Below are 56,834 nucleotides of genomic sequence, written 5' to 3'. Positions count from 1 at the left end.
GAAACGATTATTCTCAATACGATTGAACTGCGAGTTGTAAACGAACAGCGCTTTGCCGTCGCCGCCCGCTAGACGCCCCTCGCCATCTGCCCCCAGGGGCTGGGTGACGCCTTCGACACGGTTGCCGCTCAATAAGGAGTCGGTGATGTTGTTCATCAAAATGCCGTAGTTGTCGTCTGCTTCCGAACGGTTATCAACGACTTCCAGGCGTTTGGACTGCATCAGGGCGTAGCCGGTTCGGGTTCGTTGGGTCAGATTGCCTTCAAGTCGATTGTCGAAGGAGTACATGTAGTGCACGCCATAGCGCAGGTCATGCAGGGTATTGTCGCGCAGCACGTTGTGGCGGCTGCTGTCGAGATAGATGCCGTCGCGAGTCTGCGCAACATCGTTGGATTCAATAATCGAGTGACTAACGTTATAGAGGTGAATGCCGTTGCCGCGATCCTGAGAGCGCAGTCGGGTATCGCCACGAATGGTATTGCCTATCACACTGACGTCATTGACAGCATCGAGCCAGATGCCGAAGCCAGGCCCGCTTAGCTGGTTATTTCGAATGCTGCTACCGTGAGCGGCGGGCTCGACGAAAATCGCGGCATCCAGTGCTGTCAGGTTATCCCCCCAGCCTTCAATGCGGACACCTTCAAGGATAATGTCGGGGGCTGCCAGCACCACCGCATGGCCGTGGCCTCCTGCATCGAGGATGGCTTGCAACTCGCCCCGGATATGTAGCGTGCGGTCAATAACCACACGCCCAGGGTAGCGTCCTGCAGGCAGCAGCAATTGATCGCCGTCGGCAGCCTGTTCGATCAACGGCTGCAATGGCTCACCAGGCGTGGCGAACCAGTTGGCGGCATAAACCCCGCTAGGCAGCCAAAAAAGCCATAGCAGTGCCAGCAGGCAACCTAAATGGCCAGGGTGTCGTTTCATAGTGTTCTCCCGCAGCGGGCCGAAGGAATCGGCCCGCATTGTGGCGTCAGACTCCTGTCAAAGGGGCGTCAGGCGGGCTCGACTAGCATGCGACCAGTCATTTCCATATGCATCGCGTGGCAGAACCAGTTGCAGTAGTACCAGTGCACCCCGGCCTTGTCGGCGGTGAAGGTGACACTAGCGGTCTGCTGAGGGCTGATCTCCATCTGCACGCCGTGGTTGACCATGCAGAAGCCGTGGGTCAGATCCTCAACCTGGTCAAGGTTGGTGATGACCACGGTCACCTCATCGCCCTGTTTGACCTTGAATTCGGTCAGGCCAAATTGCGGTGCGATGGAGGTCATGTACACGCGTACTTTATTGCCATCGCGGATTACCTTGCTTTCGCCCTCCAGATTGACGCCGTCTGCCTCGGCCATGGCCACGGTCTCGGCGAAGAAGGGGTCGTCTCGTGTCCATACTCGGCTTGGGTTGATCTGGTCGGCGCGTACCAGAATACAGTCGTGGGGCTCGGCATAAGTGGGGCCGTCATGCACCAGTTTCATTTCTTCCCCGGAGATGTCGATCAACTGATCGTTCTCGGGATGCAGAGGGCCTACCGGCAGGAAACGGTCTTTGGAAAACTTCGACAGCACCACCAGCCACTTGCCGTCGGCATCCCGGGATTCGGTGAGACTGGCGTGGTTATGCCCAGGCTGGTAGTGGACATCGAGCTTCTGACGCAGGTAGTTGACGTCTTCGCCATTGTAGTGGCGAATGGCATCCTCAATATTCCACTTGGCTACCTGGCTATCGATGAACAGCGTGGTATAGGCGTTGCCCCGGCCATCGTAGGTAGTGTGAAGCGGGCCCAAACCCAGTTCAGGTTCACCCACGATGGTATCGCGCGGTTCGATACTGTCGTCGAACAGCTCAGGCAACTTGTCGATGGCGATGATTGAGCAAGTGGGGGATAGCTTGCCGTTGGCGATGAAATATTTGCCATCCGGTGAGGTATTCACGCCATGGGGGTTCTTGGGGATCGGGATGTAACGTGTCAGTTGCGAGCCCTTGCGCCCATCCAGTACCGGTACGCTTGATTCACCCAGTGTATTGTAGTTCCCGGCCGCCACGGCGGCTTCAATCGCTTCAACGTCGAATACCACAACCCAGTCGCGCTCGTTGCGCATGGTCTCGGTCAGAGTCATGCCCTTTTCTGAGTTGTAGCAGGTAGAGGCGACGAAACGCCCGGTGTAGTCGGCATCGGTGTTATCGAGGTTGCCATCGACGATCACCTGCCAAGCCACGTCCATGCTTTCGGCATCGAGAGCGTTGAACATAGTGAAGTAGTTGTCGGGGTTCTCCAGGTCGCGGCCGTCATTGATCTGAGGAATTGGCAGTTCGGCATTGGCGAAGACGTACTTGGTGTAAGGCACCTTCTGCAGGCGCAAGCCGTGAATCGCCTGGACGTTGGGGATGGTGGTGACCTTGTCCGTCTTCATGATATCGAGACGAATGCGCGCAACGCGGGTGTTAGCCTTATCGTTGATAAATAGGTACTTGCCGTCGTAGCTGCCGTCGGTCATGGAAATATGGGGGTGGTGGCAGTCGCCGTTGAGGAAGTGGCTTGATTCGCCGAGTATCCGCTTTGACTCGTTACTGATCCCCCAGCCAGTGGCACTATCCACGTTGAACACCGGGATGCGCATCAGTTCGCGCATTGACGGTACACCGAGCACCCGAACCTCGCCCGAATGGCCACCGCTCCAGAAGCCGTAGTAATCGTCGAGCTCGCCAGGCGCAACGTCGATACCGTTGGCGCTGGCGGCCTGGACTTGGCGGCTATTGAGCAGTGCGCCCGCACCGAACCCTCCGGCTAGTCCCGCTCCGGCAACGCCGGTAACGGCGGTATTGCGCAAGAAGTGGCGGCGGCCGATATCCTGAATATGGTCTTTTTTATCGCTCATGCTTGATTCCCCTGAGATCAGTCTTGCTGGTGAAGAGGGATGCGTTGCCATGCGGCCTGTTTGCCGGTGGCAGCTGTCTCCCGGTGGGTCTCAACGCTCTCTGTACGCGAAGACATTTTGGTTGCCTTTTCGAAGCGCTTGCGGCGCTTGACCATGGGCGGGCAACGTTGGTCGTCGTGATAGGTCACTTGGCAGTCGAGACAGTAGTGGCACTCGTTGGCATTGATGCGGCCGTCCGGATGGATGGCGGCCACTTCGCATTCATTGGCGCAGATTTGGCACGGAGTACCGCAGCTACCGCGGTGGCGCTTGAGCCAGTCGAACAGACGTAGACGAGAGGGAATTGCCAACCCGGCGCCTAACGGGCACAGATAGCGGCAATAGAATTTGTGGTTGAAAGCAGAAATCGCCACCAGACCGAGGGCATAAATAACGAAGGCCCAGTCACGTTGGATACGCAGGGTGATCGCGGTCTTGAACGGCTCAACTTCGGCGTAGCGTTCGGCGGTGCCGAGCGAATGCAGGGAAACCGCGAACAAGGCCAGCAGAATGATGTATTTAATCGCCCATAGGCGCTCATGGAGCCCGAAGGGCACCTCAATCTGTTTTACTTTTAGTTTGCGAGCAATCTGGTTGACCAGATCTTGTAACGCGCCGAAGGGGCATAGCCAGCCACAGAATACTCCGCGGCCCCATAGCAGCAGGCTTACTGCCACGAACGACCAGAGGATAAATAGCATCGGGTCGATCAAAAATGACGACCAGCTGAACTCGCTGATTAACGAGTTGGTGAAAGTAAGAATATTGACGACCGATAGCTGAGCCAGCGAGTACCAGCCGATAAATACTAAGGTGTATATCTTGAAACCCAGGCGCAGTGGATTCAGTACACGCGGGTGGCGTGCCAGCACATCCTGAAACAGCATGATGCCGGTGAGTACTAATAATCCGGCGGACAGCACACCGATCTGGAATGCCTTGTCGCGCCATACCTGCACCCAGATTGGCTCTTCCACCGGTGGCTCAGGCCGTTCTATATAGGCCTCGGGAACACTGTAGTCGGCGCTAAAGCGGCTGAACTCGGTATCCAAGGGGCCAGAAGCGCGGCGAACCAGTAATTCCAGCTGCCACGGTTGTCCGGGGTCGAAGCCCGCCTCTTCGCGGACGATGAAGATGTCTCGCTCGGCCAGTGTGGGCTCGCCTTCGAGAGCCAGATCACCCAGGCGGATGTGATCGCGATCATGAAAGCTGACCCGAGTGCTGCCCTGTGAAAGCTCGATGCGATCGAAGATGCCGCCGCGCACATACCCTGAACCCTTGAATGAGTAGTCACCACGCCCCATGACGGCAATAGCGTGCTCGCCATCCTTCAGCTCGACCATTAGTTGGTCATAGCCAGTATCGCCGAGCAGATTGCGGCCAGCGGTTGGTGGGTTGAGGTAGGTGTAAAACAACTCAATAAAGGTTTTATCGGCGGGCTGTGGCGAGCGCAGGTAATCTTCGGCGGGCGTACCTACAAAGCTCTCATCGACCTCGCCATGGGTTAGTTGCAAACGGCGAATGGTGCCGTCGCCGGTCAGTTCGCTCCAGTTGGCGGGGGCGAAAACGTCTTCGCGAACGCGCGCAGGTGGTGCCCGAAAAGGATCGGCGATTAGCTGCTGTTCAGCGGCTACTTTCCTGGCGCTGCGCATGATGGTGTCGCTGACCACGATGACGGTCACCGTCGCGCCAGAGATCGCGTCAAGATTGTCGCCGACTCTGAGTCTGTCATTAACGTGGGCCAAAACATGTTCGTCGGCGAAGCTATTCAGCTTCGACTCGGGAATGCCTACCAGCATGATGGGCTCTGAATGACTGAGAATGTCGGCCTGGACAATTTGTCCATCCAGACCGATGCCCACCAGTACATTGACCGGTTTTCCCGAGTAGGCGGGGATCGGAGCGACACCCACACTCTCAAAAGCGTAGCCGAGCAACTTATCGTCGCTGGCGAGTACACGGCTTACCGGCCACTGTGAATCCGCGGATTCAAGACGCTCGGCATTGGGAAATCCCTCGCGTACCTGCTCCAGTTCGATGGCTTGGACGGGCAGTGTTATCGCCAGGAGTAACAGCAAGCTAATCCAGATGCCGGTAAGACGGCGCGGGTAAGCCACACAAGACATCGTGGTTTCCTTTCGGGTCAAGAGCGTTATAGAACCGGTTCTAGCAAGTGGTCGACGGCAGCTTTCACTTCGTCATCGCTCAAGCCCAATTGGCCTCCTTTCGGCGGCATTGCCTGAAAACCGTTAATCGCGTGGTCGTACAGGGTGTCCATACCTTTTTCTAGGCGTGGCTCCCAGTGTTCGACATTGCCGCGAATGGGAGCACCTGCGGCGCCTGTCATGTGACAAGCCATGCAGGCTTGGTTATAAGTGGCTTCGCCATCTGCATGAGCAGTGACTGAAATAGAAGCAGCAACACCAAGCAACAGTATGTACGCGAGGGTTTTCATTGAAGTATCCCTTATGCATCTTTTTGAGTTGATATTAACGATTGGCAACGTAGCAATGTGGTTATAGAGGTATACGAGCTGCGAGGTACTAATTTCTCAGTATGAGAAAAGGCATGAAGTTCACTTTAAAGAAATGAGGAGGGCTAATGTTGACCTGGATCATTTTTAGTCTCGCGTACCCCTACAGAGCATTAGCCTACCCCTTAGTGGGTAGGTGATGACGTCAGCCGTTATGTGATTTCAACTCGAAATTCAGACGATTGGCTATGCACCACGGCGCTAGGGGCGTGGCGATGTAGAAATGTTTTTTTACAGCGCGGATTATTTCAACATGTTCAAGTACTGGCGCAGCACTTCGGCATTGTTACGGCGCTCTTCCTTAGAGGCAAATACCAGAGTAACTCGCTCTTTCCTGGCACGTTGTGCAAGATCACGAAGAGACTCGCGATAAGAGGTTAACTCTTTGAGATAGCGACGGCGGAAGCCACTCCAGTCGAGTGAGCCATTATGAAACGCTTTGCGAAGTTCGCTGCTTGGAGCGACCTCCTTGCGCCATTCATCGATTTTGGCTTCCTCCTTGGACACCCCGCGCGGCCAGATACCGTCGACGAGGACACGATAACCATCTTTGCTTTGAGGTGAGTCATAGGCTCGCTTTAATTCAATATCCATCGCTATCTCGCAAGTAAATGAGTTTCCTTTTAAGCCTAGCTAGTGAGTCGGTTCCACTCTACTTGAATCCTAGGTTTTGTACGAAAAGCCTTATCTGCTATTTTTACCCATGCAAAAGCAGCATAGGGGAAAAAAATGGTCGGACGTTACGAGATCTCTGGGCACAGATTAAAGATATCGTGGCGCCCCCTCAAACCATGGGCAGGCCCAGGCGGGATGACCGGAAAATGCTCAATGGTATCTTCTGGGTGCTGTGTTCTGGCGCCAAGTGGCGTGATTTACCCGAGCGATACGGTCCTTGGTCGACGGTTTATGACCGGTTCCGCAAGTGGCGTGATGACGGCACCTTTGAAGCGGTACTTTCTCGCTTGCAGCTCAAATTACGTGAAGATGGGCTTATGGACCTAGACACGTGGATGATCGACGCCACTTCCGTGCGAGCCACACGCGCTGCCGCTGGAGGCGGTAAAAAGGGGGCTCGAAAGAACCGTTAGACCACGCGCTCGGCCGTAGCCGCGGCGGTTTAACAACCAAAATTCATTTGGTTTGTGATCGTCATGGCTGGCCACTGGCGTTCACGCTGTCTCCTGGTCAAGAGGCAGATTCTCGGCACTTCGTTGCGACATTAGAGAGCATCCATCTACCAGGTGGCGTCGGGCGTCCTCGCAAACGTAGTCGCTATATGGTGGCTGATAAAGGATACGACAGCGATGAACTGCGTCATTATTGCGACAGGCACGGCATGAAATCCGTGATTGCTCAGCGCAACATGCACCGAAGAACCCGGCCTGGGCTACCCAGGCGGTTCGACAAACCCAAATATCGGCAACGGAATGCGATAGAACGCTGCTTTGGTTGGCTTAAAGAATGTCGTCGCATCGCCACACGCTATGAAAAGCTGGCAAGTAGCTTTAAGGCGATGGTATGCGTGGCGTGCATCGGCCGTTGCTTGCGAGCCAACTTTTCGTACAAAACCTAGTAAGCCCAGATAATAGCCATCAGTAAACCCCATGCCAGCACCCCGGCGGCCATAACGGTGTAAGTAGCAGACATCGTTGTTACGTCATTCGCTGAGCGTTTACACAGAGCCTGCAGCCCGTGGTAGACCAAACTGCAAGAGATGCCCAGTGCCACCAGTACTACCAGCGCATTGAACAACAGGCTGGGGATCAGCAAAGCGATTGCTGCGGACCAAAGTGGCAAAGGTGCTAGGGCTGCCAACAGATAAGCGTCGTGGTAGCTAATTGAGAGATCACGATCGCTATTGACCACCGCGTGAATTAGCCAGCCCATTACAAAGAAGGTGAGCAGCTCGGCCAGGAATAGAATGGTCGTGATGAAGCGCCACTGCCGATCGGCGAAGCCTGGAGCGAAGATATCTCCGTAGTGTGTACCGGCATAATAGAGCATCACGGGTGGCAACAATGACATGGGCAGCACGATGCACCAAGCCAGAGTGGCGATTGAAGGATGGCGTTGCTGGAGGTCTTTCCATCCCGCTAAATGGGTAAAGGGCAGTTGAATAATGGTTAGAGGGTTCATTGTCTAGCCTCGCAGTCAGTTTTGATCGTTGTGAGCTTAAAATATCATGTCGTGATATTATATTCAGAATTAAGGCTAGTTTGTATTTTGTCAAGTATGAAGCTTGATTCCCTCTGTTTTAAGAGTGTGCAACCCATATCAGCAGCAGTGGTACATGCCCGTGTGAAATCTGAGAAGTCATAGCATCAGCCTACCTCTAGAACGGCTATGTCCTGGTGAAAATCGCACAGAGTGGTTAGGTACTATTAAGAAACCCAGCCGCGTTCTGGCTCGAATTAATTCGTAATCTTAAATTTACCAAGGGTATCGCTCTTGCCAAAAATTGACCTGTGGCAATGTTGCTAGAGGGATTCTTCTGCTAATCTTAAAAATGTAAATAATATGCATCTTAATAAACGTATGCCTTTTGGCTTCCCAGCCGAAGGTCGGATCTGACTAGCAAGGGAGTATGGCTTATGGCTGATGGACTGACTAAATCAGCGGCCCGCAATATTTTCTACGGCGGTTCGCTGTTCTTCTTCCTGCTCTTTGCTGCGCTAACGGCTCATAGTCATTGGTACATGGTCAATGTCTCCACGGACAGTGAAGGCCTTACCGATTCCGTGAAGCATGGCAAAGAAGTGTGGGAAAAGAACATGTGTATTAATTGCCATAGCATTATGGGAGAGGGTGCTTACTTCGCTCCTGAACTGGGTAACGTCTGGGAACGCTACGGCGGCCATGAAAATCCTGAGGCAGCTCGAGCGGGAATTAACGCTTGGATCCGTGCTCAACCATTAGGGATCGAGGGACGTCGTCAGATGCCATCTTACGATTTTAGCGAAGAAGAGATGAAATCGCTTATCGACTTTCTCGAATGGACCGATGGCATCGACGACCAGGATTGGCCCCCACATCCCGCTGGCTGAAGCAAGCAGCCGAAGGATGAATCAAGGAGAACCGCACAATGAAATATGAAACCCAGAAGGTTGCTTTACCCTTTTTTATGGTGGCCATGGCGCTATTTACGCTACAAATAGTCTTCGGACTGCTGGCCGCCACCGTCTATGCTTGGCCTAACTTTATGGCCGAAGTGATGCCCTTTCATATCATGCGTGTCAGCCATACCAATCTGTTGATTGTGTGGCTGCTGATCGGTTTTATGGGCTGTACCTACTATTTGATGCCAGAGGAAGCCGAGCGGGAAATTCATAGCCCCAATTTGGCGTATATCCAGCTGGCGATCTTTGCTTTTGCTGGCGCCGCTGCTCTGGTCGGCTACCAGTTCGGTATCCATGAAGGGCGCGAGTTTCTTGAGCAACCGTTCTGGGTGAAAATACTCATCACCATTTCTTTTCTAATGTTTCTTTTCAATACCAGCATGACGCTGCTCAAGGGCCGCAAGACCGCTATCAATCTGGTGCTAATGCTGGGGCTTTGGCTAGCGGCAGTGTTTTGGTTATTCGCTTTCTATAACCCGACCAACCTGGCGGTAGATAAACTCTACTGGTGGTGGGTGGTACACCTCTGGGTGGAAGGCGTATGGGAATTGATCATGGCTTCCTTGCTGGGTTACCTGCTGATCAAAATGACCGGTGTGGATCGCGAAGTGATCGAAAAATGGCTCTATATCATTGTTGGGTTGGCACTGTTCTCCGGCCTGCTGGGCACCGGGCACCACTACTACTGGATTGGCGCACCTGGCTACTGGCAGCCCATCGGCAGTATCTTCTCGACGCTTGAAGTGGCGCCTTTCTTCGCCATGGTGGTATTCGCCTTTACCATGTTCTGGAAGGGCAGTCGTAACCACCCTAATAAAGCGGCCATGCTATGGGCCTTAGGCTGCCCAACCATTGCCTTCTTCGGCGCTGGTGTGTGGGGCTTTATGCATACCCTTTCGTTCGTGAATTACTACAGCCATGGTACTCAGGTAACCGCCGCTCATGGCCATCTGGCTTTCTATGGTGCCTATGTGATGCTGATTCTTGGCGTGATTACCTACGCCATGCCGCAGATCCGCCGCGTGCAGCCTTATAATCAAGTGCTGAACATGTGGGGCTTCTGGATCGTCACCAGTGCTATGTGCTTCATGACGTTTACCCTGACCTTCGCCGGGGTCGTGCAGACTCACTTACAGCGCGTCCTGGGCATGAATTACATGGAAGTGCAGGATCAATTAGGCCTGTTCTACATCATGCGTCTGGGTGCTGGTGTAGCCGTGGCCGTGGGGGCAGTCATGCTTCTCTACTCCTTCTTCGGGCCCGCCCGAGAGCAGGTGCCAGCCGGCGGTACACAAGTCACTGCTGGGGCAGGCTCGGCCTGAATTAAACGGCCCTTCGGGGCCGTTTTTGCTTCCTTTATTTATTTTCCGGCAATGGAGTCTCCCCATGCCTCTTTCTTCTGTCGCTAATCCTATTGATGAACGTGAAATACCTTTCTACGAGAACGTCGGCAACGAATGCGCTATGTTTGAGCACGCCTTTCGCCAACGTTTGCCGCTGTTACTTAAAGGCCCCACCGGGTGTGGTAAAACACGTTTTGTTAGCCATATGGCCGCTAAGCTGGGCCGCCCACTATTCACTGTTTCATGTCACGACGACCTGACTTCAGCCGACCTTACAGGCCGCTATCTGTTGCAGGGCGGCGAGACCCGCTGGGTCGATGGCCCGCTTACTCGCGCAGTGCGCGAAGGGGGTATCTGCTATCTCGATGAGGTGGTAGAAGCGCGTAAAGATGTCACCGTGGTGCTTCACCCGCTCACCGATGACCGCCGACTACTGCCGTTGGAACGTACCGGGGAACTGCTCGAAGCGCCGGATGACTTCATGCTGGTAGTGTCTTACAACCCTGGTTATCAGCATATTCTCAAATCGCTTAAACCGAGTACCCGCCAGCGCTTCCTGGCCATGTCATTTGATTTTCCACCACCCAAAGTCGAGCGCGATATTGTCGCGCGGGAGAGTGGTTTGTCCGGTGAGCAGTGCGCCGCGCTGGTCAATCTTGCCGCCAGTCTGCGGGCCATGAAGGGGCAGGATTTAGAAGAGGGTGTTTCTACTCGCCTGTTAGTTTACTGCGCTACCCTGATTGCTGCCGGGGTGCCCATTTTGGAAGCTGCCCGGGCTACTTTAGTGGAGCCGCTGAGTGATGACGCAGATGTTCAGGAAGGGCTGATGGAAGCCATTCACGCAACCTTTGGGTGAGGGCAGGGCATGCTTGATTTTCTTGAAGTCGAGGAGTTTGTAGGCCGCCATTGGCACCGATGGGCTTCCAGTGCGGCAAGTTACCCTGACCATCCCGAAGCCGCAGTGCGCCTTGAAACGCTGCGGCCCATGCTCGGCGTCTTTTTCCGCGCCGGAGGGGGCGAGGCGGGTATCGATGTTGCTGCTATTGCGGGGCGTAGTTCGTCGCATCGCTTATCCTTACGTCAAAGGCTTGGGCTTGATGAGGAGGTGCTCGATCAAGCACGCCGTGACGAAGAAAGCCTGTTGTTACCGTCACGCATTGCCTTGTTCGCCGAGGCTTCCCTGAACCGGGATCTCTACCTTTGGCTGGTAGCGTACCTGGCGGTGACCCGGCATGTGCACGTCGTCGAAGATCCGCTACAGCAAGACCTTCTCCAACTGCGTGAAGTAAACCGGGCGACTCGGGCTGTATTGGCCCACTTCCCTGGGCTCGCTCAGCGTCACGCCAGGTTATGTCAGGCATTGCTGGCCATTCGCCCTCAGCGCAAGCGCTTGCCGCCGATGGAAGCAGCGCTTGAATCCGTTCTCTGTGCCCAGCTGGGAGAAACGCCGCCCAAGGCTGGCTGGGCCGAAGTGATGCATATCGCTATCCTCGACGAGACCCTGCCTTTGGACAAGTTTCATGCGCCGCGTGGATACCGGCCGCCACTGCCGGTGCCGCTATGGGGGCAAGCCGTTGCCCTGGGTACCCATAAACAAGCACGAACCGAGCAGGAAGATGATGAGGCGCTGGTTCCAGGGAAGAATTCGCCACAAGATGATCACGGTAAACGTAAGGCTGACCGGCGCGAGCAGGATCAGGCCGACCGCGATGACTCTTTAATGCTCAATGCATCCGAAAAGATGCTTTCCTGGGCCGAAATGGTCAATCTCAATCGCCATGTAGAGGATGAAGACGACGATGAGGCAAAACAGGCGGCCGATCAGATTGATGAAATTGTGCTCAGTGCTAACCGTAAGAAGGCGGCTTCCAAGTTAAAGCTTGATCTTGATCTGGCGCCCGGTGAGGTGAGTGGGGGAAGGCTGCGTGGGCGCCATACCTATCCGGAATGGAATCATCGTAAGCAAATCTATATGCCTGACCACTGTGTGGTACTCAGCGATGTGCAGAGCGAGGAGGGGGAGAACTGGCAGCCGGATGAAACGACAAGACGGCGCATTCGCCGAGTCCGACGCGAGTTTGAAGCACTTCGGCCGCGTCGTGAGACGCTACGTGGCCAGCTGGATGGCAGCGAGCTGGATATGGACGCCGTCATTCGCTCCCGCTGCGATATGGCGGCGACCGGTGAAGCCAGCGACCGTCTCTATCAAGCTAGCCGCACTCAGGCAAGGGATTTGGCGGTTTCAATCCTGGTCGATGTATCTCTTTCCACTGAGGCTTGGCTGGAAGATCGGCGGGTGCTGGATGTGGCTAAAGAGGCGCTGCTGGTATTGGGACACGGCCTTGCGGGGTGCGGCGACGACTATGCCATTCACAGCTTTACCTCGCACCGTCGTCACCGTGTTTGGGTCAATACGCTGAAAAGTTTCGATGAGCCAATGGGCGAGCGGGTGTCACGGCGGATCGCAGCGCTCAAACCAGGCCACTACACGCGTATGGGGCCCGCTATTCGGCACCTTTCCCAAGCGCTTGCCAAACGGCCCAATCGGCACCGGTTGCTGCTACTGCTGACCGACGGTAAGCCTAACGATACCGACTATTATGAAGGGCGATATGGTATAGAGGATACGCGCAAAGCGGTACTTGAAGCGCGAAGGGAAGAAGTGCGGGTATTCGGGGTAACGATTGACCGGGAGGCGGGGCGCTATATCCCTCACCTGTTCGGGCGGGGTGGTTATGCCATTGTCCAGCGTCCGGAGCATCTCTCCTTGGCGCTGCCGAGTATCTACCGCCAGATTATTGCTTCCTAAGGAGATTATCTATGTTGCGCTTGCGCCTCGTAGTGGCGATTAGTCTGTGGGCTTTGGTCGCTTTAGGGATCGTCGTGCCGCTGGTATGGCTTATCAATAACCGTGATTGGGGCGTAGCGTTGATGTTGCTGGTTCCCTTTATCGTTTATGGTTTGATGCGGCTGGGGCGGTGGCTGGAAGCCTGGGCAAATGCCGCGCAGCGGCCTTGAGGTACTGATTCCGCACTTCGCTAAATCCAATCCTGTGAGGCTACCCCACTAAATGAAAGCGACCGGCCAGGTAGCCCGCGGCAATCAGCGTTAACGTTAATAGTGTCAGGGCAATGAAAACTCCCTTCCAGGCTGGGGTCGCAGCGCGCAAGTTTAAATAGACCATGAGCACACAGTGGGCTTTGAAACCGGTCGCCATCATTATCATGGCGGCTGACCATAGGGGAAGCGCCTGCCAGTCGGTGGTCTGATCTAGCCGAGCGGAAACCATGGAAACCAGGGTTAGCGCCATTAATACGCCCCAAGTAATCAGTAAACGTCGTGTACCGGGCAGTGCCCTCATTGTTTCCTCACAAAATTATCTCAGCAGATAAATTAGTGGATAAAGCAGGATCCAAATCAAGTCCACCATATGCCAGAAGGCTGCCGCCGTTTCTACGTTCTCGGTAGAGGTGCGCCAGCTCACTAAGCCTAGTAGCGCTAAGCCGAATACAACGTGAGCAAAATGAAAGGCGGTTAAACCATAGTAAAAACCAAAAAAAGCGTTCGTTTCTGGCGTTATTCCAGCAGCAAACTTATTTGTATACTCGAAAACCTTAATGACACAGAACAGTACGCCCAACAGTATAGCGGCACTTAACCACTGTCGGCTGCGCTGTATGCGCTTAGCGCTAATCGCCTCAACGGCAAAGGCTACAAATAGTCCGCTGGTCAAGAGCACCAGGGTATTGAGGCCGCCCAACATCGGGTCAAGCTGTTGTTGGGATGCAGTGAATAGTGCAGGGTCAAGGGCTCGTTGACCGGCATAGAGCGCAAAGAAGGCGGTGAAAACCAGCATTTCGCTCAGTATCAATACCCACATCAATGGATTGCCGGGTAGGGCTGAAAGCGGCCCCCAGCCGGGATTGGGCAGGTCGCGCCTCATTAATCCTCCACTCTATAAGCGGTTAGCCAGGTTTCACAAGGATGCCCGGCAATTCCAAACGTATTTTCCGAGCTACGTTGAACGCCCCCAGTCAATGGTTTTGGCCGAGGACGATTCGTCACGACTGCCTATATCGCGGGTAGGTCTATTCAGCAGCTTTAACCATAAAATCGACGGCTGCTTGTACCTCTTCGTCGCTAAGACTCATGTTTCCACCTTTAGGCGGCATGGCGTTGAAGCCATTGATTGAGTGCTCATAGAGGGTGTCGATGCCTTTTTCGATTCGGGGCTCCCATGCCTCGCTATCACCCTTAATAGGCGCACCAGCAGCCCCTGTCATGTGGCAAGCCATGCAGGCCTGGTTATAAATCGCCTCGCCATTAGTTTCTGCCTGAGCAGTGACTGAAAACACCATGGCAGCACCGGCGGTAATAAGAGCATTAAATAATGGTTTCATCATGGTTCTCCTCACTTTTTTATGGTCGTAGGCGCTATGATTCCAATTTGGATGCTTGAATGCGCATCTCTTGGCCTGGCAGGGGTAATGCTGAAGCAACGTTAGCTAACAACTGAGGTGTTAATACGCTACAAAAAGATAATTTTATTAAGATACACTTTATATGCATCTTAATGCTGGCGCAATACATAGTCTTGACGCATGTCATTATCGTACGTCTCAGCAACGCTTAGCATCAGTGACCTAGTATTTGCCGATAATGCCTTTACCTCGGAGTATTTATTATGGCGTTGCTGCCTTTATCTTTTCATTCGCCTGCTTTTTCAATTTTCCCGCCTTTTACCCCTAATAAGGCGATTCGTGTTCTGGATCCGCGTGTTCCTTTTGCCATCAAGCGACGCCTCGTGGAACCTTTACTCAACCGTACTTTTGCTATACCGCTCGCAGAGGGGGAATTCGATGCTTTGGAAGGTCGGCGCATTAGTCTCACCATCGCCGATTTGGGTGTGACGTTAATTCTGACGCTTGAATCGCAGCGCTTGATATTATGTCGCGAGAAAGGCGAGGCAACCATTCGGGGAGGTTGGCGTGAATTCTTGTGCCTTGCCACGCGCCGCGAGGATCCCGACAGCCTGTTTTTCCAGCGTCGCTTAATCATTGAAGGGGATACAGAGCTGGGGTTGACGCTCAAGAATCTACTTGACGGTTGTGAGGAAGGCCTTGCACAAGGGTGTTTGGGGGAACTGTTATTGGGGCTGGAGCGTTTGGTGCGTAAAGAGTGACCCAGGCTTCTGAAATGTTCACAAGCGGCCCCGGGTATATCCCGAGGCCGCCCATTATTAAGCTGCGTCGAGGGGGCGCGAGGGGCCAAAGTGCTCAAAGTGTCGGCGATCCTCGTCGACACCCAGTTCGGACAAAGCGCTGTTAATCGCTGTCATGAATCCTTGAGGGCCGACGAAATAGCAGCGTGCCTTAAGATCAGGCAAATAGTGAGCTAATAAGCTGCGGTCGATACGACCAATATGTTCGGCTTCGTTGCCGCGCTCATGAATGCGGACAGCCTTAAGACGTTGAGGATACTCGCTCTTCAGCGTTTCTAATTCGCCTTTAAAGGCCTGGTGGTCGGCATCCAGGGCAGCGTGTAGATAGGTGACTTGCCGCCCAAGGGACAAGGCATGTCTTGCCATGGGAAGCAGGGGCGTTTGCCCAACGCCGCCGCTGGCAAGCAGCAGAGGCTCGTCACCTTCAATCAGCGTGAGGTCACCTGCTGGCGGTAACAGTTCCAAGGTGTCGCCGGGTTGTAAGACATCGTGGAAGTGGCGGCTGACTTGGCCCTGTTCTTCGCGTTTGATCGAGATTCGATAGCTTTGGCCATTTGGCGTGTCTGAGAGGCTGTAATGCCGATAAACCAGCTCGCCATTAATGGTTAGGCGTACACCGATATACTGACCTGGCTCATGGTCAGCCACACGACCTCCATCCTCGGGCTCAAGGACAAATGAGCGAATTAAAGTACTTTCCTGCTGGGTACTGGCAATCTTGAAACGGCGTGTGCCGCGCCATCCGCCCGGGCGCTGCTCAAACTCACGATAGCGCTGGTCTTCGAGGTCGATTAACAGAGCGGCAAGCTCGTTATATAGAGCGCCCCATGCATCGGCGATTTCCGGGGTGACAGCTTCACCCAGCACTTCGCCAATCGCTGCCAGCAGGCATTCGCCAACAATAGGGTACTGCTCGGGAAGAATGCCTAGAGAGACGTGTTTGCTGACCACAACATCCAGAGTAGCCCGCGCCTGAGCTGGATTACTGCGTAGTTGCACATAGGCCAACACGGCGTTGGCCAGGGCACGGGGCTGACCACCGCTTTGCTGATGAACCTCATTAAAGAGGGGCTTGACCTCTGGGTAACGGGTAAACATCAGCGGATAGAAGCGCTGTGTAATCGCATTCAGGTGTTCGGCCACGACGGGAGCTGTCGCGTTGATCAGCTTTTCCTGCTCATGTGTTAGCACGGATAATACCTCAATCGTTAAGATTCATTGCAAATACATCTTAACGTCAAAAACTATAAATACCAACCAGGAAGGTGCCTTGTTAAGGAGAGGGGCTGCTAGCTATTTGAATAACAAGGCCTGAATATAATGCAAAAGCGCTTGGTATCGAGCGACGATGAAGCTTATCTGAGTCTATAAGATGCATTTTTGATACTTGTCATGGTTTTTGTAATTGGCCTGGCGCACAATGCAAATCCAAGTAATTCAGTGGGGTATTATGCTATGTCGACTATCACCTCCTCCCAACCTGCCTCCAAGCTCAAGCAGCTGCCGTTGTTGCGGCTGGCTTTTCGGCCCTTTTTCCTGTTGGCAGCGCTGTTCAGTATTTTATCTCTACTGGTATGGCTGGGCTTTTGGCATGGCAATATTTTGCTGCGCCCTTATGGCGGCCTGGTGTTCTGGCATCAGCATGAAATGTTGTTTGGTTTTGCCGCAGCGGTGATCGGAGGGTTTTTGCTCACCGCTGTACGAAACTGGACAGGATTGCCAAGCTTAAACGGCGGGCCGCTATTGGGACTGGTGGTGTTATGGCTATTGGGTAGAGTGCTGATGGCTTTTCCCATGGATTTGCCAGGATGGCTGCTGCTGGCGGTTGACCTTGCATTTCTTCCCGTGGTCGCCATTGTTATGGCGCGACTGGTCATTACCGCAAAGCGGTGGCGCAACTTGATCTTTATACCTGTGCTGTTGCTATTTGCCACGGCTAATCTGGCGATGCACTTAGGGGTGATGCAGGGTGACGCCGAGCTGATCCGCCAAGCCGCCTACTTGGCCGTACTGTTGATCACACTGATGATGACCGTAGTGGGCGGGCGCGTGATTGCCATGTTCACTGCCAATCGCTTGGGCCGCACCAAACCTGAACCTATTGCTTTACTCGAAGGAGTGACGCTGGTGAGTACGGCTGGCGTAGTCGTGCTGCAGCTGGTCATCATGTTGGGGGTTGCCATTCCTGCTTTATTAATGGGGGGAGTGATGCTCTTAGCGGCGTTGGCCAATACTGTTCGCATGGCGCGTTGGGGTGGGTTGCATAGCTGGCGTGAACCTTTACTTTGGGGACTGCACGGCAGCTACGCCTGCATTCCGCTAGGTCTTGTCATGTGGGTCTTGGCACTCATGGGGCTGATGCGCGTTGAACTTGCCGTGCACGCCCTGACCATTGGTGGCATGGGCACCATGATGCTGGCCATGATGGCCAGAGTTTCGCTAGGTCATACGGGCCGCCCCATACGCACTTTGCCCGGTATTGGTGTGGCGCTGGGCTTAATGCTAATAGCCGCCTTGGTGCGCTCACCCGTCTTGGCGTTATTTCCCCAGATCACCCACTGGACCTATACGCTGGGCATCATCTTCTGGTGCGTGGCCTACGCAATATTCGTCGTGCACTACACTTGGCCGTTGCTGCAGGCGCGAGTCGACGGTCAGGATGGCTGAACGAATAATAGATGGCGCCTGCATCCGTCTGGGTGCAGGCGTATTAAAACCATTGAGGTATTTAAACGCTCATTAGCGATCAGCCAGGGTGACCCGGGCACCGCCAAAGGCAAGACTGCGTGGGTTAGCCACTGGACGGTTGTTGGTGAGGTGGGTAATGCCTACTCCGCAACGGCCCACCATCCAGATCAGGCAGGCTGTAAAATAGAGGTAACCCAGAGCCCAGGGAGCTACGGCGGGTAGCCCGAGCCAGCCCAGTAGATGCCAAATTCCCGTGAACAACACCCCGCCTAAAAGTCCTACCCAAAACGTTCTAATTTGAAACTGCAAATGGGAATCGACCCACTCCTCGGCATCGTTTCTCTTCATGTGGGCAATGAGTACCCCTATGGGGGCGGTGACCACCGCTAACACGCTACCCAGAAAGAGCATATAGACAACGATAGCCGTGCCACGCCCGCGGCTTTTCTTAAACGTATTAGAGGAAGTCGACGTTGAAGTGGACTCGGAGTGAGATGCGGAGGGTATGGAGGATGGGGAGATAGCCATAGAGTACCTCATTCGGCAAAGTGGGAATCATTAATAGCGTGTTAAAATGCATTTTTAATGCATTTATTTTAGAGCAACTATGCAGAATTTCCTTAGCTGAAATTAATAGGGTTGTTTCTAGTGATCGTTAGACATTGACGGTGGGGATACGCATTAGTCCTGCCAACTGCGGGTAACGATTGGACAACACATCTGCCAGAGTATAGCGGTCAAGCACCTCCAGAAACGCTGACAAGGCTTCGTTTAGAATGGGCTGGAGCCGACACGAGGGAGTAATGATGCAGTTGTTATCGCTATGAAAGCACTCGACTAGCTCCATGCCATGTTCCATTTCGCGCACTAGTTTACCTAGCACGATAGTAGCGGGGTCTCGCGTGAGCAATAGGCCACCGTTCTTGCCCCGAATAGCGGTAACGTAGTTCTTCTGGCTAAGCTCCTGAACGACTTTCATCAGATGATTGCGAGAAATATCAAAGGTCTCTGCGATCTCATTGATAGTAGAACGCTCTTCGCCTTTCACGGCGAGAAAGATCAGCACGCGTATTGAATAATCGGTGAATCGAGTGAGATGCATGGAGTGCGCTTTGCTCCGAGAGTAATCCAACTGTAAAAGAAACATGTTGTATGAACGTTCAGTAAGTTGCAATCAGAACATGGGGGTATTAATGCTGACCTGAGTCAAGAAGGAAAGCGTTATTGCCTTAGCTCAAGCTGGTCAAAGTGCGGTTTCAAACGGCTTACCAGCGCATTCATCTGAGCTGTAGATGGAGTATTGGCAACTGGCTGAGAATAGGTAGGGTCGAAGCATTGCTCGCTGCGGGCCACCTGCAGCGCATAGTGGCGTACCCCACAGTCGGCAAGACTCAGTGCCAGGCGTTCCACATCGGCAAGCTGAAAATCTTTCCAGTGAATGGTGGTACGGCACTCGAAATTGAGTCCGCTGTCGAGCAAAGCCTCCAAGCTACGGGCATGCAATTGCCAGATGCCGGGACGGCCGCAGATGCGGTCAAACGCTTTTCCGCGTCCTTTTACATCCAGCCCCACCCAGTCAAGGTGCGGTAATAGCTGGGTGAGGCGGTCAGGATAAGGGCCGGCGGTATGTAGTCCCACCTTAAAGCCCAATGCTTTCACTTCCTTTACTGCATCGGACAAATCGGCATTCAGGGTGGGCTCACCACCGCTGAAAACCACCGCTTCCAGCAGGCCTTGCCGGGTGCTCAGGAATTCCAGTATCGCTTGCCACTCCTGGGGTTCACCTCGGCGTGGCGGGATCATGTTGGGATTGTGGCAGTAGCCGCAGCGTAGCGGGCAGCCTTGGAGAAAGACAACGCACGCCAGATGATCGGGATAATCCAGGGTGGTCATGGGCACAAGGCCGGCAATCGGCAGCCGAATCGAAGATAATTTAGTTGTGATGTCGTCAAGTGTCGTCTGCATAGCCATAGTGATATCCCTCTGCTGGGGCGCCTGTCGCCAGACCCCCCAGCCGTCGTTAGAGAAAAGTGAAGGCTAGCTACCGAGAGGCGGCGGCTTCAGTAAAATGGCGGCGCTCCTGGTGTTCGGCACGTTTGCCGATATTGAACTGACTTACCGGGCGGTGGTAACCCATGACACGGGTCCAGACTTCGCAGCGCTGGCGCTGCTCAGTGGGCAAGCTAGCATATTGAGAGGTTTGCATTAGCGTGTTCCTTAAACGAGTTGATAAAAAGTGAGGCAAATGCCTCAAGCCGTGGCGGCGTCGATTGCGCTCGCCGTTTTTGCCCACAGTGCTTCGTCGCACTTGGGGCAGAACTCATGTTCACCCGCCAGGTAGCCATGTACCGGGCAGATCGAAAAGGTGGGTGTGACTGTGAGGTAGGGTAAGCGAAAGTGAGAGAGCGCCGTTTTAACCAGCTTGCGACAGGCTGAGGCCGAGGTAATCCGTTCGCGCATATAGAGATGCAATACCGTGCCACCGGTGTAGCGAGTCTGTAAGGGGTCTTGATGGCTCAGTGCCTCAAAGGGATCATCGGTATGACCCACCGGCAATTGGCTGGAATTGGTGTAGTAGGGCGCCTCGGGTGTACCGGCCTGACGAATGTCAGGAAAGCGCGTCAGATCCTCCCGGGCAAAGCGGTGCGTGGTGCCCTCTGCAGGGGTAGCTTCAAGGTTATACATATGGCCGGTCTGTTCTTGAAATTCGCGCATCCGCTCCCGGACGTGGTCAAGAAGATCCAGCGCCAGCTGCAGCCCTTGGGCGTCGGCGATATCGCAGCGATCCCCAGTAAAGTTGCGCACCATTTCGTTGAGCCCATTCACACCCAGAGTAGAGAAATGATTGCGTAACGTGCCCAGGTAGCGCTGGGTAAAGGGGTAGAGCCCCTGATCCATTAGTTGCTGAATGCGCTCGCGCTTGAGTTCGAGGCTATCGCGCCCGAGCGACAGTAAGCGATCCAGCTCGTTGAACAGCCCTGCTCGGTCGCCGGCAAAGCGGTAACCCAGCCGGGCGCAGTTGATCGTCACTACTCCCAACGATCCGGTTTGCTCCGCGCTGCCGAACAGACCGTTGCCGCGTTTGAGCAGCTCACTTAAATCAAGCTGCAGGCGGCAGCACATGGAACGCACCATGTGGGGTTCCAGATCCGAATTTAGAAAGTTTTGAAAGTAGGGCAGGCCGTACTTGGCGGTCAGTGCAAAAAGTCGCTCGGCGTTGTCGCTTTCCCAGTCGAAATCATGGGTGATGTTATAAGTGGGTATCGGGAAGGTGAACACACGCCCGTGGCGATCCCCGGCCTCCATCACTTCCAAATAGGCCCGGTTGATCAAGTCCATTTCAACCTGCAGTTCGCCGTAACTGAACGGCTGCTCCTCTCCGCCGATAACCGGTACCTGTTGGCGCAAGTCGTCGGGGCAGACCCAGTCGAAGGTTAGGTTGGTGAAGGGTGTCTGACTACCCCAGCGCGAAGGCACATTGAGGTTGTAGATGAATTCCTGAAGCGCCTGCTTGACCTGTGCATAGGTGAGTCTGTCCTTGCGCACGTAGGGTGCCAGATAGGTATCGAAAGAGCTGAAGGCTTGTGCCCCTGCCCACTCGTTCTGCAAGGTGCCAAGAAAATTAACCATTTGCCCCAGGGCACTTGAAAGGTGGCGGGGCGGGTTGCTTTCGGCTCGTCCCGGCACCCCATTGAATCCCTCTAGAAGCAAAGTACGTAGCGACCAGCCGGCGCAATAGCCGCACAGCATATCCAGGTCGTGAATATGCAAATCACCTTCCCTATGAGCTTCCCCCACGGCGTGGGGGTAAATCTCATCGAGCCAGTAGTTGGCTATCAACTTGCCCGAGACGTTGAGGATTAAACCGCCCAATGAATAGCCCTGGTTGGCATTGGCGTGAACACGCCAGTCGGCGCGTTGGAGGTACTCATTGACCGTCGAGGCGACGTCAATATGATGCTTTGCTACCTGAACGCTTGTGGAGCTTTTCACCCAATTCACCTATATATGCTAGATTTAATAAAAATAAATACTATATGTGGTGCTAAAGGGTAAGCGTTCAGGATTTTGCAATAAATGATCCAGATCAAAAATGGTGGGGAAAAATAGTAAGACGTGGTGGCGCCTAGGCTATGGCTTTAGCCAGTCATCGTGCGGGTGTTATCCATGCCCGGTCGGCCATACCAGTAACCGTCGCAGATTTCAGCATCCACCAGCGTTAAAGGATCGGGCGTAGCTAACCTGCCGTGGCGGGACTGATCGAAAGCCTTGACCACCTCGGCCATGCCTTCCGCTCTTGGGCTGAGACGTGCCACTGATACCCCCATATCCGCCATGACCGTCAGTTCATGGCGCAGATCCTGGCAGGCGCTGGAAAGGGTTTGAATACCGTTCAGGGTAAAAACATCCCGGGATTCTTGTGAACGTAGCACCAAGCCTTCGGGGTACTTTTGGCAGACGAACTTGCAGCGGTCTTTGGGTGTTTGGTGACGCCGGGCGGTAAAGCAGCGTGACGACCAGGCCAAGGGGAGATGACCGTAGGCGAATACTTCGCATGGGTGGGGAATGCCTGCCTGGTGGCAATCGTGAATAAGCTTGGCTAAGTCTTGCTGTGACATTTCCACCGGCGCTTGCCAACGCCGCATGCCGGCACGGGCCATAACGCCCAGTGTCGCCGGGTTGTAGAGGTTGAGCGCAGCACCGGCGATAAACGGCAGTCCGGCACTGGAGAGGCGCTGCAGGGCACTTTGGTCATTGGCCTCGACGATAAAATCACCGTTGTCACACAGCTTGCGCAAGTCACGCAGATCAGCCTCAGACTCGATCAAGGTCTGGCTGGCGAGTACCACCTGCTTGCCCGCCTGGGTGAGCTCGCGCCCAATGCCTAGCCAGTCGTCCAGTTTCATATCGCGACGCCTGGAGCAGACGGTCTCGCCTAGGGTAACGATCTCCACCGGCCAGTCGGCTGCTTCGCGGTAGAAATTGGCGTAGCGCTCTTGTGTCCAGTAGAACAGTACCGGGCCCAGGGACAGTTGCAGAGTCGGGGTAGACATGGAGAGCTCCTATTTCCAGCGTCGCTCGTAGGCGCCTAAGGTAGTGGTAGCACCTTCGGAAAGCTCGGCAAGGCCAGCCATCCAGGCATGTTCTGGTTGAAAGCGTCCAGGCGCATCTTCAAGACGGTCCAGTGCCTGACGCCAAATGCCGGCTACTTTAGACACATACGCGGGACTGCGCTGGCGGCCTTCAATTTTAACTGCGCTAATACCCAGTTCACGCAATTCGGGCAACAGTTCCAGGGTGTTGAGGCTAGTGGGTTCTTCAATGGCGTGATAGGTCTCACCGCCCACCTCAAAGCGGCCTTTGCACAGGGTGGGGTAGCCTGCGCGTACACCTTCCGCGTAGCGGTCAATAAGCACATTGTTAAGCCGCGATTCTAGACCTTGGGGCGTCTCTTCCCAGCGAACATGTGCCGCAGGTGAGCAGACGCCTCGAGTATTGGGTGAATCGCCGGTGAGGTAGGAAGAGAGGTAGCAGCGGCCTTCCGCCATAATGCATAAGCTACCAAAGGCAAACACTTCGAGTTCCACTGGCGTTTGCTTGGCTAAGTCACGTACCTGGGTGATAGATAACACTCGGGGCAATACGGCACGCGTGATGCCAAAGTGGTCATGGTAGAAACGTAGTGCTTCATGGCTGGTGGCCGACCCTTGTACCGACAGGTGACGAGCCACGTTGGGGTGGCGCTGGGCGGCGTAATCAAGTAGCCCCATATCGGCTAGAATTAAAGCATCGACGCCTAGGTCGGCCGCCTGATCCACGGCGCGGGTCCACTGTTGCCAGCCATCGGGTTGGGGGTAGGTGTTAATCGCGCAAAGTATTCGTTTGCCGCGTTGATGGGCGTAGTCGATCCCTTCGCGGGCGCGCTTGTCGGTGAAATTTAGCCCAGCAAACTGGCGCGCATTCGTCGCATTTTGAAAACCGAAGTAAACGGCATCGGCTCCTTCATCCACCGCACGCTTCAAGGCGGGCAAGTTGCCAGCAGGGCATACAAGCTCCATTGCGAAGACTCCTTAAGATGAAAACCTGAGCATAGTAGTCGCCTATTGTTTGCCTCCCTTTGACTCAGGTCATTATGAGAAGGCTTTCAAAGGGGACGGAACGCCGCAGGGCCATGCGATGGATGCAGGTTTTTTTAAAACGTATACTGTATGAATATTAACCAGCGCTTGCTGCGCCTACCGCTAGAGACTCCGTTAATTATGCAAGACGAGCCGTTGTTCAACCGCCCCCTGGTAGAAAAGTATGACCGGCCAGGACCCCGCTACACCTCCTACCCGACGGCGCCACAGTTTCATGCGGCGTTTGCCGAGGATGACTACCGCAGCGCCGCCGAGCGCAGTAATCAGGCTGAAGAACCAAAGCCACTGTCGGTTTATGTACATATCCCGTTCTGCAAAAGCCTGTGCTACTACTGCGCCTGCAATAAAATCATTACTCATAACACCGAGCGGGCAGCGGAGTATCTTCAGTGGCTAAAGCAGGAGATTAGCGTTCAAGGAGCGCTGTTCGATAGCACGCGACGAATAACGCAGCTTCACCTAGGGGGCGGCACGCCCACTTATCTGAGTAACGCTCAGTTGGGCGAGTTGATGGCGACATTGGATGATGCCTTTCATTTTGCCGCGCCTGAAGAGCGCGAGTTTTCGCTAGAATTAGACCCGCGCACGGTAACCTCCGAGCAGGTGTATGAACTGTTCGCACTAGGGTTCAATCGGTTGAGCTTCGGCGTGCAGGATTTTGATCACGAGGTGCAGCAAGCGGTCAACCGCGTGCAGAGCGAAGAGCAGGTGGTCTCGCTGGTTAAGGCCGCCCGTGACGCCGGCTTTGAATCGGTCAGTGTGGATTTGATCTATGGCCTACCGCTACAGACGGTAGCCAGTTTTGATACCACGCTGAGCAAGATTATTGATCTGCAACCAGATCGCATTGCCGCTTACAGCTACGCTCATTTACCGGAATTGTTCAAGGCTCAGCGATTGATCCGCCCTGAGGATATGCCGCCGCCAGAGCGCAAGCTGGAGCTGTTGGAGCTAACGATCAATCGCCTGACCGCTGCTGGTTACGTCTACATCGGTATGGACCACTTCGCTCTGCCGGATGACGAGCTGAGCGTGGCCCGTGAAAATGGCACGTTGCAGCGTAACTTTCAGGGCTATTCGACCCACGCCGATTGCGACATGATTGGGTTAGGCATCACCTCCATCGGCAAGGTGGGGGATACCTACAGTCAAAACGTGAAAGAGACGGCCCAGTACCAGCACCGACTGGACGAGGGGCGTTTACCGGTCTTCCGTGGCTATCGCCTCAGCGATGACGACATCCTACGTCGTGATGTCATCAATACCCTGATGTGTCACGGCCATCTTGAGTTCGCTGCTATCGAGGCTCGCCACGGCATTGAGTTTGGCAGTTACTTCGCCAAGGCATTGAAGGAGCTGGAAGAGATGGCCGACGATGGCTTGATTGCCTTGCGCAACGATGAAGTCGAGGTGTTGCCGGCGGGCCGGTTAATGATCCGCAATCTCGCCATGGCGTTTGATGCTTACCTGACGCCGAAGGAAAATCGCTACTCGCGGACCGTATAATGACATGGGTAGCTAGTGTCTATTCCTTAACGTTTTCTGCTCTATCACCTTGGGGGTAGATGGGGTGTATATGGAGGTAATCACGCAGTAATTCTGGTGTCGATCGCGCAGACTCCTCTCTATGGAACCCGCCTGACGGGTAATGCAAATTTCCGAGGAGCCTGGAGATCGACCATGAGTCACTTCATAGATCGGCTGAATTTCTTCCGCAAGGCCCGCGAGCCCTTCGCCAACGAACACGGTGAACTGCGCAGCGAATCCCGCCAATGGGAAGATAGTTATCGTGCCCGCTGGCAGCACGACAAAGTGGTCCGCAGCACCCACGGTGTTAACTGCACCGGTTCGTGTAGCTGGAAAATTTACGTTAAAAACGGTCTGGTAACCTGGGAGACCCAGCAGACCGACTACCCCCGCACCCGCCCCGACCTGCCCAACCATGAGCCGCGTGGCTGCCCGCGCGGTGCCAGCTACTCCTGGTACATGTATAGCGCCAACCGTCTTAAGTACCCATTGGTTCGTAAGCCACTGCTGGCGCTATGGCGCGAAGCGCTTAAGGCACATCCCGACCCGGTCGATGCGTGGGCGTCGATTGTTGAAGACCCCGCCAAGACCAAGCAGTACAAGCGTGCTCGCGGCATGGGTGGCTTTGTGCGTGGTGACTGGGACGAGTTAAACGAGCTGGTGGCGGCTTCGAACGTTTACACCGCCAAACAGTATGGCCCCGACCGGATCATCGGCTTCTCGCCAATTCCCGCCATGTCGATGGTCAGCTATGCGGCCGGCAGCCGCTACCTGTCGTTGATCGGTGGTGTCTGCATGAGCTTCTATGACTGGTACTGCGACTTGCCTCCCGCGTCGCCCATGACCTGGGGCGAGCAGACCGATGTACCTGAATCTGCCGATTGGTATAACTCCGGCTACATCATCGCTTGGGGTTCCAACGTCCCTCAGACGCGTACCCCGGATGCCCACTTCTTTACCGAAGTGCGCTACAAAGGCACCAAAACCGTCTCGATTACGCCGGACTACGCTGAGGTCTCCAAGCTCACCGACGAGTGGCTCTCTGCCAAGCAGGGCACCGACGCCGCGCTAGCCATGGCCATGGGGCATGTCATTCTCAAAGAGTTCCACCTCGACAACCCCAGTGCCTACTTCACTGACTACGTGCGCCGCTATACCGATATGCCGTTCCTGGTGGAACTAGAAGCGCGTGCGGATGGCAGTTTCGCGCCGGGCCGCCAATTGCGGGCCAGTGATTTTGATGCCGCCCTGGATCAGGAAAACAACCCTGAATGGAAAACCGTTGCCTGGGACGAAACCCGCGATCAGCTGGTAGTGCCGCGTGGCTCTATTGGTTTCCGCTGGGGTGAAACCGGCGACGAAGTGGGCAAGTGGAACCTGGAATCGCTGGATGCCGCAGGCACTGAAATCAAGCCGTTACTGAGTTTGGTCAACCACCACGACAGCGTCGCGCGCGTGGCGTTCCCTTACTTCGGCGGTATCGAGCACGAGCACTTTGAGCACGTCAAAGGAGCTGGCGTTGGTGCTGCTGACGACCTGCTGTTCCACAATTTGCCCGCCAAACGCTTGAAGAGAGCCGATGGCAGCGAAATGCTGGCGGTCACCGTTTTTGATCTGATGTGTGCCAACTACGGTATCGACCGTGGCTTTGTCGGCGACGGCGAAGATGATGGCGCGACCTCGTTTGATCAGATTCGCCCCTATACCCCCGCGTGGCAGGAGAAAATCACCGGTGTCTCGGCAGAGCAGTGCACCCGCATTGCCCGTGAATTTGCCGACAACGCTCATAAAACCAACGGCCGTAGCATGATCATCGTCGGTGCCGGTATGAATCACTGGTACCACATGGACATGAACTACCGCGGCCTGATTAACATGTTGGTCATGTGCGGCTGCATCGGTCAGAGCGGTGGCGGCTGGGCTCACTATGTGGGTCAGGAGAAATTGCGCCCGCAGACGGGCTGGACCCCGCTAGCCTTTGGCCTTGATTGGCAGCGTCCGCCGCGTCATATGAACTCCACCTCGTTCTTCTATAACCACTCCTCCCAGTGGCGCTACGAGAAGCTTGAGATTAAAGAAATTCTTTCGCCGTTGGCCAAGGCCGAGGATTACCCCGGTAGCCTGATCGACTTTAACGTGCGCGCTGAGCGTATGGGCTGGCTGCCGTCAGCACCTCAACTGGACGCTAACCCGCTGCGCCTGGCGAAAAAAGCTGAAGCCGCGGGTATGTCGACAGCCGACTATGCCGTTCAGCAGCTCAAGAGCGGCGAACTGCGCTTTGCCGCAGAAGACCCGGACGCGCCAGAGAACTTCCCGCGCAATATGTTCATCTGGCGCTCCAACCTGCTGGGCAGTTCCGGTAAGGGCCATGAGTATATGCTCAAGTACCTGCTGGGTACTCGTCACGGTATTCAGGGTAAAGACCTGGGCGACTTCGGCGGCCAGAAGCCCGAAGAAGTGGTATGGCGTGACGAGGCGCCGGAAGGCAAGCTCGACCTGCTGGTGACGCTGGATTTCCGCATGTCCACCACCTGCCTCTACTCGGATATCGTGCTGCCCACGGCGACCTGGTACGAGAAGGACGACCTTAACACCTCTGACATGCACCCCTTTATCCACCCGTTGACTGCCGCCACCGACCCCGCTTGGGAATCGCGCAGCGACTGGGATATTTACAAGGGTATTGCCAAGGCTTTCTCCAAGGTGTGTGTAGGCCACCTGGGCGAAGAGACCGACCTGGTCACGCTGCCGATGCAGCACGACTCGCCAGGAGAGTTGGCCCAGCCGGCGGTGATGGATTGGAAGAAGGGCGAATGCGCGCCGATTCCCGGCAAGACCATGCCATCACTGATCGAGGTCAAACGCAACTATCCCGAAACCTATGAGCGCTTCACCTCAGTAGGGCCGTTGCTGGAAAGCATCGGTAACGGTGGCAAGGGCATCGCTTGGAATACCGATGCTGAAGTCGAGCTGCTGGGCAAACTCAACCATCGCAAGTTGGATGGCCCACATAAAGGCCGCCCATTGATCGACAGCGCTATCGATGCCGCTGAGATGATTCTGACCCTGGCACCGGAAACCAACGGCGCCGTGGCAGTAAAAGCGTGGGATGCACTCTCCAAAATTACCGGGCGTGATCACACGCATTTGGCTAGGCCCAAACACGAAGAGAAAATTCGCTTTCGCGATATCGTCGCTCAGCCGCGCAAGATCATTTCCAGCCCGACCTGGTCCGGCCTAGAGGATGAGCACGTCTCCTATAACGCCGGTTACACCAATGTTCACGAGCTGATTCCCTGGCGCACCGTGAGTGGACGTCAGCAGTTCTATCAGGATCATGCCTGGATGCGCGCTTTCGGCGAAAGCCTGCTGGTCTATCGCCCGCCCATCGATACCAAGGCAGCCAAAGGCTTCACGCTGCCCGCCGACAATGGTTTCAAGAGCAAGGCGCTGAACTTCCTCACGCCGCACCAGAAGTGGGGCATTCACTCCACTTACTCCGACAATCTGCTGATGTTGACGCTCAACCGCGGCGGCCCGGTGGTGTGGCTCTCCGAGGCGGATGCAGCCGAGATCGATATCGAGGACAACGACTGGATCGAGGTCTACAACGCCAACGGCTCGATTGCCGCGCGGGCAGTGGTCAGCCAGCGGGTCAAGGCGGGCATGGTGATGATGTATCACGCTCAGGAGCGCAACGTGAACGTCCCAGGCTCTGAGGTCACCGGCACGCGGGGCGGTATTCACAACTCGGTCACCCGTGTCTGCCCCAAGCCAACCCATATGATCGGCGGCTACGCGCAGCTCTCTTACAGTTTTAATTATTACGGCACCGTCGGCTCAAACCGCGATGAGTTCGTGTTAGTGCGCAAGATGAAACACGTTGACTGGCTGGATGGTGAAGGCAATGACAGCGTTCAGGAGGCCGTGAAATGAAAATTCGTTCCCAGGTAGGCATGGTTCTCAACCTTGATAAGTGTATCGGTTGCCACACCTGTTCGGTGACCTGCAAAAATGTCTGGACCAGTCGCGAAGGTATGGAGTACGCCTGGTTCAACAATGTCGAGACTAAGCCCGGTATCGGCTATCCCAAAGAGTGGGAGAACCAGGCCAAGTGGAAGGGCGGCTGGATGCGCCGTACCGATGGCCGGATTGAACCGCGTATTGGTGGCAAATGGCGGGTGCTGGCGAATATCTTCGCCAACCCCGACCTGCCCGAAATGGACGACTACTATGAGCCGTTCACTTTCGACTACCAACACCTGCATACCGCCAAGATCGGCGAGCACCAGCCGGTGGCACGCCCACGCTCGCTGATTTCCGGTCAGCGCATGAAAAAGATCGAATGGGGCCCGAACTGGGAAGAGATCCTGGGCACCGAGTTCGCCAAGCGGCGTAAAGACGCCAACTTCGACAAGGTGCAGGCGGATATTTACGGCCAGTTTGAAAACACCTTCATGATGTACCTGCCGCGCCTGTGCGAGCACTGCTTGAATCCTACCTGTGTAGCGGCTTGCCCGAGCGGTGCCATCTACAAACGAGAAGAGGACGGCATCGTTCTAATCGACCAGGACAAGTGCCGTGGCTGGCGGATGTGTATCTCCGGCTGCCCCTACAAGAAGATCTACTACAACTGGAAAAGCGGTAAGTCCGAGAAGTGTATCTTCTGCTACCCGCGTATCGAGGCCGGTCAGCCAACTATCTGCTCCGAGACCTGTGTGGGCCGCATTCGCTATCTCGGTGTTCTGCTCTATGACGCTGACCGCATTGAAGAAGTGGCAAGCTCGCCGGATGAGCGTGATCTCTACCATCGCCAGTGCGAGATCTTCCTTGATCCCAATGATCCGGAAGTGATTGCCCAGGCCCGGCGGGATGGTATCCAGGAGAACGTCATCAAGGCGGCCCAAGCCTCACCGGTCTATAAGATGGCCATCGACTGGGGATTGGCGCTGCCGCTGCACCCGGAATACCGCACGCTGCCGATGGTGTGGTACGTGCCGCCGCTGTCGCCGATTCAGTCCGCCGCCGAGGCAGGCCATGTGGAGTTCGACGGCATCCTGCCCAAGATCGAATCACTACGTATCCCGGTGAAGTACCTGGCTAACCTGTTGACAGCCGGCGAGGAAGAGCCTGTGGTGTTGGCGCTCAAGCGCTTAATGGCGATGCGTGTCTACATGCGCGGCAAGCACGTGGAGGGTACCCCCAACGCCGAAGTGCTCGATGCCGTGGGGCTGAGCGTGGCCCAAGTAGAGGAGATGTACCGCTACCTGGCCATTGCCAACTACGAGGATCGTTTCGTGATCCCCACCAGCCATCGCGAGTTGGCCACCGAGGCCTTCCCCGAAAGGGGGGGATGCGGTTTTACCTTTGGCGATGGTTGCCACGGTGAGAGCCAATCCAGCCTGTTCAATGGCCGTAAGCAGACTAGCGTTTTGGTAAAACCGGTAGAGGTCTTCGACCCGCAGCCACAATTTGAGGAGTCTCGTCATGACTGAAGCCGCTACCCAATCGCCCACCCCGGTAGAGCCGTCGTTCGAGCCGCTACAGGGTATGCGAAGCCTGCGCGTACTGGCCCGCCTGCTCGATTACCCGACCCAGGAACTGCAGGATGCCAGCGGTGAACTCATCGAAATCCTCAATGCCGAGCGCCGCCTGGGGGCGGCTCTCAAGTCGTCGCTAATGGTGTGGTGTCAGCGTCTCCAAGATGGTGACTTGCTTGAGCTGCAGGCCGAGTACGTCGCCATGTTCGATAAGGGACGGGCTACCTCGCTGCTGCTATTCGAACACGTTCACGGCGAGTCCCGTGATCGTGGTCAGGCCATGGTGGATCTTATGGCTGAGTACAGCGCGGCCGGGTTCGAGTTGGATGCCCGTGAACTGCCCGATCATCTACCGGTATTTCTTGAATACCTTTCGATGTGCGACGAAGCCGAGATCGGCCGCTGGCTGGGCGAAATACGCCATATCCTGGCGCTGCTGACCGCACGACTGGAGGAGCGGGGAGCGGATCACGCGCTAGTACCGCTGTCACTTTTGGCGTTAATTGGGGCCGAGGGCGAGGTCGAAGAGCATCGGCCCCAGGTCAAAAAAGAAGCGCCTGACAACACGCCCGAAGCATTGGACGCCGTATGGGAAGAAGAGGCAGTACGCTTCTCGGCCACTTCTGACGAAGACTGCGCGCTGCAGTCTGCGGAAGGGCGGCGGCTTGCTGAACGCAAGAATGCGGTGCACAGCGACCCCGTCAAAATCATGCCGTCCGCCTGGAGCGCTTCCCCTCCCTCAACCGTGGCCGATCGCTAAAAGGAGAAACGCCATGTTCATAGAATATCTGCAACATCTTATCTACGGCTATTACCCCTACCTGGCCGGTACGGTGTTCTTGGTCGGCAGTCTCATGCGTTACGACCAAGGCCAGTTCACCTGGAAGACCGGCTCCAGCCAAATGCTGTCCTCAAAAAACATGCGCCTGGCCAGCAACCTGTTCCATATCGGGATTATCGTCATCTTCTTCGGTCATTTGGTGGGCATGCTCACGCCACACTGGGTCTATGCGCCTTTCCTGCATGCCGGTACCAAACAGCTGATTGCCATCGTGGTCGGCGGTATCGCCGGTGCCATGTGCGTGGTGGGCGGCGCCATGTTGCTCTATCGGCGAGTGGTCAATCCTCGCGTAAAGGCGTCGTCGAGCATGATGGATACCTTGATCCTGGGTTTGATCGTCTTACAGGCATGTCTTGGCATGGTGACCATCATTTTCTCGCTAGGCCATATGGACGGCGAGATGATGTTGACACTCTCCAGCTGGGCGCAATCCATCGTCTTCTTTAGCGGCGGCGCAGCGGACTATATGCAGGAAGTGTCATGGATCTACAAACTGCATATCTTTATCGGTCTGACCATCATCCTGCTGTTCCCCTTCTCGCGCTTGGTGCATGTGTGGAGCGTACCGTTTGGCTATGTGACCCGGCGCTATCAGCTTGTCCGCCGTCGCGCCTAAACACTTGCTGTGCTTGCCCAGGCCTAGAGGAGAAATAACATGCAGATGATTGATATCGAACAACTACCAGGGGGTGTCGCCCCGCCTCCGGTGCGCGTCGGCGACGCTAGTATCGATGAAGCAACGATTGCGTTAGAGATGCAGTATCACCCCGCCGAAACGGCGGGGGAGGCCCAGCTTCAGGCGGCTCGTGCCTTAGTGGTTAGAGAGCTGCTGCGCCAGCGAGCTAACGTCCTGGGTCTACTATCGACACAGGAAGCCAGCGAAGCGCAGGAGGATGCGGCGATTGCTGCCTTGCTTGAGCAGGAACTTGAGGTGCCCGAGCCGGGAGAAGCCGATTGCCAACGCTTTTTTGATACCCACCGTGAGCGCTTCAGCGAGCCGACCCAGCTACGTGTAAGGCATATTCTGCTAGCAGCGGCGCCAGATGACTCCCAGGGCCGCGATGACGCGTACCAGCTTGGCGAAAAACTGCTTAAAGAACTTAATTCCATACCCGAGCGGTTTGCCGAATTTGCGCAATACCACTCCGCGTGCCCTTCAAAAGAGATGGATGGTGATTTGGGCTGGCTAGTGTCAGGCCAGACCGTTCCTGAGCTGGATCGCGCTTTGCAGCACCTGCCCGAAGGCCTTCACGAGCGCCCCTTGGCGTCTCGCTATGGCTGGCATGTAGTAATCATTGACGAACGGCGTGAAGGGCGGGCGTTACCTTTCGATCAGGTGGCCGACCGAGTGCGCCACAGCCTCCGGGAGCAGGCGACGCGACGTGCGTTGCGCCACTATTTGCTGGCGTTAGAGAGCGAAATAGGCGTCGAGGGGATTGTTCTGGATGACGATGCTGGCGGCAGCTTGATGCAGTAGGAAAGCTAATAGGAGAGGCTTGATGTCCCATGTTCCTGTAAATGCTCTTTTCACCCCGCTTGGCATCGCAGTACTAACGGTTTCCGATACGCGTGGCTTCGACGAGGATGGCAGCGGTGACCTGCTGGTTAAGCATCTGAACGAAAGCGGCCATATTCTGGTAGAGAGACGCATCGTACCTGATGATATCTACCAGGTTCGCGCCGTGGTCTCGGGATGGATTGCACGAACAGATATCCACGCGATCCTGGTTAATGGTGGCACCGGTTTTACTGCCCGGGATACCACTCCCGAGGCGTTGATACCGCTGTTCGACAAAGCGATTGAGGGGTATGGCGAGCTGTTCCGCCACTACTCCCTGAAGACCATTGGCACAGCGACGATCCAGTCTCGCGCCGTCGCGGGGGTGGCCAACCGAACGATGATATTCGCGATGCCCGGCTCGCCCAAAGCGTGTGCGTTGGCGTGGGACAGAATTATCGCTTTGCAGCTGGACGCCCGCACTCGGCCCTGCAACTTCGCCGCCATGGTCCTGCCTTCAGCGACCCTGTGTAACGGGCGTCACACAACGACCTCTGCCAATGATGGGGTGCGTTTATGAACTGTCACTGCGCAGAAATAGTCACGCCCGGCTTGTTAGATCTGTTTGATGCACGCCAACGGCTTATCGACGCCGCCACGCCCATTAATGCAGTAGAAAACATCACCCTAGAACAATCGGCGGGGCGAGTGCTGGCAGAAACGCTGGTCGCACCTCTCGATATGCCGGGTGTGGATAATAGCGCTATGGATGGTTACGCGCTGTGCCTGGCTGATTACCAAGCGGCACCTCCCGGCGCAGGCTTACCCATTCTTCAGCGCGTACCGGCGGGCGCAGGCGTCATGCTACTACCGAAAGGAGGCTGCGCGCGTATTTTTACCGGCGCGCCGGTGCCCGTGGGGGCAGATATTGTGGTGCCTCAAGAGCGGGTCACCCTTGATCAGCACGGGCATATACACCTTGAGGGTAACGTGGTGGTAGGCGCTAATATTCGCCGTCAAGGCGAGGAGACCCGCATGGGAACCCCGCTACTCGCCGCGGGTAAGTTTCTTGATGCCGCGTCGATTGCGTTGTTGGCAAGCCATGGAATCAATGCCGTGACCGTCAAACGGCGCCTGCGGGTGGCACTGCTCTCAACCGGAGATGAACTGATTGCCCCTGGCATGTCGCGGTCTCCGGGGCAGGTGTACGACAGCAATCGCGCCATGCTTAGCGTACTGCTAGCGCAAGCTCAGTGCGACGTGCTGGATTTGGGCGTCATCGCTGATTCGCCGGCGTCATTGCATCAGGCCTTTGAACACGCACAAACCGTTGCAGATGTGGTGATGTGCACTGGGGGCGTTTCGGTAGGCGAAGAGGATCATGTTCGTCCGGTGATCGAGCAGCGCGGTGGACTACATTTTCATGGTGTCGCGATGAAGCCAGGGAAGCCCTTTGCTTTCGGTTATCTAGGCGCGGAGTCTTCCTCTTCCACCCCGTTAATGGCGCTGCCGGGTAACCCCGTGGCGTCCCTTGTGGGCTGGCAACTGCTGGCGCTGCCGTTTATCCATGCCATGCAAGGTAGAAGTGTCGCTGCGTTGCAGAGTTATCCCGTTATGGCAGGCTTTTCTCAGCGCGGCCCCAGGGGGCGTTGTGAGCTGTTAAGGGTGGTGCTGGACTGGGCAAGAGAGTTGCCGGTGGCGCAGTTAGCGGGTGGACAGGGCTCGCATATGCTCAGCGCGGCTAGCCAAGCCGATGGCTATTTAATGATCAATCCCGAAACAGACGTAGCAGAAGGGAGCACCTACCACTACTACCCCATTAATCAGTTCGCCGCTTGAATTTTTATACTCACTGTGGCTGCTGATGCTGTTTTCTTTTTATAGGAGAGGGTATGTCTTCACATCACAAACCCCGCACACTGATTTATGCCTGCTCCGGCTGCTCTGATGTGGCGCAACTTGCCAATAGCGTTGCCCTGCGTCTTGACCATGCAGGAGAGGCAGAAATGTCCTGCATTGCCGGTGTGGGCGGTGGTGTGCCCGGTCTGGTGCGCATTGCCCGCTCCGGGCGCCCTATCGTAGCCATTGACGGGTGCCAGATGCACTGCGCCAGCCACTGTCTCGCCAAAGCGGATGTGATACCCACAGAGCACGTAAAGCTATATGAAAACGGCCTGCGCAAGCGACGGGGTCAGTTTTATGATGAGCAAACAATTACCGAGGTTACCGCAGAGGTAAAAGGACTCATTGCCCGGCTGCCCGTTAATGCCAGTACCCAAGAGGAGCCCGTAGAATGAGTGCACTAGTAGATGGGTTTGGCCGCACGGTGCGTTACCTGCGTATATCGGTGACTGATCGTTGTGATTTTCGCTGTGTGTACTGCATGGCTGAGGAAATGACCTTTCTGCCACGCGCCCAGCTGCTGACCCTTGAAGAGATAGCCGCGCTTTCGCAGGCGTTTGTCGAGCTGGGCGTAGAGAAAATCCGCCTAACCGGCGGGGAGCCGCTGGTACGCCAGGGCGTACTCACGCTAGTGCAAAAACTCGGTGCATTGGAAGGTCTGCGCGAGCTGGCGATGACCACCAACGGCTCAGGCTTGGTCAAGCATGCCGATGCTTTGCGGCAAGGCGGGCTACATCGGCTCAATATTAGCCTCGACTCGCTCAAGCCCGAACGCTTTAAAGCATTAACCCGAACGGGGGATCTTGATCAGGTGGTCGCGGGTATCCGTGCAGCGCGCCGCGCTGGCTTTCAGTCGATTAAGCTCAACGCCGTACTGCTCAAGGGGCGCAATGACGACGAAATTCTCGACTTGGTAAACTTTGCCCGGAATGAGCAAGCCGATATCAGCTTTATCGAGGAGATGCCGCTGGGCGCTATCAGCGAACATAATCGTGGTGAAACCTTTCTTTCCACTGATGCGGTACGCGAGACCATAGAAAACCATTATCAACTCCTGCCCACCACCGAGACTACCCTAGGGCCATCCCGTTATTACCGCATGGTAGACAGCCAGTCGCGCATTGGCTTCATCTCTCCCCATAGCCATAATTTCTGTGGTGCCTGTAATCGTGTTCGGGTGACGGCAGAAGGGCGACTACTCCTTTGCTTGGGCAATGAGCACTCGGTAGATTTACGCGCTGTAATGCGGCGTTATCCGGGTGATACCCAGCGGCTTAAAGCGAGCATTGTGGCGGCCATGAAGAAAAAACCTGAGCGTCATCACTTCACCACGGATGGTGAGGTTCAAATAGTGAGGTTTATGAATGCAACAGGTGGCTAGGTAGTTCAGTTCTTATAGGAAACCTTACCCATGGCTATAGCCTCCATTTGCCATCGGAATGGAAATAGTGCCATGAGCGGCTTTAAGTATTTCTTTTCCAACGGCTTCCCACAAGAACAAAATTTTCCGTCGTCCAAATGGCTTGATGTAGTGGGTGCCCTCGATAAGGACGCTGTCTTTTAGCTGCTGTCGGATAGTACGGCAGTCGTACTTGATGCGCTGGGCAAGCTCTTCGGTCGTGAGATAGGTATAAGATGATTCCATCGAAAACCTCCAAAAGGAGTGGTATTCTGCGTGACTAAAAGGCATCCCAAATATCAGAATGCGATCCTGGATGACATTTTAGACAGCAAAAAACCATTCGCAATCGTTTTTTGACATTCAGGATAGCAAAAAAAGCATTTTCAGGAGGTTTTGATGGTTCGTTGTCATCTCGCGCGCTTGATGGGTGAGCACAAAATGAAGATTGTGGATGTTGCGCGTGAAACAGGGCTTAACCGCAATACTGTTACGCTTCTTTATAAAGAAACTGCTCAGCGAATCGAGCTGGATGCACTGGATAAGCTATGCAAGCTTTTCAATTGTGAGGTGGGCGATCTGCTAGAAATTCAAAAAAATCATGAGGAAATTAGAGATGATTAATACTGCCAGCCGTTGACTGAAGGTCGTAAGAATAAATTACTGACGCAAGCAACGGAGCGAATGTGTCACATATACGTCACAGATGTGTCACAGGAAGTTTGCAGACAAACAAAAACAAAAAAGGCAGATCAGTAAGTAACTGATCTGCCTTTCAAAATATTGGTAGCGGGGACCGGATTTGAACCGATGACCTTCGGGTTATGAGCCCGACGAGCTACCAGACTGCTCCACCCCGCATCAACGTGTGGCGTATTCTACGCATTTTTGACGCTAAGTCAACCCCTCATATAAATCGCTTTCTTGCTGGCAGTCATCTTCATCGTGCTGCAACATTGAGGGAGTAAAGCTATGCTTTCAATCAGCATAACAAAAAGCTTACTGTCGGTGTGTCGCCCAATAGAACAAGCGGCGTGCTGTGAGTGAAAGAAGCGCGAATGCGCTTATTCAGAGTGGCTTGCGACGCCATAACAGTGATTAAAGTCCAAGCCATTTGTCTTATCAGGGAGGTAGTCAATGGCCAATCAAGCCCCCGTCGCCTGGGTAACTGGTGGAACTGGTGGAATCGGAACGGCAATTTGTCGTTCGTTGGCAGATGCGGGTTATCTGGTGGTGGCGGGGTACCATAATCCCGACAAAGCCAAAATCTGGCTGGAAACCCAGCAAGCCGACGGCTATAACAATATCGCATTATCGGGTGTTGATTTGTCCGACCATAACGCCTGTCTCGAAGGTGCCCGCGAAATCCATGAAAAACATGGGCCGATCAGCGTGCTGGTCAACTGCGCAGGCATTACCCGCGATGGCACCATGAAAAAGATGTCCTATGAGCAGTGGTATCAAGTGATTGATACTAACCTTAATAGCGTCTTCAATACTTGCCGTAGCGTCATTGAGGGAATGCTGGAGAATGGCTATGGGCGCATTATTAACATCTCATCCATCAACGGTCGTAAAGGCCAGTTTGGTCAGGTGAACTACGCAGCGGCCAAAGCGGGAATGCACGGGTTAACCATGTCGTTGGCGCAGGAAACGGCCACGAAGGGTATTACCGTGAATACCGTCTCCCCCGGCTATATCGCCACCGACATGATTATGAAAATTCCGGAGCAGGTTCGTGAAGCGATTCGTGAGACGATTCCGGTAAAACGCTACGGCACCCCAGAAGAGATTGGTCGTTTGGTGACGTTCCTGGCCGACAAAGAGTCCGGCTTTATCACAGGTGCCAACATTGATATTAACGGCGGCCAGTTTATGGGCTAAGCCCTACCATTAAGCACCAGCGATCTTTTCACAAGAAAGAAAGCAAAAAACGGGGGGCGATGCGCCTCCCGTTTGCTTTGTGTGCTAGCGCTATGTGTAAGCGAGTTATGGCTGGGGCGGGCGGGCCAAACGGCTCAGTAGGTTATCCAGCTCATTGACTTCTTGCAGCCATAAGTTGTGGGGCATTGGCCCTAGCGCCAACAGCGCCACCAGTACCTCGTCCAGCTCATCCGCTTTACTGCGCTCAGTATGAATGCCGCTGTTTAAGCGCTCAACTTGAATGGCGAGTCGCAGTGGTTCATCACGCTGTTTGACGCTGCCTAAGGCGAGCAATGAAAGATGGACTCTTAGGCGTGCCAACTGCTCTTCTAACGCACTCTGTTGCTCACTTGAAAGTGGCAGTGGGGTAGAGAGGCGAGCGTGATTGCGCTGCTGGTGTGCTTCGTTGAAGGCCTCTGTTAGCTCAATGGATATCTCGCTGGTAGCCTCCACGGCCTGTGCGCCCTCACCATTGAGCGCTTGCTGGTCAGCATGTAAGTGCGCATTCACTAGCGGTAGTAACGCATGCCACTGCTGCACCTGGCCAACAATTTCTAGGCGGCTTAAACGCTCTCGTTTGGCTCGCACAATGCCACTGAGGCGGCGCTGCATCCCTTCGCTACGGCGATTGCGGGGCATAGGCTCTAGCTGGCTGATACTGGCAAGGTAGGTATCTAGCCGCTCCGATTCATCTGCCTGGGTAGGTTGCCAGCCATCCATTTCATCAATAATGGCCTGCAGTTGGTCAAGCGTTTGCTGCTGGCGGTTGGCTTGTTCGTGCTTATGCGCGTCGCGCTGAGCAAACAGCTGGTCGCAGGCGCTGCGGAAGGTCTTCCATAGTGCTTGCTCCTCCCCTTTGGGCGCGCGGCCTAACGAGCGCCATTGCTGCTGTAGCTGCTTGGTGCGCGTAATGCGCGTTGCCAGTGGCTGTTCACTATCGTTTTGCAGTGCTTGCACTTGCTCAATCAGCTCACGCTTTTGTGCGGCGATCTGCTCAGCACGCTGGTCAATGAGCGCCTGCAGGCGGTGACGGATTGCCCCAAAACGGCGGCCAATGGCCTCGGAGCGCTCCCGGGGCACCGGAGAGTAGTGACGCCATTGGTGGCGCGCTTTATCACGAATCTCCCGCAGCATATCGGGGTCGGCATCTTCAGCGGGTTGAGCAAGCAGCGTTTCCAGCTGCTCGCACAGCGCTTCGCGGCCGTGCAGGTTGGCCTCTCGTTCCTGGTCAAGCTGTGCACGCCAGGGCGCTAGGCGCTCATGGATCCGGCCAGAGGCCGCCCGAAAGCGGGCCGATTGCTCTCTGTTGGCCGCCGCATCGCCGAGTGCTTTCCACTCTTTCACCAGTTGGCGGTGGTGCCGGTCAAGCGCAGACTCCGCCATATGCGGATCGTCTGCCAATGCCTCAATGCTGGCGCAGAGCTGCTCACGTTTAGGGCCTGCTACAAAGCCGCGCCAGTCGCGCAGTTCGGCAAGCCGCGCACCCAGGTGCTTTAAGCGGCTTTTTAGCGGTTTGGCATCGCCGCTTGTCAGCGCTTCAATGGCGGGCTTTAAACGCTGATGTAAACGGCTGGCACTTTTAAATGCTCCGCGCTCTAACAGGTGTTCAAAGTTATCCAACTCAGCGCTAAGCGCATTAAGGGAGAGGCCTGGCTGCTGGGGCGGAGCATGTTGTGTGGCAAGCTGCTTTTGCGCCTGAGCGAGCAACGATGGGGCCGTCAGCGTCGCTGGCCAGCGGCACTGGGCGACGTGCTCTGCTAGCCCGTCGTGATCGCTGTTGGCCAAGGCTTGCTCTACTGCAAGGCTCACTGTTTGCCAACGCTGCCAGGCTTCCATGCTCTGCTCATACTGCTTGAGCGCTTGGCTGTAGCGCTGCTGGGTGGCCTCATTCGGCGGGTGAAGGTCCGAGAGCGACTGCCAGCGCTGGCCCAAGAGCTGGCGCTGAGCGCGTAGGCTGTCAATGTCCTGAGCGGTCAGCTCGTTGGCGTGGGTAAGCCCCTCTAGCGTCTCTTCTAGCCCTTCTAGCAGCTGATCGCGGGTGTTTTCTGCTTCAGCGCGGCGGGCAAGGCTTTGCTGGTGGGCCTGCTCTTGAGTTTCATGGTCGTGGAGCGTTTTGCGGCAGCTCAGCACCGCTTGATGAAAGCGCTGCTCCTGGCTAACGCTGGGCGGATGACTGAGGTGTTGCCACTCTCTTTCTAAATGGCGGAAGCGGCCACCGTAAAGCGGTTCCCAGGGGGCGCGGGCATGCTGCTCTAACTGGGTGAGCAGGTGCTCCCGTTGGGCCTGCTGTTCTGCAAGCCATTCAGCATCGTTACGCAGCTGGGTGAGCTTCTCTTTAGCGAAGCGAACCACCTGGCGGTCACGGCGCGCCTCTTTAAGCAGCCTCTTTAGGTTCTCTTCGTCGTTGACCCGCTCTGCTGCTTGATGACGTACCGCCGCGACGCTGTTATGGCACGCCTGCTGCACCCAGTCTTCTTCACTCGTCAGCTGCTTTAGTGCGGTGAGACGTAGCCCCAGGTTATCGCCCTGCATGGCAATCGTATTCAGCAGTCGTTGATCGGTCAGGCTCTCCACGTGAGCTTGGCGTTGCTGCAAGTCTACATGGCCCTCAGCCCCGGTGAGCCGCTGGCAAACGGCGTTGAACCATGCTTCGTCCTGGCTGTGCTGCTCATAGGCGACAAGCAGGCCATTGAGATCGTCAAGCGCGAGCAGCGCCGCTAACTGAATAGTGCTGTCGCTATCGTTGGCGAGAGTGTGTAGGGCCTCCCGCTGCTCTGTTTGCTGAGGGTCAAGCTGATGGAGTGCCTTGCGGCGCACCTCGGGATCGGGGTGTTGCCACCGAGGAGCGAACAGGCGTCGTAACAGTCCGTGCATGGATCATCCTGCTAAGAGGTGCGTAACGTGAAAAAAATAAGACATCGATGAGCAGGCGGTTGCAGTCCTCGTCGCTGTCGCTTAGCTTTGTCGTAGCGCTGTGGGTTTTCCAGCGATTCACAACGCAAAGCGCGAGATTGCGCTACCCTTATCTTACCTGAACATGACATGGAGTTCGGCCATGAGCCTCAACGCCAACAGCGCCGACGTAGCCTTTACCTTCAAGGGCGGCATGCTGCCGATGACCGTCATGGAGTTAACGAGCGCTGACCCGGAGCGTATCCGGCGGCAGCTTGCTGGCAAACTGTCGCAATCTCCCGCTTTCTTTCAGCATACACCCGTTGTGCTTAGCGTGGAAAAACTCGATGAGCCCCACCTTGCGTTAGAGCGGATTTGCGCCGTATGCCGCGACCACAAGCTGTTACCCGTGGCCGTACGTGGTGGTGCTGAGCCGATTCGCCAATCGGCATGGGCGCTGGGGCTTGGCTGGTTCGCGCCAGTTGAAGAGGGGCGCGCACGAGCGTTGGAAACTGTCGCTCCGTTGAACGAGCCAGAAGATGATGACATTAAACCCGCTACTGCCGTTTCCGTAACCACTCGGCTTTACCGGGGGACAGTGCGTTCCGGCCAGCAGGTCAGCGCTGCAGGTAGTGACCTGATTGTAATCGGTGCGGTTAATGCCGGTGCTGAAGTGCTCGCCGCTGGCAGTATTCATGTTTATGGTGCCCTGCGCGGGCGCGCGCTGGCGGGTATTCATGGCAATACCCAGGCGGGCATTTACTGCCGCGAACTGGAAGCAGAGCTTTTATCTGTAGCGGGTAACTATAAGCGGCTGGAAGATATCGACTCGCAGCTTTTAGGGCGCGCTGCAGAAGTCCATTTCATAAAAGAGCAGCTGGAAATTAAGCCGTTGGGGTAAGCCGCTTGGCTGAGAGGCGGTTAATGCTTCATGCCTAGCGACGCCACGGCCGCTATCCGTTACAGTGTGCTGTTTTGATGACATTGATGTTCCCGTTATGCGCGTAGCGCAACGTAATCGTGCTCGCAATGAACGACTTCAAGAAGGAAGTGACTCTTGGCCAAAATTATTGTTGTGACCTCAGGTAAAGGGGGGGTCGGTAAAACCACTAGCGCCGCAGCGATTTCGACGGGGCTTGCGCTACGTGGCAAAAAGACGGTCGTCATTGATTTCGACGTAGGCCTGCGCAACCTAGATTTGATTATGGGCTGCGAACGCCGGGTGGTGTACGACCTCGTCAATGTGATTCAAGGAGAGGCCGGGCTAAACCAGGCGCTGATCCGTGATAAACGTGTCGAAAATCTGTTTATTCTCCCCGCCTCGCAAACCCGGGATAAAGACGCCTTAACCCAAGAGGGCGTCGAGAAAGTTCTTGAACAGCTTAAAGGTGATTTTGACTATATTTTATGCGATTCGCCCGCGGGGATTGAGCGTGGCGCGCAGCTGGCTATGTACTACGCCGACGAGGCGATTGTCGTGACTAACCCGGAAGTCTCTTCCGTGCGTGACTCTGATCGTATTCTGGGGCTGCTAGGCTCGAAAACCCAGCGTGCTGAGCAGAGCTTAGATCCGGTGAAAGAGCACCTGCTGATTACCCGCTATAACCCAGCCCGCGTGACGTCAGGCGATATGCTGACCCTGGACGATATCCGTGAGATTCTGGCAATTGATCTGCTCGGCCTGATCCCCGAATCAGAAGCGGTGTTGCGTGCGTCTAACCAGGGTGTTCCGGTCACTCACGATGCTTCAAGTGACGCGGGCCAAGCCTACACTGATACCGTTTCGCGCCTGCTAGGTGAGGAGATGCCGCTGCGCTTCCATGAAATGCAGCGTAAAAGTCTACTGAGCAGGATGTTTGGGGGTAGTCGTCGATGAAACTGTTGGAGTTCTTGAAGCGTGAGCGCAAGAAATCCGCCTCGGTGGCCAAAGAACGATTACAAATCATCGTGGCGCATCAGCGTAGCCAACGTGGTCAGCCTGACTACATGCCGCTGCTTGAGCGCGAACTGCTCGAAGTGATCCGTCGTTATGTGCATGTGGATGACGACGCCATTCAAATTTCGCTGGATAGCGAAGATAACTGTTCGGTGCTTGAGCTTAACGTCACGCTGCCTAAAAGCTAAACGTTAAGGAGCGCTTAGAGGGGCGGCGGGAAGCGTCGCGGGTGTGCTAGGCTTGGGCTTTTGTTCCCATCCAGCGAATGATGCCTCGGCGCATGGGTGGGCTGTCACGCTCAAGGGAGTTTGCATCCATGGCGCCACCGAATGCCGCCCCTGCCAGTTTTCTCTGGCACGATTATGAGACCTTTGGTGCCGATCCGCGTCGCGATCGGCCCGCTCAGTTTGCTGCATTACGCACCGATGCCGACCTCAACGAAATCGGCGACCCTATCGAGCTGTACTGTAAGCCCGCCGATGATTATTTGCCGCACCCCTCCGCTTGCCTGATTACCGGCATCACGCCTCAAAAAGCGCAGCGTCGTGGGCTTCCCGAAGCCGAGTTCGCCCGTCAGGTGCAGAGCGCCATGAGCGAGCCCGGCACCTGCGTGGCAGGCTACAACAGCCTGCGTTTTGATGATGAAGTCTCCCGCCATCTGTTTTATCGCAACCTGCTTGATCCCTATGCCCGCGAGTGGCAAAACGGCAACTCCCGATGGGATTTAATCGACGTGGTGCGGGCGTTCTATGCGCTGCGCCCAGAGGGTATTGAGTGGCCGCTGCGGGAAGATGGCGCTCCCAGCTTTAAACTGGAGCACCTCACCGCTGCGAATGGCATTGCCCATGAGGGCGCCCACGACGCGGTGTCAGATGTGCGCGCCACCATCGCGCTGGCGCGGCTGTTGAAAGCGCGTAACCCTAAACTGTTCGATTACCTGCTTGGCCTGCGCGGCAAGCGCGCGGTGGCCAAGCAGCTGGACCTGCCCAGTGCCAAGCCGCTGCTGCATATTTCCCGCCGCTATCCTGCCAGCCGAGGCTGCAGCGCGCTGGTGATGCCGCTGGCGGAGCACCCCACGAACCCCAACGGGGTGATCGTTTACGATTTAAGCGTCGACCCCGGCGATTTACTGGCGCTCAGCGCCGAGCAGATTCGTGAGCGGGTGTTCGTCAGCCAGCAGGATCTCTCTGAAGGGGAGGCGCGCATTCCTCTCAAAGTCATTCATATCAACCGCTGCCCGGTGATTTTCCCAGCCACGGTGCTGAAAGATGTTGAGGGCGAGCAGAAGGGCGAGTACGGCGCGATTGTGGCGCGCTTGGGTATTGATATCGCCGCCTGCCGGGGGCACTGGAAAACCCTGCGTGAGGCTAGCGGTGTGGGGCAAAAAGTGACTGAGGTATTCAGCGGCGGCTACGAAGAGTCGCCTCAAGACCCTGACTTAATGCTCTACTCCGGCAGCTTTTTCTCTGCCGCTGACCGTCAGCAGATGGAGCGAGTGCTGGCCATGGACCCTTGGGATTTGGTAGGCCAGCGCTTTGCCTTTCAAGACCCACGCCTGGAAGAGATGCTGTTTCGCTTTCGCGCCCGCAGCTACCCTGACACCTTAGAGGGCGAGGAGCGAGAGCAGTGGGAGGCGTTTCGCTGGATGCGCATGAACGACCCCGCGCTATCGGGTTTTACGCTTAAAGCATTTGCCCGGGAAATCGAGCGTTATAATCAGCAAACGCTAACAGACCGAGAGCGCCAGATACTCGAAGAGTTGGTGATGTTTGTTGAGGCCATGATGCCAGCCCAGGCATTTGATGCCTGAGCTGGCGGTGGGGTTAGCGCGCGTCGAACGGCGTGCGCGCTTCACGGTAGGTCGCGATGTCGCTGGGCGAGTCGCCGGGATTGAAGCGAATATCCAGCTGGCGTGATAGAAGTTCTGGCCATAGCGATTGGAGCTCCTCAACGCTTACGTCCAAAGCAAGGGCTGCTAACTGCTCGCGGCGGTCAAAGCGCACCTCATCGAGCGCGGTGGCCTGCCAATAGCGGTTGGTCATGCTTGGCAGGCTAGTGTCCCGTTGGTTCAGGCGGTCGTGAACCGCTTGACGGTGGGCAGCCAGTTCGCCATTGCTTAGTGTGTTAAGACGCGCTTCTGCGGCTTCCATAAAAGCATCCATGCGCTCGGCAATGGTGCTGCTATCCACATCCGGCGACTGTACGATCAGACTAATGCCCGGGGCTTCCAGCATCGGTGAATAGCCCGCATTGACGATATAACCTAGTTGCTCTTCAGTGCGTAACTGCTGGTAGAACGGCGTGTCTAGCCACTGGGCTAGCACGCTCAAGCGCGCCTGCTCCTCAACGCTGGTATCGCGCCCCTGCAGATAGCGTAGCACCAGCGACTCTTCGCGAGTGCTGTGAGGATGCAGTATTTCCGACTCACTACTGACTTCTAGCGGTGTCAGCGGAGGAATGTCGTCGCGTGTCAAACGTGGCGTAAGCGCACCGCGAATCAGGTTAGCCTGTTCCTGCGCCTGCTCGGCGTTCAGGTTGCCCACCGCCATGGCGTCGATGTACAAATCATCCAAGAAGCGCCGACGGAAATTCTCCAAATGGCGCTTCTCTAGCCGCTGGCTCGCTTCCAGTAGTTCAGCAGTGGACCACTGCGGCGTCAGTAGTGCTTCACCTAGTGCGCGGCTTGCCTGGCCGGTGAGCGATGCTTGAGGGGCGTTGCGCCACTCCCGCTGTAACTGATAGCGCACCCGCTCAAACGCACCGGTAGAGATATCCGCCTGCTGAAGCTGTTCAAGGGCTTGCTCGATCAGCGGAGTTTGGCCATCGCGCCAGCCGGAAAACGACAGCGTCATACCGCGCGCGTGGGCGTAAGCACTAAATGACTGCCCAGCGATCCAAGCGGGGTAGAGCGACTCATTAAGGCTGTCGTTCAGCCAGCCTGCCAGCAAGCGCGTGAGTACCGCTTCTTCCGCCGAGTAGCTGGCGCTGGGGTGCTGCAAGCTCACCCGCCACTCGACGCTGGGCGTATTAAAACGGCTGTCCTGCATGTGCCAAGCGGTAAACGTAGGCGTCTCAATCAAGGCAGTAGGCTGCTCATCCTGGCCCCCCTGAAGGGTGAGGTCGCTGGCAATAAAGGGGTTAGGTTCTGGCAAGGCTAAGCCGCTCAGCGCCTGACCGATGGCGGTCGGCGGCTGCTCTTTCCACTGGGTGTTAAACCACGGCGATATGGTGTCGCTTTCGACATCCGGGGCAGAGTAAAAACGTAGCATGTTGTCCTGAGTCAGCGCGTCCAAGTAACGCTGCTGGCGCTCACTGTCCATGCCGTCCATCCGGTACGCGGCGTACTGCACGTCCTCGACCGGGTAGCGGGAGAGGCTCATGGCTAGGCGGGTGGCCTCTTGCTGAGGAGCGCCGTGCTGCTGAAAGCGAAACGCCTGCTCGCTCAGGCTTTTTTGCTCGTCATAGCGCCATTCGGCCAGCCCGTCGGCGCGAATCTGCTCGATCGCGGCAAACAGCGTGGCTTCGATGTCGTCAAGGCGTTCGGCACCTGCGGGCGTCAGGCTAATGGAGACGGTAAATAGTGCTTCATTGCCATCACCGCGGCCCACACCCGCTGAGAGCCCGTCGGCCAAGCCTGCCTCGCGCAGCACGGCCAGTAGGCTGCCGTCGCCCTCATCGCCCAGTAAATGCGCGATGAGCTGAGTTGGCTTGGTGCGATACTCGTCGGTAGGGTCGGGAATCGGGAAATAGAAACGCAGTTGGCGACGATCCTGCAGCGATTGTCGCTCTACGTAGCGCGGCAGCGTGTCGGGGTCGATCAGCGGTGCATCAATGGTGGGGGCGCTCAAATCATGATCGGGAATATCGGCAAACCGCTCCACCACTAGGGCTTCCAGCTCGTCCAGCGGTTGGGGGGCTACCACCGCCAAGTTCATCACGTTGGCATCGTAGTAGCGGTGGTAGAAGTCGATCACTCGCTCGCGCAGCGTTGCCTCGCCTTCTGGGTCGGCTAGCGTGTCTCGGCTGCCCACCGCAAACCCTGTAGTGGGATTGTCAGGGTTGAGTAACTGGTTTAGCACATCGTTCTCGCGGCGTGATTCATCGCGAATACGCGCCATGTACTCGGAGTGAACGATATTGCGCTCGCTCTCCAAGTGGTCAGCATTAAACAGCGGAGAGAGGAAAAACTCGCTAAAGCGGTCTAGTGCGCCGGGCAGTGCTGAAGGCTCAATATCGAAAAAGTAGTTGGTGTCCTGCTGGGCCGTGAAGGCGTTATGAGAGCCTGCGTTGTCGGAAATATATTGCTGGTAGGCATCCGATTGCGGGTAGGGTTCGGTGCCCAAGAACAGCATATGTTCCAAAAAGTGCGCCAGCCCCTGCAGGTCGTCTGGGTCCTGGGCGCTGCCGACCCGCACGTTCATGGAGGCGGCGGCTTTATCAGCCTCCGGGTCGCTCACTAATAGCGCCTGCAGGCCGTTTTCGAGCGTTAAAACGCGGTAGTCGCGGTCATCAAACGGGCTCACCTTGGGGATGGTCACATCTGCCACCGGGCTCTCTTCCGCCCATGCGCTGGGGGCGGCTATCCAGAGCAGGCTGATGGTCAGGCCGAGAACGGCACGCCGCGCCTTGAGGCGGGGCGGAATAGCGTAAGTAGGTCGTAACATTACGGCTCCTGTGACACGGTCCAGCGCAGCATCGGCCCTGTGGGGTGTGCGCAAGAGGGTGACTGGTAGGCAGGGTTATTAACATGCTTTGATACCGGAAAAGCGCCCAACAGTTCCAGCGGTGCCGGTATCAATAGTGGTGTTAGCGACGATAAATCAGTGCTGGGGTCTAACCATTGTGTCAGCGCTTCCGGTGGAATGATCACCGGTAGACGGTCGGTGAGCGACGATAAGCAAGCGTTGGCGGGCACACTGATCAGCGCCGTTGAGTCGGCAAACGTAGTTAACGTGGTGTGATAACGGCACCATAGCGCGCCTAGCAGCAGCGGCGCGCGATTCACCTGGGTGACCAGAAACGGCTGTTTGCTGCGGGCCTGGGGCTTCCAGACGTAAAAGCCGCTGACCGGAATTACGCAGCGCCGGGCGCTAAAGGCCTCGTGAAACATGGCCCGCTTGCTCAGTGTTTCCGCCCGCGCGCAGTGGGGGGCGTGGTCGAGCACTTTGAGCCACGGCGGCGTCAGCCCCCAAAACAGTGGCGTGTGTGTTAAGCGCCCCTGCTCAAGGCGGAAGGCCGACACAGGTTGACGCGGGGCTAGATTGGGCGACTCAATGAGTGGCTCGGTGCTCTTCAGGTCTGGCGCAAGGCGGGCGAGCGATAGGCGCTGTACGTGTAGGCGTCCCGTCATGCCGATCTCCTTAATGCGCGATGCCTGCGGCGCTGGTACAAAATGGCGAGGGGGAGTAGCAATACGTTAAATGTCGCGTTTTAGTGTCGAAAACAGTGTTCGATGTAAGGTATCCTATCGTATACCTTGCTCACGCTAAAGCGCGATGAGGCTTCTTCCCTGTTTGCCGTTGACCTGAAGAGATCGCCATGGCCCGTCCTAGACAGCATGCGCCCGATGCCCTCCATGCGCAGGTCATGCACGCTTGTGATGAGTGGTTGGCTAAGCAGCCAGTCCATGGTTTATCACTACGTGCCCTGGCCAGAGAGGTGGGCTGTGCGCCCAGTACGCTGCTAAAACTATACGGCAGCTTTAATAATTTATTGCAGCATGTCAACGTCGAAACCCTCGCGCGTTTGCAGCATACCATTACCAGCCTGGCCGAAGACGACCCCGAGCCGTGGTTGCGCGCCTTAGCGGATGCCTATTGGCGGTTTGCGGAGCAAGACTGCTACCGCTGGCAGCTGCTGTTTGACTACCCGCTCGCCCAGGAAGGGGAGTTGGGCCAGCGCCAGAGCGACCTGATTGAAGCCCTGTTTACCCAGGTGGAGACATCGTTAAAGCAGTATCAACCTGCGCTGGATGACCTGGAAGCACGCTGCCTTGGCCGTACCTTGTGGGGCAGCGTTCACGGCTTGGTGCAGCTTGGCTTGAACGAGCGGCTAGGCTACTGGCAAGGGCAGCAACTCAAAGTCGATGAACTATTGGATCAACTCATGAGCACCGTGCTGGCCGGGTTGCGACACCGGGAGGCGGTGACGTGACATGGGGAATCAAAACCACCCGCTGCTTGCTGCGCCGCGTGATCTACGTGGCCATGCGCGTTTGCTACCGGCTGTCGGTGCATGGCCAAGGGCACGTACCCAAACGGGGCGCTGCGTTGGTCGTCTGTAACCACGTTAGCTTTATGGACGCGTTGGTGCTGGGCGGTGGAAGCCCTAGGTCGCTACGGTTTGTGATGGATCAGCCCATCTTCGAATCCCGCTGGCTGAAGTGGTGGTTTCAACTGGTCGGAGCGATTCCGGTCGAATCGGAACGCCATAGCCCGGGAGCGCTGCGGCGCACCCTGGATGAAGTGAGCAAGGCGCTGCGTGAGGGCGATGTCGTGATGGTGTTTCCGGAAGGGCGCTTAACCCCAGATGGCGACATTCATACCTTTCGCCGTGGGCTCGAAACCATTCTCGCCCGAGACAACGTGCCAGTAATTCCGGCAGGCTTGGCGGGGCTCTGGGGGTCGTGGACCTCCCACTACGGCGGCAAAGCACTAAAGAAGTGGCCTTCGCGGTTTAGAGCGCCAGTGAGCCTGCACTTTGGTCCGCCCATTTTAGTGCATGAAGTCGAGGGTGTGGCGTTAAGGCGCTTCTTGGAGCAGCGGGTTAGGGCATTGAAGGCCGCGGGCGATAGCGAGATCGCCCGTTGCCAGTCGCGACAGCAGGATTAGCGGCGGGGCAAGCGCAGCTTTTGCCAGCAGCGCGCTGAGGTGATCAGGTTATCGCGAATTTCCAGAATCTCCATCCGCGTGTTGCCGATCTGCAGGCAGGCTGGGCCTTCTGGGAAAGCTTCTAAGTGCTCAAGAATTAACCCGTTTAACGTCTTTGGGCCGTCGGTCGGCAGTTGCCACCCCAGCATCTTATTGATCTCACGAATGTTAGCCGTGCCTTCAATGACATGGCTACCATCATCCTGCTGGTGAATCTCGTCATCTTCGGAAACGTCGGTGGTGAACTCGCCGACGATCTCTTCGAGAATATCCTCAAGTGTCACCAGCCCCTCTACATCGCCGTACTCATCCACCACGATGCCGATCCGCCGCTTCTGCTTTTGAAAATTCAGCAGCTGGGTATGCAGCGGTGTGGATTCGGGAATGAAGTAGGGCTCGCGTGCCTCTTGAACAATCGCCGCTTTAGTGACTTCGCTGCGGGATAAAAAGCGCGCCGCGTTGCGCAGGTGCAGCATGCCAATAATGTTGTTGATATCGCCCTTATAGACCGGCAGGCGTGTGTGCTGGCTGGTGCGGATCTGGGTCAGAATATCTTCCAGCGAGTCGTCCAGGTCGATGCCCAATACTTCATGGCGGGGCACCATGATGTCGTTCACCGTCACGTTCTCAAGATCCAGAATCGACAGCAGCATGGCGCGGTGGCGATAGGGAATCAGCGTACCCGCTTCATGTACCACGGTGCGCAGCTCATCACGGGTCAGGCTATCGCCGCCGTTATCCACGCTTTTCACGCCAATCAGCCTTAGCAGACCGTTCGACATCACATTGACCAGCCATACCAAGGGGTAGAGTAGCTTTAGCAGCGGCTCCAGGGCGTAGGAGGTGGGGTAAGCAATGCGCTCAGGCTTGATGGCCGCGTAGGTTTTGGGTGTAACTTCCGCGAAAATCAGAATAGTGATGGTGAGCAACGCGGTGGAAATAGCCGGGCCGGACACATCGCCAAAAAAGTGGATGGCAATAATCGTGGCAATGGAGGCTGCCAAGTTATTGACGAAGTTATTGCCAATCAGAATAACGCCAATGAGTCGATCAGGGCGGGTGAGCAAGCGCATCACGCGCTTGGCGCTACGGTCGCCGCTGTTGGCTTGGTGGCTAAGTCGATAGCGGTTGATCGACATCATGCCCGTTTCAGAACTAGAGAAGAAGGCAGACAGCAGGATGAGTAAGGCTAGCAGGCCGAACAGTAACCCCAGAGGGAAGTCGTCGCTCAAGTCGAAAGTTCCTTTATGGCGTATTAAGCTCGATTTTTAGAAGCATGGCAGTGGCGTGTCAAGCGCGCGTTTACTAACGCGATCACCACTAAGCCCGCAGGCTTAGCGGTTAAGCAGAATTTCCAGCACGAATTTACTACCAAAGTAGGCCAGCAGCAGAAGGGCACAGCCACCGAGGGTCCAGCGCACGGCACGCATGCCGCGCCAGCCAAAACGGTAGCGGCCCACCAGTAGCGTGGTGAAAATGATCCAGGCGCCCAGTGAGAGAACAGTTTTATGAACCAAGTGCTGAGCAAACAGGTTATCGAGGAAGATTAAGCCGCTGATAATTGAGAGTGTCAGCAGCACAATGCCTGCCCAGACCAGTTCAAACAGCACCCGCTCCATGGTGGTCAGCGGTGGCAGCGACTGAACGATTCCGCGAATATGGTGGTGACGCAGCGCCTGGTTTTGCAATCCCACCAGCACCGCTTGCACGGCGGCAATGGCGAGCACGGCAAACGCCAGAGCAGAGCTCACGGCATGCAGCAAAATACCCGGTGTTAAGCCGCTATGGCTGCCCTGGCTAGGCAGCCAAGTGGCCACAATCAGGGCAATGCCAGCAAGTGGAAACAGCGCGATGCCCGCATTAAGCACTGGCTTGAATAGGCTGGCCACCAGCACCACATTCACCGCCACCGCCATCAATAACGTGGCACTGGTGGTAAAGCCGGGCAGCAGCCCCGGTGATTCCCCCACCAACTGCACGACCACGGGAATATGCAACAGTAGGCCCAGCGCGCCTAGCAGACGTACCATGCCCTGGCGGGGAGGCACCCGGCGAAACAGCGTCATGCCCTGCCAAATGGCAGCGGCGACATAGAGTATAAAAGCGATCGTGGCGAACGGGAGCGCCTGCATGATGCTATCCATGCGCCTTGCAGCGCGTTGTTGAGAAGAATAGGGTCAGAACAGCGCCTGTATCCGAGTGGCAATACCTCCCAGTCAGGACGCCTCAATGTATTTTCCGGTCATCTAGATCGGCCCGCCTACTATAACCAATCAAGGCGGCGTCGCACAGCCATCGAGCGCCAACGCTGACGCCCATGGAGACTCAGGCCGCGAGCGCGTATAATCTCGGCCACATTCGTCCGGTGAATACGCCCGGCGACAGCGACGGAGGCAGAGGCCCCATGTTTCAGAATCTGAGCGAGCGTCTTTCCCAGACGCTGAAGTCGATCAAAGGCCAAGCACGGCTAACCGACGACAATATCAAAGATACCCTACGTGAAGTACGCAAAGCGCTGCTTGAGGCAGACGTAGCGCTACCGGTAGTTAAAGCCTTTATTGAGCGGGTGCGCGAGCGTGCGGTCGGCCAAGAGGTGTCGAAAAGCCTCTCGCCGGGCCAGCAGTTCGTCAAAATCGTCCAGCAAGAGCTGGAAGCGATTATGGGCGAGGCCAATGAAGGCCTTGGCCTAAAAGGCTCTCCCGCTGTCGTGCTGATGGCCGGTTTGCAGGGGGCGGGTAAAACCACCTCCGTCGCCAAGCTGGCCCGCTACCTGCGCGAGCGCGAAAAGAAAAAAGTGCTGGTGGTCTCGGCAGACGTCTACCGTCCGGCGGCCATCGACCAGCTTGAAACCCTGGCGAAAGAGGTTCAGGTCGACTTCTTCCCCTCCCGCTCTGATCAGAAGCCGGTCGACATCGCCAACGCGGCCATCAAGCACGCTAAAATTCAGTTCCACGACGTAGTGCTAGTCGATACTGCAGGCCGCCTTGCCATCGATGAAGCGATGATGGCGGAAATTCAGGCACTGCATAAGGCGGTTTCTCCCCAAGAAACGCTGTTTGTTGTCGATGCCATGACTGGCCAGGATGCGGTAAATACCGCCAAGGCGTTCAATGAAGCGCTGCCCTTGACCGGTGTGATCCTGACCAAGGCTGATGGTGATGCAAGGGGTGGTGCTGCACTGTCTGTCCGTCATGTCACGGGTAAGCCGATCAAGTTTATGGGGGTTGGTGAAAAGGTCGATGCGCTAGAGCCTTTCCACCCCGACCGGGTCGCGTCTCGAATTCTTGGTATGGGCGACATGCTGTCGCTGATCGAAGAAGCCGAGCGCACGGTGGATAAAGACAAGGCCGCCAAGCTTGCCAGTAAGGTGAAGAAGGGCGATGGCTTTGATCTTGAGGACTTCCGTGACCAGCTTCAGCAGCTCAAGAAAATGGGCGGCATGGGCGGCCTGCTCGGCAAACTGCCGGGCATGGGCCAAATGGCCGAACTGGCGCAAGGCCCCGGCCCTGAGAAGGAGCTAGGCAAGCTAGAAGCGCTGATCAACTCCATGACGCCCAAAGAGCGCCGCAAGCCCGACATCATTAACGGTTCGCGCAAACGCCGCATAGCAGCGGGGGCGGGCCTGCAGGTGCCTGACTTGAACCGCCTGCTAAAGCAGCACAAGCAGATGCAGAAGATGATGAAGAAAGCGGGCAAGAAAGGTGGCATGCAGAAAATGATGCGCGGTATGTCGGGCATGATGGGTGGCGGCGGCGGCCCGGGTGGCCCCGGTGGTATGGGCGGCATGGGTGGTCCTGGCGGCTTACCCTGGCGCTAAATGGTACCTGTCGTCGCGTTCTGATGCGCTTGGTAAGGTTGACGGCCTGTGAGTTTTCTGGCTGTCAGGCTTTCCAAGCCGAGCGCATTTGCGTAGAATGCGGCCTCTTCATGCGTGGGTGTTGGCAAAATGTGCGTTAGCACGGCCCCAATACTTGCCAATGAAGGTCCTGATGGTGTGTCGCCTTGGCTTATATAAGCAGGTGGTGCGCCAAGAAAACAGTATGACGAGTGTTCTGATAGCGGTTTGCGCTATGCCCCACTCTCGTAACCTCAACCGAAGGATAGTTATCGTATGGTTACCATTCGTTTGGCACGTGGTGGCGCCAAAAAGCGTCCCTTTTATCACCTGACTGTTACCGATTCTCGCAACGCCCGTGATGGCCGTTTCATCGAGCGTATCGGCTTCTTCAATCCGGTTGCCCGTGGTCAAGAAGAGCGTCTGCGTGTTGATCTGGATCGCGTTACTCACTGGCAGAGCCAAGGCGCCCAGCTGTCTGGTCGTGTTGCTGAGCTGGTTAAAGAAGCGCGCAAGCAGGCCTAAGCCTGTTGCCCGTCGCAAGTCATAGCAATAGATGCTGTTGTAGCTGGAGTGGTCGTCAATGACGCGTTTTAACACTAGCCATACTGACGACACACATGTGGTGCTTGGTAAGCTAACTAGCCCTCACGGGATTAAAGGTTGGCTGAAGGTGTACTCCTATACCAACCCCATGGACAGCATTCTAGAGTACCCTGAGTGGTGGGTGCGCCAAGGGGAAACCCTCACGCGTATGACCGTGGTTCAGGGGAGTCGGCAAGGTAAAGGGTTGGTGGTGCAGTTAAAAGGTGTGGATGACCGAACGGCAGCCGAAGCGCTGGCGCAAGCGGATATCCTGATGCCGAAAGAGTCACTGCCCGAGCTTTCCGACGATGAGTATTACTGGCATGAGCTTGAGGGCCTTACTGTCTTCACTCAGTCAGGCGAGCGGTTAGGGCAGGTCAGCTACCTGTTTGAAACCGGCGCGAACGATGTCATGGTGGTACGCGGTGATAACGACGCAATCGATAAGCGCGAGCGGCTGTTACCCTTCCTGCCCGATGATGTGATCGTTGAGATCAGCCTGGAAGACGGCCGTATGGTGGTTGACTGGGACCCTGAGTTTTGATGAGCCAAGACGCTTTGAACGAACTTACGGCGACGGATGCAACGGTGGCAGCAGAGGAGTCTGCAGGCAGCCAAACAGACGCACCAGCGATGTGGATTGGTGTGGTATCGCTGTTTCCTGAGATGTTCGATGCGATTACCCAGCAGGGCGTGATCGGTCGGGCGGTAGAGAAACAGCGCATTGCCCTAGAGTTTTGGAATCCGCGGGATTATGCCACCGACCGCCACCGCAGCGTGGACGATCGCCCCTATGGCGGCGGCCCCGGTATGCTAATGAAGGTAGACACCCTCCGGGCGGCTATCTTTGATGCTCGCCAACGTGCCGAGCAGGCAACCGGTCTCACGCCGACGGTGATCTACCTATCGCCCCAAGGGCGCCGGTTAGATCAGCAGGGCGTTCAAGTGCTCGCCTCGGCAGGCCCTCTTGTAGTGGTTGCCGGGCGCTATGAAGGCATTGATGAGCGCGTGGTGGAGAGTGACATCGATGAAGAGTGGTCGATTGGCGACTATGTGCTGAGCGGCGGCGAGTTGCCCGCGATGGTGCTGATCGACGCAGCGGCAAGGCTGGTACCCGGCGTGCTGGGCCACCAGGATTCCGCTATCGAAGACTCGTTTAATGACGGCTTGTTAGACTGCCCGCACTATACCCGTCCTGAAGTCATCGACGGGCGCCGAGTGCCTGAGGTGCTGCTAAGCGGAAATCATGCAGCCATCAAGCGCTGGCGGTTAAAGCAGTCGCTGGGGCGTACCTGGCAGCGTCGTCCTGATCTGTTAGCAGGGCGAACCCTTAACGCCGAGCAGCAAGTGCTGCTAGACGAGTTTATCGAGGAACACGCTCTGTCCGCTACGTTGGGTAAAGCGGAGTAGGCAGAGCGGCGGTGCAGGACGGATACAGTAGTAAGCTTACGTACCTGCGTCACCCATAACGACTCCCGCGTAGCTCGCTTCGAGCGCCGGGATCACGGTTTGCCCCTTCCACGACTGCGTGGCAAGCCATTACGTTATTTAGGAGTATGAAGATGAGCAGCAAGAACAAGGTGATCCAGGCGATCGAAGCCGAGCAAATGAGCAAAGAGATTCCTGCTTTTGCACCGGGCGACACCATCGTCGTTCAGGTTAAAGTAAAAGAAGGTACTCGTGAGCGTCTGCAGGCGTTTGAAGGTGTGGTCATCGGTAAGCGTAACCGCGGCCTGAACTCCGCTTTCACCGTACGCAAAATCTCCCACGGTGTTGGCGTTGAGCGTACCTTCCAGACCTACAGCCCGCTGGTTGACTCTATCGAAGTCAAGCGTCGTGGTGACGTTCGTCAAGCCAAACTGTACTACCTGCGTGAGCGCAGCGGTAAGTCGGCGCGTATCAAGGAAAAACTGGCTTAATCGCCACTTTTTTCACGGGCGCACGGCGCTCGGATACGGAAAACCCCGTCACCGCTTTGCGGGGCGGGGTTTTTGTTGTGCGCCAGGCATGGCGCGCAGCGCCTTGACTGGCGCTATTCCTGAGGGTGGTGCCTCACAGGATGACTTGGGGGTGAAAGTCCCCTACGGACCCTGATAGCGGGAACCGTTAGCTGAACAGCAAGGGTGTCTGCCGC

54 protein-coding genes and 1 tRNA gene (1 of these 55 running past the window's edge) are annotated in these 56,834 nt (G+C 56.0%); 31 read left to right on the top strand and 24 right to left on the bottom strand.

From position 1 onward, the window contains the following. From AC13CY_RS02855 to AC13CY_RS02835, 5 genes are all read right to left on the bottom strand, one after another. Positions 1–927 carry the 5' portion of a nitrous oxide reductase family maturation protein NosD gene (locus AC13CY_RS02855; RefSeq protein ID WP_230835108.1) on the bottom strand. It extends 372 nt beyond the left edge of the window, so only the first 927 of its 1,299 coding nucleotides appear in the window; its start codon is at positions 925–927; its stop codon lies off the left edge, out of view. Between the two features lie 68 nt (positions 928–995). Next, positions 996–2,873, bottom strand: coding sequence for a TAT-dependent nitrous-oxide reductase (gene nosZ, locus AC13CY_RS02850; protein WP_230835107.1), 1,878 nt, complete (start codon positions 2,871–2,873; stop codon positions 996–998). Positions 2,874–2,890: 17 nt separating this feature from the next. Continuing rightward, positions 2,891–5,038 carry a transcriptional regulator NosR gene (nosR, locus tag AC13CY_RS02845; RefSeq protein ID WP_230835106.1) on the bottom strand — a complete coding sequence of 716 codons (2,148 nt, stop codon included), beginning with the start codon at positions 5,036–5,038 and terminating at the stop codon, positions 2,891–2,893. Positions 5,039–5,064: 26 nt separating this feature from the next. Continuing rightward, the gene (locus AC13CY_RS02840; protein WP_230835105.1) at positions 5,065–5,367 is read right to left on the bottom strand and encodes a c-type cytochrome; all 303 of its coding nucleotides are present in this window, start codon (positions 5,365–5,367) and stop codon (positions 5,065–5,067) included. Between the two features lie 321 nt (positions 5,368–5,688). Further along, positions 5,689–6,039: a DUF488 domain-containing protein gene (locus AC13CY_RS02835; protein WP_022523550.1), complete on the bottom strand. Its 351-nt coding sequence runs from the start codon at positions 6,037–6,039 to the stop codon at positions 5,689–5,691. Positions 6,040–6,206: 167 nt separating this feature from the next. Here AC13CY_RS02835 and AC13CY_RS02830 point away from each other — a divergent pair. Further along, positions 6,207–7,018, top strand: a protein-coding gene (locus AC13CY_RS02830; RefSeq protein WP_230835117.1) for an IS5 family transposase whose coding sequence is annotated in 2 segments (ribosomal slippage) — positions 6,207–6,507 and positions 6,507–7,018 — 813 coding nt in all. Because the reading frame shifts where the segments join, the coding sequence is not laid out codon by codon here. On the opposite strand, the gene AC13CY_RS02825 is transcribed toward AC13CY_RS02830, so the two are convergent. After that, the gene (locus AC13CY_RS02825; RefSeq protein WP_230835104.1) at positions 7,015–7,581 is read right to left on the bottom strand and encodes a YIP1 family protein; all 567 of its coding nucleotides are present in this window, start codon (positions 7,579–7,581) and stop codon (positions 7,015–7,017) included. The genes AC13CY_RS02830 and AC13CY_RS02825 overlap by 4 nt on opposite strands. Before the next feature lie 455 nt (positions 7,582–8,036). Between AC13CY_RS02825 and AC13CY_RS02820 the strand changes: the two genes are divergently transcribed. The 5 genes from AC13CY_RS02820 to AC13CY_RS02800 all read left to right on the top strand — a co-directional run bounded on the left by AC13CY_RS02820 (position 8,037) and on the right by AC13CY_RS02800 (position 12,922). Further along, entirely contained in the window at positions 8,037–8,489 is a 453-nt protein-coding gene (locus tag AC13CY_RS02820) for a c-type cytochrome (protein WP_230835103.1), read from the top strand. 38 nt (positions 8,490–8,527) lie between these two features. After that, entirely contained in the window at positions 8,528–9,883 is a 1,356-nt protein-coding gene (locus tag AC13CY_RS02815) for a cbb3-type cytochrome c oxidase subunit I (protein ID WP_230835102.1), read from the top strand. 64 nt (positions 9,884–9,947) lie between these two features. Next, a complete protein-coding gene (locus tag AC13CY_RS02810) occupies positions 9,948–10,760 on the top strand; it encodes a CbbQ/NirQ/NorQ/GpvN family protein (protein ID WP_230835225.1) in 813 nt (270 codons plus the stop codon). A 9-nt stretch (positions 10,761–10,769) separates the two neighbouring features. Then, positions 10,770–12,713 carry a nitric oxide reductase activation protein NorD gene (locus tag AC13CY_RS02805; protein WP_230835227.1) on the top strand — a complete coding sequence of 648 codons (1,944 nt, stop codon included), beginning with the start codon at positions 10,770–10,772 and terminating at the stop codon, positions 12,711–12,713. A gap of 11 nt (positions 12,714–12,724) precedes the next feature. After that, a complete protein-coding gene (locus tag AC13CY_RS02800; RefSeq protein ID WP_230835229.1) occupies positions 12,725–12,922 on the top strand; it encodes a hypothetical protein in 198 nt (65 codons plus the stop codon). A 40-nt stretch (positions 12,923–12,962) separates the two neighbouring features. Here the strand turns inward: AC13CY_RS02800 and AC13CY_RS02795 are convergent, their stop codons facing one another. The 3 genes from AC13CY_RS02795 to AC13CY_RS02785 form a co-directional block, all read right to left on the bottom strand. After that, positions 12,963–13,265 (bottom strand): cytochrome C oxidase subunit IV family protein, encoded by a 303-nt coding sequence (locus AC13CY_RS02795; protein ID WP_022523543.1) that lies wholly within the window; start codon positions 13,263–13,265, stop codon positions 12,963–12,965. Between the two features lie 15 nt (positions 13,266–13,280). Next, on the bottom strand, positions 13,281–13,847 hold the full coding sequence (locus tag AC13CY_RS02790; protein WP_230835231.1) for a cytochrome c oxidase subunit 3 family protein: 567 nt from the start codon (positions 13,845–13,847) through the stop codon (positions 13,281–13,283). Between the two features lie 145 nt (positions 13,848–13,992). Then, the gene (locus AC13CY_RS02785; protein WP_289125881.1) at positions 13,993–14,307 is read right to left on the bottom strand and encodes a c-type cytochrome; all 315 of its coding nucleotides are present in this window, start codon (positions 14,305–14,307) and stop codon (positions 13,993–13,995) included. Between the two features lie 281 nt (positions 14,308–14,588). Between AC13CY_RS02785 and ubiT the strand changes: the two genes are divergently transcribed. Next, positions 14,589–15,086, top strand: coding sequence for a ubiquinone anaerobic biosynthesis accessory factor UbiT (gene ubiT, locus AC13CY_RS02780; RefSeq protein ID WP_230835098.1), 498 nt, complete (start codon positions 14,589–14,591; stop codon positions 15,084–15,086). A gap of 57 nt (positions 15,087–15,143) precedes the next feature. Here ubiT and hmpA read toward each other — a convergent pair whose 3' ends face one another. Beyond that, positions 15,144–16,316 (bottom strand): NO-inducible flavohemoprotein, encoded by a 1,173-nt coding sequence (gene hmpA, locus AC13CY_RS02775; protein ID WP_230835097.1) that lies wholly within the window; start codon positions 16,314–16,316, stop codon positions 15,144–15,146. Between the two features lie 264 nt (positions 16,317–16,580). On the opposite strand from hmpA, the gene AC13CY_RS02770 reads away from it, so the two are divergent. Beyond that, positions 16,581–17,792, top strand: coding sequence for an NnrS family protein (locus AC13CY_RS02770; RefSeq protein ID WP_230835096.1), 1,212 nt, complete (start codon positions 16,581–16,583; stop codon positions 17,790–17,792). 72 nt (positions 17,793–17,864) lie between these two features. Here the strand turns inward: AC13CY_RS02770 and AC13CY_RS02765 are convergent, their stop codons facing one another. The 7 genes from AC13CY_RS02765 to ubiU all read right to left on the bottom strand — a co-directional run bounded on the left by AC13CY_RS02765 (position 17,865) and on the right by ubiU (position 23,872). Next, the gene (locus AC13CY_RS02765; RefSeq protein ID WP_230835095.1) at positions 17,865–18,341 is read right to left on the bottom strand and encodes a DUF4870 family protein; all 477 of its coding nucleotides are present in this window, start codon (positions 18,339–18,341) and stop codon (positions 17,865–17,867) included. A 127-nt stretch (positions 18,342–18,468) separates the two neighbouring features. Next, the gene (locus tag AC13CY_RS02760) at positions 18,469–18,915 is read right to left on the bottom strand and encodes an Rrf2 family transcriptional regulator (RefSeq protein WP_022523538.1); all 447 of its coding nucleotides are present in this window, start codon (positions 18,913–18,915) and stop codon (positions 18,469–18,471) included. A gap of 119 nt (positions 18,916–19,034) precedes the next feature. Next, positions 19,035–19,784 (bottom strand): anaerobic ribonucleoside-triphosphate reductase activating protein, encoded by a 750-nt coding sequence (locus tag AC13CY_RS02755; RefSeq protein ID WP_230835094.1) that lies wholly within the window; start codon positions 19,782–19,784, stop codon positions 19,035–19,037. Positions 19,785–19,854: 70 nt separating this feature from the next. Further along, positions 19,855–20,019, bottom strand: a complete 165-nt coding sequence (nrdD, locus tag AC13CY_RS02750; RefSeq protein ID WP_027959384.1) for an anaerobic ribonucleoside-triphosphate reductase — start codon at positions 20,017–20,019, stop codon at positions 19,855–19,857. 44 nt (positions 20,020–20,063) lie between these two features. Beyond that, complete coding sequence (locus AC13CY_RS02745; protein WP_483052270.1) at positions 20,064–21,815, bottom strand: ribonucleoside triphosphate reductase; 1,752 nt, start codon at positions 21,813–21,815, stop codon at positions 20,064–20,066. A gap of 137 nt (positions 21,816–21,952) precedes the next feature. Beyond that, positions 21,953–22,867, bottom strand: coding sequence for a U32 family peptidase (locus AC13CY_RS02740; protein ID WP_483052269.1), 915 nt, complete (start codon positions 22,865–22,867; stop codon positions 21,953–21,955). 9 nt (positions 22,868–22,876) lie between these two features. After that, positions 22,877–23,872, bottom strand: coding sequence for a ubiquinone anaerobic biosynthesis protein UbiU (gene ubiU, locus AC13CY_RS02735; RefSeq protein ID WP_483052268.1), 996 nt, complete (start codon positions 23,870–23,872; stop codon positions 22,877–22,879). 201 nt (positions 23,873–24,073) lie between these two features. Here ubiU and hemN point away from each other — a divergent pair, with 201 nt between their 5' ends. The 10 genes from hemN to moaA all read left to right on the top strand — a co-directional run bounded on the left by hemN (position 24,074) and on the right by moaA (position 36,642). Next, the gene (gene hemN / locus AC13CY_RS02730) at positions 24,074–25,459 is read left to right on the top strand and encodes an oxygen-independent coproporphyrinogen III oxidase (RefSeq protein WP_483052272.1); all 1,386 of its coding nucleotides are present in this window, start codon (positions 24,074–24,076) and stop codon (positions 25,457–25,459) included. Positions 25,460–25,633: 174 nt separating this feature from the next. After that, the gene (locus AC13CY_RS02725; protein ID WP_483052267.1) at positions 25,634–29,416 is read left to right on the top strand and encodes a nitrate reductase subunit alpha; all 3,783 of its coding nucleotides are present in this window, start codon (positions 25,634–25,636) and stop codon (positions 29,414–29,416) included. Beyond that, the gene (narH, locus tag AC13CY_RS02720; protein ID WP_483052266.1) at positions 29,413–30,975 is read left to right on the top strand and encodes a nitrate reductase subunit beta; all 1,563 of its coding nucleotides are present in this window, start codon (positions 29,413–29,415) and stop codon (positions 30,973–30,975) included. The genes AC13CY_RS02725 and narH overlap by 4 nt, the downstream gene beginning before the upstream one ends. After that, complete coding sequence (gene narJ / locus AC13CY_RS02715) at positions 30,968–31,780, top strand: nitrate reductase molybdenum cofactor assembly chaperone (protein ID WP_483052265.1); 813 nt, start codon at positions 30,968–30,970, stop codon at positions 31,778–31,780. The genes narH and narJ overlap by 8 nt, the downstream gene beginning before the upstream one ends. A gap of 13 nt (positions 31,781–31,793) precedes the next feature. Next, entirely contained in the window at positions 31,794–32,477 is a 684-nt protein-coding gene (narI, locus tag AC13CY_RS02710; RefSeq protein WP_062362493.1) for a respiratory nitrate reductase subunit gamma, read from the top strand. A gap of 39 nt (positions 32,478–32,516) precedes the next feature. Continuing rightward, positions 32,517–33,338 (top strand): peptidylprolyl isomerase, encoded by an 822-nt coding sequence (locus tag AC13CY_RS02705; RefSeq protein ID WP_062362490.1) that lies wholly within the window; start codon positions 32,517–32,519, stop codon positions 33,336–33,338. Positions 33,339–33,360: 22 nt separating this feature from the next. Continuing rightward, complete coding sequence (moaB, locus tag AC13CY_RS02700) at positions 33,361–33,939, top strand: molybdenum cofactor biosynthesis protein B (RefSeq protein ID WP_062375258.1); 579 nt, start codon at positions 33,361–33,363, stop codon at positions 33,937–33,939. After that, positions 33,936–35,198: a molybdopterin molybdotransferase MoeA gene (locus tag AC13CY_RS02695; RefSeq protein ID WP_062362484.1), complete on the top strand. Its 1,263-nt coding sequence runs from the start codon at positions 33,936–33,938 to the stop codon at positions 35,196–35,198. The genes moaB and AC13CY_RS02695 overlap by 4 nt, the downstream gene beginning before the upstream one ends. Before the next feature lie 53 nt (positions 35,199–35,251). Further along, positions 35,252–35,656, top strand: coding sequence for a putative zinc-binding protein (locus AC13CY_RS02690; protein ID WP_062362481.1), 405 nt, complete (start codon positions 35,252–35,254; stop codon positions 35,654–35,656). Continuing rightward, entirely contained in the window at positions 35,653–36,642 is a 990-nt protein-coding gene (gene moaA, locus AC13CY_RS02685; RefSeq protein WP_062375254.1) for a GTP 3',8-cyclase MoaA, read from the top strand. The genes AC13CY_RS02690 and moaA overlap by 4 nt, the downstream gene beginning before the upstream one ends. A gap of 24 nt (positions 36,643–36,666) precedes the next feature. Here moaA and AC13CY_RS02680 read toward each other — a convergent pair whose 3' ends face one another. Next, positions 36,667–36,906, bottom strand: a complete 240-nt coding sequence (locus tag AC13CY_RS02680; RefSeq protein WP_062375253.1) for a hypothetical protein — start codon at positions 36,904–36,906, stop codon at positions 36,667–36,669. Between the two features lie 153 nt (positions 36,907–37,059). On the opposite strand from AC13CY_RS02680, the gene AC13CY_RS02675 reads away from it, so the two are divergent. Continuing rightward, the gene (locus AC13CY_RS02675) at positions 37,060–37,284 is read left to right on the top strand and encodes a helix-turn-helix domain-containing protein (protein WP_062375251.1); all 225 of its coding nucleotides are present in this window, start codon (positions 37,060–37,062) and stop codon (positions 37,282–37,284) included. A 160-nt stretch (positions 37,285–37,444) separates the two neighbouring features. On the opposite strand, the gene AC13CY_RS02670 is transcribed toward AC13CY_RS02675, so the two are convergent. After that, positions 37,445–37,521: transfer RNA gene (locus AC13CY_RS02670), tRNA-Met, on the bottom strand. A gap of 276 nt (positions 37,522–37,797) precedes the next feature. On the opposite strand from AC13CY_RS02670, the gene phbB reads away from it, so the two are divergent. Continuing rightward, entirely contained in the window at positions 37,798–38,544 is a 747-nt protein-coding gene (phbB, locus tag AC13CY_RS02665; RefSeq protein ID WP_062359496.1) for an acetoacetyl-CoA reductase, read from the top strand. Positions 38,545–38,649: 105 nt separating this feature from the next. On the opposite strand, the gene AC13CY_RS02660 is transcribed toward phbB, so the two are convergent. Next, positions 38,650–41,457 carry a DUF349 domain-containing protein gene (locus AC13CY_RS02660; protein ID WP_483052264.1) on the bottom strand — a complete coding sequence of 936 codons (2,808 nt, stop codon included), beginning with the start codon at positions 41,455–41,457 and terminating at the stop codon, positions 38,650–38,652. 181 nt (positions 41,458–41,638) lie between these two features. Here AC13CY_RS02660 and minC point away from each other — a divergent pair, with 181 nt between their 5' ends. From minC to sbcB, 4 genes are all read left to right on the top strand, one after another. After that, on the top strand, positions 41,639–42,376 hold the full coding sequence (gene minC / locus AC13CY_RS02655; protein WP_054640813.1) for a septum site-determining protein MinC: 738 nt from the start codon (positions 41,639–41,641) through the stop codon (positions 42,374–42,376). Positions 42,377–42,532: 156 nt separating this feature from the next. Next, positions 42,533–43,351, top strand: a complete 819-nt coding sequence (gene minD / locus AC13CY_RS02650; protein WP_062359492.1) for a septum site-determining protein MinD — start codon at positions 42,533–42,535, stop codon at positions 43,349–43,351. Continuing rightward, positions 43,348–43,599, top strand: a complete 252-nt coding sequence (gene minE, locus AC13CY_RS02645) for a cell division topological specificity factor MinE (protein WP_016915987.1) — start codon at positions 43,348–43,350, stop codon at positions 43,597–43,599. Before minD ends, minE begins: the two co-directional genes overlap by 4 nt. A gap of 128 nt (positions 43,600–43,727) precedes the next feature. Continuing rightward, entirely contained in the window at positions 43,728–45,221 is a 1,494-nt protein-coding gene (sbcB, locus tag AC13CY_RS02640) for an exodeoxyribonuclease I (protein ID WP_483052263.1), read from the top strand. Positions 45,222–45,234: 13 nt separating this feature from the next. Here the strand turns inward: sbcB and AC13CY_RS02635 are convergent, their stop codons facing one another. After that, entirely contained in the window at positions 45,235–48,075 is a 2,841-nt protein-coding gene (locus AC13CY_RS02635) for an insulinase family protein (protein ID WP_089674632.1), read from the bottom strand. Beyond that, a complete protein-coding gene (locus AC13CY_RS02630) occupies positions 48,075–48,761 on the bottom strand; it encodes an SOS response-associated peptidase (RefSeq protein ID WP_044629627.1) in 687 nt (228 codons plus the stop codon). Before AC13CY_RS02630 ends, AC13CY_RS02635 begins: the two co-directional genes overlap by 1 nt. Before the next feature lie 188 nt (positions 48,762–48,949). On the opposite strand from AC13CY_RS02630, the gene AC13CY_RS02625 reads away from it, so the two are divergent. Together AC13CY_RS02625 and AC13CY_RS02620 are read left to right on the top strand one after the other, a co-directional pair. Next, positions 48,950–49,564 carry a TetR/AcrR family transcriptional regulator gene (locus AC13CY_RS02625; RefSeq protein WP_044629626.1) on the top strand — a complete coding sequence of 205 codons (615 nt, stop codon included), beginning with the start codon at positions 48,950–48,952 and terminating at the stop codon, positions 49,562–49,564. Continuing rightward, a complete protein-coding gene (locus AC13CY_RS02620; protein ID WP_089674635.1) occupies positions 49,561–50,241 on the top strand; it encodes a 1-acyl-sn-glycerol-3-phosphate acyltransferase in 681 nt (226 codons plus the stop codon). Before AC13CY_RS02625 ends, AC13CY_RS02620 begins: the two co-directional genes overlap by 4 nt. On the opposite strand, the gene AC13CY_RS02615 is transcribed toward AC13CY_RS02620, so the two are convergent. Both AC13CY_RS02615 and AC13CY_RS02610 read right to left on the bottom strand, forming a co-directional pair. Next, positions 50,238–51,512: an HlyC/CorC family transporter gene (locus AC13CY_RS02615; protein ID WP_054644927.1), complete on the bottom strand. Its 1,275-nt coding sequence runs from the start codon at positions 51,510–51,512 to the stop codon at positions 50,238–50,240. The genes AC13CY_RS02620 and AC13CY_RS02615 overlap by 4 nt on opposite strands. Before the next feature lie 102 nt (positions 51,513–51,614). Continuing rightward, positions 51,615–52,412, bottom strand: coding sequence for a cytochrome C assembly family protein (locus AC13CY_RS02610; protein WP_062374909.1), 798 nt, complete (start codon positions 52,410–52,412; stop codon positions 51,615–51,617). 272 nt (positions 52,413–52,684) lie between these two features. Between AC13CY_RS02610 and ffh the strand changes: the two genes are divergently transcribed. The 5 genes from ffh (at position 52,685) to rplS (ending at position 56,619) form a co-directional block, all read left to right on the top strand. Next, entirely contained in the window at positions 52,685–54,097 is a 1,413-nt protein-coding gene (gene ffh / locus AC13CY_RS02605) for a signal recognition particle protein (RefSeq protein WP_054640812.1), read from the top strand. Positions 54,098–54,391: 294 nt separating this feature from the next. Continuing rightward, positions 54,392–54,640 carry a 30S ribosomal protein S16 gene (rpsP, locus tag AC13CY_RS02600; RefSeq protein WP_009098555.1) on the top strand — a complete coding sequence of 83 codons (249 nt, stop codon included), beginning with the start codon at positions 54,392–54,394 and terminating at the stop codon, positions 54,638–54,640. Positions 54,641–54,698: 58 nt separating this feature from the next. Continuing rightward, on the top strand, positions 54,699–55,244 hold the full coding sequence (gene rimM, locus AC13CY_RS02595; RefSeq protein ID WP_062359481.1) for a ribosome maturation factor RimM: 546 nt from the start codon (positions 54,699–54,701) through the stop codon (positions 55,242–55,244). An 89-nt stretch (positions 55,245–55,333) separates the two neighbouring features. After that, positions 55,334–56,110, top strand: a complete 777-nt coding sequence (trmD, locus tag AC13CY_RS02590; RefSeq protein WP_483052271.1) for a tRNA (guanosine(37)-N1)-methyltransferase TrmD — start codon at positions 55,334–55,336, stop codon at positions 56,108–56,110. Between the two features lie 152 nt (positions 56,111–56,262). Next, a complete protein-coding gene (gene rplS / locus AC13CY_RS02585; RefSeq protein WP_054640811.1) occupies positions 56,263–56,619 on the top strand; it encodes a 50S ribosomal protein L19 in 357 nt (118 codons plus the stop codon). Positions 56,620–56,834 lie beyond the last annotated feature (215 nt).

The organism is Vreelandella sp. L-15 (assembly GCF_056857635.1).
The sequence above is the reverse complement of the archived record's forward strand: the minus strand, read 5'-3'. Positions and strand labels throughout refer to the sequence as shown.

Bases quoted from the DNA above. Each gene is read 5' to 3' on its own strand.
- nosZ (WP_230835107.1), bottom strand. From the start codon at position 2,873: ATGAGCGATAAAAAAGACCATATTCAGGATATCGGCCGCCGCCACTTC.
- nosR (WP_230835106.1), bottom strand. From the start codon at position 5,038: ATGTCTTGTGTGGCTTACCCGCGCCGTCTTACCGGCATCTGGATTAGC.
- AC13CY_RS02840 (WP_230835105.1), bottom strand. From the start codon at position 5,367: ATGAAAACCCTCGCGTACATACTGTTGCTTGGTGTTGCTGCTTCTATT.
- AC13CY_RS02835 (WP_022523550.1), bottom strand. From the start codon at position 6,039: ATGGATATTGAATTAAAGCGAGCCTATGACTCACCTCAAAGCAAAGAT.
- AC13CY_RS02825 (WP_230835104.1), bottom strand. From the start codon at position 7,581: ATGAACCCTCTAACCATTATTCAACTGCCCTTTACCCATTTAGCGGGA.
- AC13CY_RS02820 (WP_230835103.1), top strand. From the start codon at position 8,037: ATGGCTGATGGACTGACTAAATCAGCGGCCCGCAATATTTTCTACGGC.
- AC13CY_RS02815 (WP_230835102.1), top strand. From the start codon at position 8,528: ATGAAATATGAAACCCAGAAGGTTGCTTTACCCTTTTTTATGGTGGCC.
- AC13CY_RS02810 (WP_230835225.1), top strand. From the start codon at position 9,948: ATGCCTCTTTCTTCTGTCGCTAATCCTATTGATGAACGTGAAATACCT.
- AC13CY_RS02805 (WP_230835227.1), top strand. From the start codon at position 10,770: ATGCTTGATTTTCTTGAAGTCGAGGAGTTTGTAGGCCGCCATTGGCAC.
- AC13CY_RS02800 (WP_230835229.1), top strand. From the start codon at position 12,725: ATGTTGCGCTTGCGCCTCGTAGTGGCGATTAGTCTGTGGGCTTTGGTC.
- AC13CY_RS02795 (WP_022523543.1), bottom strand. From the start codon at position 13,265: ATGAGGGCACTGCCCGGTACACGACGTTTACTGATTACTTGGGGCGTA.
- AC13CY_RS02790 (WP_230835231.1), bottom strand. From the start codon at position 13,847: ATGAGGCGCGACCTGCCCAATCCCGGCTGGGGGCCGCTTTCAGCCCTA.
- AC13CY_RS02785 (WP_289125881.1), bottom strand. From the start codon at position 14,307: ATGATGAAACCATTATTTAATGCTCTTATTACCGCCGGTGCTGCCATG.
- ubiT (WP_230835098.1), top strand. From the start codon at position 14,589: ATGGCGTTGCTGCCTTTATCTTTTCATTCGCCTGCTTTTTCAATTTTC.
- AC13CY_RS02770 (WP_230835096.1), top strand. From the start codon at position 16,581: ATGTCGACTATCACCTCCTCCCAACCTGCCTCCAAGCTCAAGCAGCTG.
- AC13CY_RS02765 (WP_230835095.1), bottom strand. From the start codon at position 18,341: ATGGCTATCTCCCCATCCTCCATACCCTCCGCATCTCACTCCGAGTCC.
- AC13CY_RS02760 (WP_022523538.1), bottom strand. From the start codon at position 18,915: ATGCATCTCACTCGATTCACCGATTATTCAATACGCGTGCTGATCTTT.
- AC13CY_RS02755 (WP_230835094.1), bottom strand. From the start codon at position 19,784: ATGGCTATGCAGACGACACTTGACGACATCACAACTAAATTATCTTCG.
- nrdD (WP_027959384.1), bottom strand. From the start codon at position 20,019: ATGCAAACCTCTCAATATGCTAGCTTGCCCACTGAGCAGCGCCAGCGC.
- AC13CY_RS02740 (WP_483052269.1), bottom strand. From the start codon at position 22,867: ATGTCTACCCCGACTCTGCAACTGTCCCTGGGCCCGGTACTGTTCTAC.
- ubiU (WP_483052268.1), bottom strand. From the start codon at position 23,872: ATGGAGCTTGTATGCCCTGCTGGCAACTTGCCCGCCTTGAAGCGTGCG.
- hemN (WP_483052272.1), top strand. From the start codon at position 24,074: ATGCAAGACGAGCCGTTGTTCAACCGCCCCCTGGTAGAAAAGTATGAC.
- AC13CY_RS02725 (WP_483052267.1), top strand. From the start codon at position 25,634: ATGAGTCACTTCATAGATCGGCTGAATTTCTTCCGCAAGGCCCGCGAG.
- narH (WP_483052266.1), top strand. From the start codon at position 29,413: ATGAAAATTCGTTCCCAGGTAGGCATGGTTCTCAACCTTGATAAGTGT.
- narJ (WP_483052265.1), top strand. From the start codon at position 30,968: ATGACTGAAGCCGCTACCCAATCGCCCACCCCGGTAGAGCCGTCGTTC.
- narI (WP_062362493.1), top strand. From the start codon at position 31,794: ATGTTCATAGAATATCTGCAACATCTTATCTACGGCTATTACCCCTAC.
- AC13CY_RS02705 (WP_062362490.1), top strand. From the start codon at position 32,517: ATGCAGATGATTGATATCGAACAACTACCAGGGGGTGTCGCCCCGCCT.
- moaB (WP_062375258.1), top strand. From the start codon at position 33,361: ATGTCCCATGTTCCTGTAAATGCTCTTTTCACCCCGCTTGGCATCGCA.
- AC13CY_RS02695 (WP_062362484.1), top strand. From the start codon at position 33,936: ATGAACTGTCACTGCGCAGAAATAGTCACGCCCGGCTTGTTAGATCTG.
- AC13CY_RS02690 (WP_062362481.1), top strand. From the start codon at position 35,252: ATGTCTTCACATCACAAACCCCGCACACTGATTTATGCCTGCTCCGGC.
- moaA (WP_062375254.1), top strand. From the start codon at position 35,653: ATGAGTGCACTAGTAGATGGGTTTGGCCGCACGGTGCGTTACCTGCGT.
- AC13CY_RS02680 (WP_062375253.1), bottom strand. From the start codon at position 36,906: ATGGAATCATCTTATACCTATCTCACGACCGAAGAGCTTGCCCAGCGC.
- AC13CY_RS02675 (WP_062375251.1), top strand. From the start codon at position 37,060: ATGGTTCGTTGTCATCTCGCGCGCTTGATGGGTGAGCACAAAATGAAG.
- phbB (WP_062359496.1), top strand. From the start codon at position 37,798: ATGGCCAATCAAGCCCCCGTCGCCTGGGTAACTGGTGGAACTGGTGGA.
- AC13CY_RS02660 (WP_483052264.1), bottom strand. From the start codon at position 41,457: ATGCACGGACTGTTACGACGCCTGTTCGCTCCTCGGTGGCAACACCCC.
- minC (WP_054640813.1), top strand. From the start codon at position 41,639: ATGAGCCTCAACGCCAACAGCGCCGACGTAGCCTTTACCTTCAAGGGC.
- minE (WP_016915987.1), top strand. From the start codon at position 43,348: ATGAAACTGTTGGAGTTCTTGAAGCGTGAGCGCAAGAAATCCGCCTCG.
- sbcB (WP_483052263.1), top strand. From the start codon at position 43,728: ATGGCGCCACCGAATGCCGCCCCTGCCAGTTTTCTCTGGCACGATTAT.
- AC13CY_RS02635 (WP_089674632.1), bottom strand. From the start codon at position 48,075: ATGTTACGACCTACTTACGCTATTCCGCCCCGCCTCAAGGCGCGGCGT.
- AC13CY_RS02630 (WP_044629627.1), bottom strand. From the start codon at position 48,761: ATGACGGGACGCCTACACGTACAGCGCCTATCGCTCGCCCGCCTTGCG.
- AC13CY_RS02625 (WP_044629626.1), top strand. From the start codon at position 48,950: ATGGCCCGTCCTAGACAGCATGCGCCCGATGCCCTCCATGCGCAGGTC.
- AC13CY_RS02610 (WP_062374909.1), bottom strand. From the start codon at position 52,412: ATGCAGGCGCTCCCGTTCGCCACGATCGCTTTTATACTCTATGTCGCC.
- ffh (WP_054640812.1), top strand. From the start codon at position 52,685: ATGTTTCAGAATCTGAGCGAGCGTCTTTCCCAGACGCTGAAGTCGATC.
- rpsP (WP_009098555.1), top strand. From the start codon at position 54,392: ATGGTTACCATTCGTTTGGCACGTGGTGGCGCCAAAAAGCGTCCCTTT.
- rimM (WP_062359481.1), top strand. From the start codon at position 54,699: ATGACGCGTTTTAACACTAGCCATACTGACGACACACATGTGGTGCTT.
- trmD (WP_483052271.1), top strand. From the start codon at position 55,334: ATGTGGATTGGTGTGGTATCGCTGTTTCCTGAGATGTTCGATGCGATT.
- rplS (WP_054640811.1), top strand. From the start codon at position 56,263: ATGAGCAGCAAGAACAAGGTGATCCAGGCGATCGAAGCCGAGCAAATG.